At 63.8% G+C, this 57,671-nt stretch carries 37 protein-coding genes (2 of these 37 cut by a window edge); 18 read left to right on the top strand and 19 right to left on the bottom strand.

Features of this window, described 5'->3' with window-relative positions:
* From hutU to NDO48_RS16670, 7 genes are all read left to right on the top strand, one after another.
* A protein-coding gene (gene hutU / locus NDO48_RS16700) for a urocanate hydratase (RefSeq protein WP_267321817.1) crosses the window boundary here: on the top strand, positions 1-1,439 show its 3' portion. 238 nt of this gene lie to the left of the window's left edge; 1,439 of the gene's 1,677 nt are visible here — the last part of the coding sequence; the start codon falls outside the window, past its left edge; its stop codon occupies positions 1,437-1,439.
* 16 nt (positions 1,440-1,455) lie between these two features.
* Complete coding sequence (locus NDO48_RS16695) at positions 1,456-2,031, top strand: HutD family protein (protein ID WP_267321816.1); 576 nt, start codon at positions 1,456-1,458, stop codon at positions 2,029-2,031.
* Between the two features lie 114 nt (positions 2,032-2,145).
* A complete protein-coding gene (locus tag NDO48_RS16690; RefSeq protein ID WP_018427242.1) occupies positions 2,146-2,718 on the top strand; it encodes an NADPH-dependent FMN reductase in 573 nt (190 codons plus the stop codon).
* Positions 2,719-3,036: 318 nt separating this feature from the next.
* On the top strand, positions 3,037-11,595 hold the full coding sequence (locus tag NDO48_RS16685) for a GH36-type glycosyl hydrolase domain-containing protein (protein WP_267321815.1): 8,559 nt from the start codon (positions 3,037-3,039) through the stop codon (positions 11,593-11,595).
* A gap of 242 nt (positions 11,596-11,837) precedes the next feature.
* On the top strand, positions 11,838-13,604 hold the full coding sequence (locus tag NDO48_RS16680) for a glucan ABC transporter ATP-binding protein/ permease (RefSeq protein ID WP_267321814.1): 1,767 nt from the start codon (positions 11,838-11,840) through the stop codon (positions 13,602-13,604).
* Between the two features lie 123 nt (positions 13,605-13,727).
* Complete coding sequence (locus NDO48_RS16675) at positions 13,728-14,492, top strand: heme ABC transporter permease (protein WP_267321813.1); 765 nt, start codon at positions 13,728-13,730, stop codon at positions 14,490-14,492.
* Positions 14,493-14,518: 26 nt separating this feature from the next.
* Positions 14,519-15,595, top strand: coding sequence for an NAD(P)H-dependent flavin oxidoreductase (locus NDO48_RS16670; protein ID WP_267321812.1), 1,077 nt, complete (start codon positions 14,519-14,521; stop codon positions 15,593-15,595).
* 3 nt (positions 15,596-15,598) lie between these two features.
* Here NDO48_RS16670 and glpK read toward each other — a convergent pair whose 3' ends face one another.
* The 4 genes from glpK to NDO48_RS16650 form a co-directional block, all read right to left on the bottom strand.
* Entirely contained in the window at positions 15,599-17,092 is a 1,494-nt protein-coding gene (glpK, locus tag NDO48_RS16665; protein WP_267321811.1) for a glycerol kinase GlpK, read from the bottom strand.
* A 127-nt stretch (positions 17,093-17,219) separates the two neighbouring features.
* Positions 17,220-18,746: a glycerol-3-phosphate dehydrogenase gene (gene glpD, locus NDO48_RS16660; protein WP_267321810.1), complete on the bottom strand. Its 1,527-nt coding sequence runs from the start codon at positions 18,744-18,746 to the stop codon at positions 17,220-17,222.
* A gap of 362 nt (positions 18,747-19,108) precedes the next feature.
* Positions 19,109-20,452 carry an AAA-associated domain-containing protein gene (locus NDO48_RS16655; RefSeq protein WP_018427250.1) on the bottom strand — a complete coding sequence of 448 codons (1,344 nt, stop codon included), beginning with the start codon at positions 20,450-20,452 and terminating at the stop codon, positions 19,109-19,111.
* 15 nt (positions 20,453-20,467) lie between these two features.
* Positions 20,468-22,204 carry an ABC transporter permease gene (locus tag NDO48_RS16650; RefSeq protein ID WP_267321809.1) on the bottom strand — a complete coding sequence of 579 codons (1,737 nt, stop codon included), beginning with the start codon at positions 22,202-22,204 and terminating at the stop codon, positions 20,468-20,470.
* A 546-nt stretch (positions 22,205-22,750) separates the two neighbouring features.
* On the opposite strand from NDO48_RS16650, the gene NDO48_RS16645 reads away from it, so the two are divergent.
* Positions 22,751-23,272, top strand: a complete 522-nt coding sequence (locus NDO48_RS16645; protein WP_018427252.1) for a c-type cytochrome — start codon at positions 22,751-22,753, stop codon at positions 23,270-23,272.
* Positions 23,273-23,341: 69 nt separating this feature from the next.
* Here NDO48_RS16645 and NDO48_RS16640 read toward each other — a convergent pair whose 3' ends face one another.
* The 7 genes from NDO48_RS16640 to NDO48_RS16610 form a co-directional block, all read right to left on the bottom strand.
* Complete coding sequence (locus NDO48_RS16640; RefSeq protein WP_018427253.1) at positions 23,342-24,634, bottom strand: NCS2 family permease; 1,293 nt, start codon at positions 24,632-24,634, stop codon at positions 23,342-23,344.
* 304 nt (positions 24,635-24,938) lie between these two features.
* The gene (locus tag NDO48_RS16635) at positions 24,939-26,024 is read right to left on the bottom strand and encodes an ABC transporter ATP-binding protein (protein WP_267321808.1); all 1,086 of its coding nucleotides are present in this window, start codon (positions 26,022-26,024) and stop codon (positions 24,939-24,941) included.
* A complete protein-coding gene (locus tag NDO48_RS16630) occupies positions 26,024-26,950 on the bottom strand; it encodes a PfkB family carbohydrate kinase (protein ID WP_267321807.1) in 927 nt (308 codons plus the stop codon). Before NDO48_RS16630 ends, NDO48_RS16635 begins: the two co-directional genes overlap by 1 nt.
* The gene (locus NDO48_RS16625) at positions 26,951-27,967 is read right to left on the bottom strand and encodes an SIS domain-containing protein (protein WP_267321806.1); all 1,017 of its coding nucleotides are present in this window, start codon (positions 27,965-27,967) and stop codon (positions 26,951-26,953) included. It abuts the gene before it with no gap.
* A 5-nt stretch (positions 27,968-27,972) separates the two neighbouring features.
* Positions 27,973-28,818 carry a carbohydrate ABC transporter permease gene (locus tag NDO48_RS16620; protein WP_018427256.1) on the bottom strand — a complete coding sequence of 282 codons (846 nt, stop codon included), beginning with the start codon at positions 28,816-28,818 and terminating at the stop codon, positions 27,973-27,975.
* On the bottom strand, positions 28,818-29,702 hold the full coding sequence (locus NDO48_RS16615; RefSeq protein WP_267321805.1) for a carbohydrate ABC transporter permease: 885 nt from the start codon (positions 29,700-29,702) through the stop codon (positions 28,818-28,820). Before NDO48_RS16615 ends, NDO48_RS16620 begins: the two co-directional genes overlap by 1 nt.
* Before the next feature lie 68 nt (positions 29,703-29,770).
* Entirely contained in the window at positions 29,771-31,009 is a 1,239-nt protein-coding gene (locus NDO48_RS16610) for an extracellular solute-binding protein (RefSeq protein WP_267321804.1), read from the bottom strand.
* Positions 31,010-31,241: 232 nt separating this feature from the next.
* Here NDO48_RS16610 and NDO48_RS16605 point away from each other — a divergent pair, with 232 nt between their 5' ends.
* From NDO48_RS16605 to NDO48_RS16595, 3 genes are all read left to right on the top strand, one after another.
* Complete coding sequence (locus tag NDO48_RS16605; protein ID WP_018427259.1) at positions 31,242-32,447, top strand: ROK family transcriptional regulator; 1,206 nt, start codon at positions 31,242-31,244, stop codon at positions 32,445-32,447.
* A gap of 270 nt (positions 32,448-32,717) precedes the next feature.
* Positions 32,718-34,070: an 8-oxoguanine deaminase gene (locus NDO48_RS16600; RefSeq protein WP_267321803.1), complete on the top strand. Its 1,353-nt coding sequence runs from the start codon at positions 32,718-32,720 to the stop codon at positions 34,068-34,070.
* 70 nt (positions 34,071-34,140) lie between these two features.
* On the top strand, positions 34,141-35,475 hold the full coding sequence (locus NDO48_RS16595; protein ID WP_267321802.1) for a uracil-xanthine permease family protein: 1,335 nt from the start codon (positions 34,141-34,143) through the stop codon (positions 35,473-35,475).
* Positions 35,476-35,569: 94 nt separating this feature from the next.
* Here NDO48_RS16595 and NDO48_RS16590 read toward each other — a convergent pair whose 3' ends face one another.
* On the bottom strand, positions 35,570-36,544 hold the full coding sequence (locus tag NDO48_RS16590; RefSeq protein WP_018427262.1) for a methionyl-tRNA formyltransferase: 975 nt from the start codon (positions 36,542-36,544) through the stop codon (positions 35,570-35,572).
* 112 nt (positions 36,545-36,656) lie between these two features.
* Complete coding sequence (locus NDO48_RS16585) at positions 36,657-38,048, bottom strand: aldehyde dehydrogenase family protein (RefSeq protein ID WP_245262303.1); 1,392 nt, start codon at positions 38,046-38,048, stop codon at positions 36,657-36,659.
* Positions 38,049-38,341: 293 nt separating this feature from the next.
* Between NDO48_RS16585 and NDO48_RS16580 the strand changes: the two genes are divergently transcribed.
* The 5 genes from NDO48_RS16580 to NDO48_RS16560 all read left to right on the top strand — a co-directional run bounded on the left by NDO48_RS16580 (position 38,342) and on the right by NDO48_RS16560 (position 44,959).
* Positions 38,342-39,418, top strand: a complete 1,077-nt coding sequence (locus tag NDO48_RS16580) for a substrate-binding domain-containing protein (RefSeq protein ID WP_026227038.1) — start codon at positions 38,342-38,344, stop codon at positions 39,416-39,418.
* 364 nt (positions 39,419-39,782) lie between these two features.
* Positions 39,783-40,577, top strand: coding sequence for a cyclase family protein (locus NDO48_RS16575; protein ID WP_018427266.1), 795 nt, complete (start codon positions 39,783-39,785; stop codon positions 40,575-40,577).
* Between the two features lie 170 nt (positions 40,578-40,747).
* Positions 40,748-41,233 (top strand): MarR family winged helix-turn-helix transcriptional regulator, encoded by a 486-nt coding sequence (locus NDO48_RS16570; protein ID WP_018427267.1) that lies wholly within the window; start codon positions 40,748-40,750, stop codon positions 41,231-41,233.
* 10 nt (positions 41,234-41,243) lie between these two features.
* Positions 41,244-43,397, top strand: a complete 2,154-nt coding sequence (locus tag NDO48_RS16565; protein ID WP_018427268.1) for an indolepyruvate ferredoxin oxidoreductase subunit alpha — start codon at positions 41,244-41,246, stop codon at positions 43,395-43,397.
* On the top strand, positions 43,394-44,959 hold the full coding sequence (locus tag NDO48_RS16560) for an indolepyruvate oxidoreductase subunit beta family protein (RefSeq protein WP_018427269.1): 1,566 nt from the start codon (positions 43,394-43,396) through the stop codon (positions 44,957-44,959). The genes NDO48_RS16565 and NDO48_RS16560 overlap by 4 nt, the downstream gene beginning before the upstream one ends.
* Positions 44,960-45,071: 112 nt before the next feature.
* Here the strand turns inward: NDO48_RS16560 and NDO48_RS16555 are convergent, their stop codons facing one another.
* The 6 genes from NDO48_RS16555 to tagH form a co-directional block, all read right to left on the bottom strand.
* On the bottom strand, positions 45,072-47,393 hold the full coding sequence (locus NDO48_RS16555; RefSeq protein WP_018427270.1) for a peptidoglycan DD-metalloendopeptidase family protein: 2,322 nt from the start codon (positions 47,391-47,393) through the stop codon (positions 45,072-45,074).
* Positions 47,390-47,761: a DUF1036 domain-containing protein gene (locus tag NDO48_RS16550; RefSeq protein ID WP_267321801.1), complete on the bottom strand. Its 372-nt coding sequence runs from the start codon at positions 47,759-47,761 to the stop codon at positions 47,390-47,392. The genes NDO48_RS16555 and NDO48_RS16550 overlap by 4 nt, the downstream gene beginning before the upstream one ends.
* Before the next feature lie 79 nt (positions 47,762-47,840).
* Positions 47,841-48,608, bottom strand: a complete 768-nt coding sequence (locus NDO48_RS16545) for a PP2C family protein-serine/threonine phosphatase (protein ID WP_040456103.1) — start codon at positions 48,606-48,608, stop codon at positions 47,841-47,843.
* A 116-nt stretch (positions 48,609-48,724) separates the two neighbouring features.
* On the bottom strand, positions 48,725-52,273 hold the full coding sequence (gene tssM / locus NDO48_RS16540) for a type VI secretion system membrane subunit TssM (RefSeq protein WP_267321800.1): 3,549 nt from the start codon (positions 52,271-52,273) through the stop codon (positions 48,725-48,727).
* Positions 52,270-53,715, bottom strand: coding sequence for a type IVB secretion system protein IcmH/DotU (gene icmH / locus NDO48_RS16535; RefSeq protein WP_018427274.1), 1,446 nt, complete (start codon positions 53,713-53,715; stop codon positions 52,270-52,272). The genes tssM and icmH overlap by 4 nt, the downstream gene beginning before the upstream one ends.
* 165 nt (positions 53,716-53,880) lie before the next feature.
* Positions 53,881-54,945: a type VI secretion system-associated FHA domain protein TagH gene (gene tagH, locus NDO48_RS16530; protein WP_018427275.1), complete on the bottom strand. Its 1,065-nt coding sequence runs from the start codon at positions 54,943-54,945 to the stop codon at positions 53,881-53,883.
* A gap of 205 nt (positions 54,946-55,150) precedes the next feature.
* Between tagH and NDO48_RS16525 the strand changes: the two genes are divergently transcribed.
* A complete protein-coding gene (locus tag NDO48_RS16525; protein ID WP_018427276.1) occupies positions 55,151-57,478 on the top strand; it encodes a type VI secretion system Vgr family protein in 2,328 nt (775 codons plus the stop codon).
* Between the two features lie 9 nt (positions 57,479-57,487).
* Positions 57,488-57,671, top strand: the beginning of a protein-coding gene (locus NDO48_RS16520) for a DUF6484 domain-containing protein (RefSeq protein WP_018427277.1). Its footprint extends 242 nt past the window's final position; the window shows 184 of its 426 coding nt (coding positions 1-184); its start codon is at positions 57,488-57,490; the stop codon falls past the right edge of the window.

Here is a 57,671-nt window from a genome sequence, read left to right as displayed (position 1 = left end):
AGACGCTGCTGATCCAGTCCGGCAAACCGGTCGGCGTGTTCCGCACCCACAAGGATGCGCCGCGCGTCCTGCTCGCCAACTCCAACCTGGTTCCCCACTGGGCCAACTGGGACCACTTCAATGCCCTCGATAAGAAGGGCCTGATGATGTACGGCCAGATGACCGCCGGCTCTTGGATCTATATCGGCAGCCAGGGCATCGTTCAGGGCACATACGAGACCTTCGTCGAGATGGGCCGCCAGCATTTCGGCGGCGATCTTGCCGGCCGCTGGATCCTGACCGCCGGCCTCGGCGGCATGGGCGGCGCCCAGCCGCTGGCAGCCACCATGGCCGGTGCCTCCTGCCTCGCCGTCGAATGCCAGCCGAGCCGCATCGAGATGCGCCTCAAGACCGGCTATGTCGACGTGCAGGCCAAGGACCTCGACGATGCGCTCGCCATCATCGACAAGGCCTGCAAGGAAAAGAAGGCGATTTCGGTAGCTCTGCTCGGCAATGCCGCCGACGTGTTCCCCGAACTCGTCAAGCGTGGCGTCAAGCCGGATGCCGTGACCGACCAGACGTCGGCGCACGACCCTGTCAACGGCTACCTGCCGCAGGGCTGGACGGTTGCCGAATGGGAAGACAAGCGCCAGCGCGATCCCCAGGCGGTGGCGAAAGCTGCGCGCGCGTCGATGGCGATCCACGTCAAGGCGATGCTCGACTTCTACAACATGGGTATCCCCACCGTCGACTACGGCAACAACATCCGCCAGATGGCGCTGGAAGAGGGCGTGGAGAACGCATTCGATTTCCCCGGCTTCGTGCCGGCCTATATCCGCCCACTGTTCTGCCGCGGCATCGGCCCGTTCCGCTGGGCGGCCCTCTCCGGCGATCCCGAGGATATTTACAAGACCGACGCCAAGGTGAAGGAACTCACTCCCGGCAACACGCACCTGCACAACTGGCTCGACATGGCTGCCAAGCGCATCCATTTCCAGGGCCTCCCGGCGCGTATCTGCTGGGTCGGTCTCGGCGATCGCCACCGCCTCGGCCTCGCCTTCAATGAAATGGTGGCCAAGGGCGAACTCAAGGCGCCCGTCGTCATCGGCCGCGACCATCTCGACTCCGGCTCGGTGGCATCGCCGAACCGCGAGACCGAGGCGATGAAGGACGGCTCGGACGCCGTGTCCGATTGGCCACTGCTCAACGCCCTGCTCAACACCGCATCGGGCGCCACTTGGGTGTCGCTGCACCATGGCGGCGGTGTCGGTATGGGCTTTTCTCAGCATTCGGGCGTGGTCATCTGTGCCGACGGCACCGAAGATGCCGCCCGCCGCCTGGAGCGCGTGTTGTGGAACGATCCGGCGACCGGCGTCATGCGCCATGCGGACGCTGGCTACGACATCGCCGTCGACTGCGCCAAGGATAAGGGCCTCAACCTGCCTGGAATCCTGGGCTAACCTTACTGGGCTGATCATGCGCATCATCCGTCACGCCGACTGCCGCCCCATGCCATGGAAGAACGGTGGCGGCGTGACCACCGAGATCATGGCCTGGCCGCCCGAGGCCGGGCTCGGCGCCTTCGACTGGCGCATTTCGATGGCGCAGGTGGCGAGCGGCGGACCGTTTTCCGTCTTTGCCGGCATCGACCGGACATTGACCGTGCTTGAAGGTACGATGCGGCTCGCGGTCGAAGGCACCGAGAACCGTGTTCTCTCATCCGAGACCGGGCCTTACGCATTCCCCGGCGACGTCGCCACCGCGGCCGAACTGATCGGGGGCGCGGTGCTCGACTTCAACGTGATGACCCGGCGCGGGCGTTTCAGCCACTCCGTCACCTGCAAGACCTTCGCGGTGCCGGGCAAGCTCGAATTGCCGGCTGGTACCGGCCTCGTTTTCTTGGTTTCTGGCTCGGGCCGCGTCGGGCAGGCGGGCGCGAGCACCCTGGTCGAGGCCCACGATGCTGTCCTTGTTGAAACCGGCCCTGCATCCATCGAGATCGAGCCCTTGCAGCCGGTGACGTTGCTCGTCGTCGAACTCGTCGGCGCCTAGCCCGGGCATTCTCAGAATCGTCGTGACATCGGCGCGGAACTGGCCAACTATCTACCGTAGGGGAGGGTAGGTCGGCTCCGCGTCCTTGACGTGTGGCGAAGTGGAGAATGTGCCATGGATACCTACAAGGTCGGCTATTTCATCGGCAGCCTTGCCGCCGGCTCGATCAACCGCAAGCTCGCAAAGGCGCTTGTCAGGCTGGCGCCCGCTGGGCTGGAGATGGACGAGATTTCGTTTCGCGATCTGCCGCTCTACAGCTACGACTATGATGCAGACTTCCCGCCGCCCGCACGTGCTTTCAAGAAGGCGCTTGCCGGTGTCGACGCCATCCTGTTCGTGACGCCGGAATACAACCGCTCCATTCCCGGTGGATTGAAGAACGCCATCGACTGGGCGAGCCGTCCCTATGGCACCAATTCCTTCACCCGGAAGCCCTCCGCAGTGATCGGCACATCGCCCGGCTCCATCGGCACGGCGGTTGCCCAGCAGAGCCTGCGCAGCGTGCTTAGTTTCTGCAATTCACCGCAGATGAATGCGCCCGAGGCTTACATCCAGTTCAAGCCCGGCCTGATCACCGACGACGGCGAGGTCACGAACGACGACACGGCCGAATTCCTCAAGAATTTCATGGCGGAATTCCATGCCTTCGTGGTTCGTGTCTACACCGTTTTGCCACGCACGACGTAATGCATCGGAGGGAGGAATCGGGGCCTTAACAGGCCTGCTTGTGCCCTTTTCCGGGCACTGCCTGAAATACGGTCAGAATTCAGCTTAAGAACACGAAAAAGCCTGAATCCTTCCGTTCCGATTTTCGCTCGGCACTGTTATGAGGCGCGTGGCATCGAGGGTGACGGCGACGCCATATTTTCACTTAATCGCAGTGCAAGAGCGATCCTTCGACCAGTTGTGTTGCTATGCAACCAATTCTTGTTTGAAACGGTTTATGCGGCAGGTCCGCGACGCCGGAAGGCGGCGCGGACTTTCTGTAAAACGGAAATGCTGTAAATGAATATTCAGACCGACCCACGCCGGATTACAGACGCAGCGCCGAGCTTTCCGCCGGTAGCGGAACAGCCTATCCGGGCGACCGTGCTTCACGAGGACCGGATGCGGGCCGCGGGCGAAAGCCTGGCCCGGAAGGAACTCAAATCCTATCTCGGTCTCGACCTATTCGATTTCCACGCCCGCATCCGCGAGAGCGCCAAGAACATTCTCAAGGTGTATCGCGACACCAACGCGGCGCAGGGCAGGGGCGAGCCGATCACACCGGCAGCGCAATGGCTGCTCGACAACAACTATCTGGTCGAAGAGACGATCTATCAGGTCAAGCGTGACCTGCCGAAGCGGTTCTATCGCGAATTGCCGACAATGGAGATCGCACCCGGCCAGTCGGTGCCGCGCGCACTCGCTATCGCGTGGGTGTATGTGGCCCATTCCGACAGCACCGTTTCGGCCCAGATGTTCAAGGCCATCGTCGAGGGCTACCAGTCGGTCGAGCCGCTGCACATCGGCGAACTCTGGGCGTTGCCGTCGCTGCTGCGCTTTGTGCTGATCGAAAATCTCCGCCGCATCGCCGTGCGGGTCAACCGTGCCCGCGACATGCGCGCTATCGCCAACGAGGTCGCCGATCGCCTGCAGGGGCTACAGGACGCGGACGATCTGGCGGTGCTGCGCGCCTATGCGGCGCATGCCCGTGACACGACCTTCGCCACGCAGCTGCTCTACCGCCTGCGCGACGGTTCGCAGAACGCCGGCAAGGCCCTGACCTGGCTCGAGAACGAGCTCGAGAAGTCGGGCAGCGACGCCGAAGAAATCATCATCGGCGAGCACCAGACGCTGTCGAGCGGCAACGTCACCACCGGCAACATCATCCGTGGCCTGCGCCTGATCAACGACCAGGACTGGACCGTCTGGTTCGAGGACGTCAGCCGTGTCGACGCGCTGCTGCGCGAGCGCACCAACTATGCCGAGCTCGATTTCGCCTCGCGCGACCAGTACCGCACGGCAATCGAGGATCTCGCCCGCCATTCCAGGCTTTCCGAGTATCAGGTCGCCGAGCGCGCCACCGAATTCTCCGATGTCGGCGAGCCCGCGCCCGCCGAGGAGCGCGGGCTGCAGAAGGATTGCTCTGATGTCGGCTTCTTCCTGGTTGGCCCGCGCCGGCCGGAACTGGAACAGGCTATCGGCTATCGCCCGACCTTCGGCCGCATCGTCAACCGCGCCTTCCGCAAGACCAACTGGCTCGGTATCGTCGTTCCGGTCTTTGCGCTGACGGTGCTATTGCTGTTCCTGGCCGGCAACGCTTTGGCAGCGCTCGGTTTGCCGAGCGTGACGACGCCTGCGATCATTCTCCTGCTGGTCCTGTTTTCGGTGCCGGCGAGCGAAGGCGCGCTGGCCTTCTTCAACACCATCGTGCTCAAGTTCCTCGAGCCGACCCGCCTGATCGGCTACGAGTTCAAGGATGGCGTGCCGGTCGAGGCCCGCACGCTGGTCGTCGTGCCGTCGCTGATTGGCTCGCGCGACGATGTCGACGAGAACATCCGCAATCTCGAAGTGCATCACCTCGCCAATATGTCGGGCGAGATCTACTTCGCGCTCCTCTCCGACTGGCCGGACAGCCAGGCCGAACTGGCGAGCGGCGACCGTGAGATCTATGAATATGCCCGCCGCGAGATCGGCCGCCTCAACCAGCGCTATCCCAAGGATGGCTCGCCGCGCTTCTACCTGCTGCACCGCCGCCGCCTCTACAATCCGGCCCAGGGCTGCTGGATGGGCTGGGAGCGTAAGCGCGGCAAGTTGCACGAACTCAATCTGCTGCTCCGCGGCGACGGTGACACCACCTTCATGCCGACCGACGTGCCGCTGCCGGAAAACGTCGTTCATGTGATGACGCTGGACGCCGACACCCGCATGACCCGTGGTGTCGTCACCAAGCTCGTCGGCAAGTTGTGCCACCCGCTCAACCGCCCCGAATTCGACGCCGAAAAGCGCCTCGTCACGGCTGGTTACGCCATTTTGCAGCCGCGCGTAACGCCGTCGCTGACGACGGGCGACGAAGCTTCTTTCTTCCAGCGCGTCTTCTCGGCCAATCGTGGCCTCGATCCTTACGTCTTCGCCGTGTCTGACCTCTACCAGGACGTCTTCGGCGAGGGCACCTTCACCGGCAAGGGACTCTACCACGTCGACGCCATGGAGGCCGCCCTCAAGGGCCGCATCGCCGAGAACACCGTGCTTAGCCACGACCTGCTCGAAGGTGCGCTCGCCCGTTCGGCCCTGGTGACCGACGTCGAGGTGGTCGAGGATTATCCGACCCGCTATTCGGTCGATGCGTCGCGTCAGCATCGCTGGGCCCGCGGCGACTGGCAGCTGCTCGGCTTCATCCTTGATCCCAAGTCGGGCGTGCCGGCGCTGTCGCGCTGGAAGATGGTCGACAATCTCCGGCGATCGCTGACCCCGATCTTCTGGGTCATGGCGGCAATTGCCGGCTGGACCGTGCTGCCCTTCACGCAAGCCGCCCAGTGGCAGGCATTGCTCATTCTCAGCCTGTTCATGGCGCCGACTTTCGACATCATCGACGCCATCCTGCCGAAGAACCGCGAGGCCACGGCCCGCGGCCACTTCAGTGCGCTTGGCCGCGACCTTGCCTTCGGCACTGCCATGGTGGCGCTGAAGGTCGTGCTGATGGCCCATCTCGCCTGGATGATGGGCGATGCCATCATCCGCACGCTCTATCGCCTGTTCGTCAGCCGCAAGAATCTGTTGGAATGGCGTACCGCCTCGCAGGCCCACAAATCGGGCGGCAACGATCTCTCCGCCTACTACCGCATGATGTATGGCGCGGTGATCATCGCAGCCGTCGGCTTGGTACTGCCTGTTATGGCAGACTCGACCGGTGCTTTCGTGGCATTCGCCTTTGCCATCTTCTGGGCCGGTTCGCCTGCCTTTGCCTGCCTGATCAGCCGCTCGGCCGAGACCGAGGACCGGCTGCATGTCGCGCCGTGGGACGTGCATACGCTGCGCACGGTCGCCCGTCGCACCTGGCATTATTTTGAAACCTTCGTCACAGCTGAACAGAACCACCTGCCGCCGGACAACTTCCAGGAAAACCCGACCGGTGTGGTTGCCACGCGGACGTCGCCGACCAACATCGGCGTCTATCTGCTGTCGGTGGTGTCTGCCCGCGATTTCGGCTGGATCAGCCTGAACGATGCGGTGTCGCGCATCGATGCGACGATGTCGACCATCGAGAAGATGGAGCGTTATCGCGGCCATCTCTACAACTGGTACGACACGACCAACACGCGGCCGCTCTATCCGCTTTATGTGTCGAGCGTCGACAGCGGCAACCTTGCCGGCCATCTGGTGGCCGTCGCTGCAGCCTGCGCCGAATGGGCGGAAGCGCCTTCGGTCCATCTCCAGGGCGATTTCGAGGGCATTCTCGACATCGTCTCGATCATCGAGGAAAGCGTCGCCGAACTGCCGGACGACCGCAGGCAGCTGAGGCCGTTGCGCCAGCGCCTCGTCGACCGCATCGACGGCATGCGCCGCGCGGTGGAAACCATCAAGGCAGCACCCGAGATGGCGTCGATCCGCACCATCAATCTGGCGGTGCTGTCTGGCGAAATCCGCAAGCTTGCCGGCGCGATTCACACCGAGGCTTCGTCGACCAAGAGCGAGGTGCTTGCCGATTGGTCGAGGACGCTGGAATCGACCTGTGAGGCGCATGTCCACGACGCCCATACCGACGACCAGACGGTTGCGTCGCTGCGCGCCAAGCTGCTCGAGCTGCGCGAGCGCGCCCGCAAATACGCGTTCGAAATGAACTTCTCGTTCCTGATGCGCAACGAGCGCAAGCTCCTGTCCATCGGCTACCGGGTCGAGGAACATCAGCTCGACGAAAGCTGCTACGACCTGCTCGCCTCCGAGGCGCGCCTGACCAGCCTGTTCGCCATCGCCAAGGGCGACGTGCCGACCGAGCATTGGTTCCGGCTTGGCCGCCCGATCGTCGAGATCGGCTTCCAGGGCGCGCTGATGTCGTGGTCGGGCTCGATGTTCGAGTATCTGATGCCGCCCCTGGTCATGAAGGAGCCGCAGGGCGGCATCCTCAACCAGACCAACAAGCTCGTCATCCGCCGCCAGATCCAGTACGGCCGTTCGAAGGGCATTCCGTGGGGTATCTCCGAGGCCGCCTATAACGGCCGCGACCGCGAGCTGACCTATCAGTACACCAACTTCGGCGTGCCCGGCCTCGGCCTCAAGCGTGGCCTTGGTCAGAACACGGTTATCGCACCCTACGCAACCGTGCTTGCCGCTCAGTTCATGCCTGACGAGGCGACCGCGAACCTGCGCCGTCTGCGCAAGCTCGGTGCGCTCGGGCGCTATGGCTATTACGATGCCGTCGACTACACGCCGCAGCGCGTGCCCGAAGGTACCGACCATGCCGTGGTCTACAACTACATGGCCCACCACCAGGGCATGTCGATCGTCTCGATCGCCAACGTCATCTTCGAAGGCCGCATGCGCGACCGCTTCCACAGCGATCAGGTGATCGAGGCGGCGGAGCTGCTGCTGCAGGAGAAGGCGCCGCGCGACATTCCTGTCGCCACCGTGCGTACCGAGGTCGATGAACACACCAAGGACGAGACAGCCGACCATAGCGCCGACACCCGCGTGGTGCTCAACCCGATGCGGGCGCTGCGGGCCACCAACCTGATGTCCAATGGCCGTTATTCGGTGATGGTGACGGCCACCGGCTCCGGCTACAGCCGATGGAATGACATGGCCATCACCCGCTGGCAGCCGGACCCCACCGAGGACCGTCTCGGCAGTTACCTGTTCTTGCGCGACACCGAGACTGGTGACTGGTGGTCGGCAACTGCCGAGCCCAAGCGGGCGACCGGCGAACAGGTGCAGACGGTGTTCTGCGACGACAAGGCCAACTTCATCAAGACCGTGGGCACGCTGCGCAGCGAGGTCGAGTGCATCGTCGTCTCCGAAGGCAATGGCGAGGCACGCCGCCTCGTCATCTGGAATGATGCGGCTGTCGATCGCCACATCGAGGTGACGTCCTTTGCCGAACTGGCGCTGGCGCCGGAGGCCAATGACAACGCCCATCCGGCCTTCTCGAAGATGTTCGTCGAAACGGAGATCACCCACAACGGCAGCGCTATCCTGGCCAATCGCAGGACGCGCACGGCCAACGAGCCGACGGTGGTAGCGGCGCATTTCATCACCGACCAGTCGGGCCTTGCCCGCGACACGGAGGCTGAAACAGACCGTCGTGCCTTCATCGGCCGCGGCCGCACGATAGTTGATCCCGCTGCCTTCGATCCGGGCGCCAAGCTTTCGGGCAGCGCCGGCTTCACTCTCGACCCGATTGCCGCCCTGCGCCGCCGCGTCCGCGTGCCGGCCAACAAGAAGGTATCGCTGACCTTCTGGACCATCGTCGGCTCGACCCGCGAGGAGGTCGAGGAGACGATGGCCAAGCTCGACCACCCCGAGGGCTTCCCACGCCAGGCGATGCTGTCGTGGACGCGTTCGCAGGTGCAGACGCGTCATCTCGGGCTCAATCTTACCGACGCCGCCAATGTCCAGAAGCTCGCGCGCTACCTGATCTATCCCGATCCGTTCCTGCGTGTTTCGGCGGAGGCCATTGCCACCGGCCTCGGCCGCCAGTCGGCGCTCTGGCCGATGGCGATCTCGGGCGATTTCCCGATCCTGGCGATCAGGATTGGCGATATCGCCGACATCGAAATCGTCGCCCAGGCGCTGCGCTTCCAGGAATACATGCGTGCCCGTGGGCTCGTTGCCGATCTCGTCATCGTCAACGAGCAGGCCTCGTCCTATGTCCAGGACCTGCAGCAGGCCATCGAGCATCTGTGCGAGAACAGCCGCCTGCGCGGCAAGGAGCTCGGACCGCGCCAGCACATCTTTGCCGTGCGTCGCGATCTGATGGACGAAAACTCCTACCGCACGCTGCTGGCTGTTTCGCGCGTCTGTCTGCATACCCGGAATGGCACGATCTTCGACCAGATCGAGCGTGCCGAGGCTGCGGGCCTTCAGGCGCGGGATGCGCTCAATGCCGCACAGACATCCGAACGGCAGGCACCGGCCCTGTTGCAGACGTCGCCGTCTCGCAGTGCCCGCAAGAACAGCGGCGAAGGCCTTGCCTTCTGGAACGGTTTCGGCGGCTTCGATGCCGGTGGCCGCGAATATGTCGTGCACCTGAACGGAACGCGTGCAACGCCGCAGCCCTGGATCAACGTCGTCGCCAATTCCGGCTTCGGCTTCCACAGTTCGGCCGAAGGCGCCACCTTCACCTGGAGCCGCAACAGCCGCGACTACCAGCTGACGCCGTGGACCAACGATCCGGTCACCAACCGTCCGGGGGAGGCGATCTACATCTTTGATCGTGCCACGGGCCGGGTCCACTCGCCGATCGCATCCGTCGTCCGTGAGGCCGGCGCCACCTACGAGGCGCGCCACGGCCAGGGCTTCTCGACCTTCAAGTCGAAGCGCGGCACGTTGGCGACCGAGCTGACCCATCTGGTCGATCCGGCCGATCCGGTCAGGATTTCCAGGCTCCGCATCGAGAATTCCGGTGCGGTTCCTGTCAAGCTCAGGGTCTATGGCTATGTCGAGTGGGTGCTCGGCAACAGCAGGGCGAAGACCGCGCCGAACATCGTTTCGTCCATTGATGCTGCAACCGGGGCTCTTCTTGCCCGCAACACATATGGGCTCGACTTCGGCGAGCGCGTCGCCTTCATGGCCACCGACGGCAAGACGAGTTCCGTCACCTCTGACCGCCATGAGTTCATCGGCACTACTGGCTCCATCGAGGCGCCGCGTGCTGTTATGCTCGGCGCGGAGCTTACCGGCCGTGTCGAGGCTGGCCTCGATCCTTGCGCTGCCATGGCCCGCGATATCGAAGTGCCGGCCGGCGGCTCGGTGTCGCTGCTCTGGCTGCTTGGCGATGCCGGGTCGGACGAGGAGGCAAGCAAGCTCGTTGCCCACCACCTGAAGGTCGGCTTCGACCAGCGGCTGGCCGACAATGAGCGCGACTGGCGCGACTTCCTTGGCACCATCGAGGTCGACACGCCCGACAAGGCGCTCGACGCCATGGTCAACAACTGGCTGCCTTACCAGAGCCTGGCCTGCCGCATCCGCGCACGTTCGGCCTTCTATCAGGCGAGCGGTGCCTTCGGTTTCCGCGACCAGTTGCAGGACACGTTGGCGCTGCTGATGCACGATGCCAGCCTTGCCCGCGAGCAGATCCTGAACGCGGCCGGACGCCAGTTCCCCGAGGGTGACGTTCAGCATTGGTGGCTGCCGCGCACCGGTGCCGGCGTCCGCACCATGATTTCCGACGACGTCGTCTGGCTCGCTTATGCTGCAGCCCGCTATGTCGCGGTTACAGGCGATGCCGCGTTGCTCGCAGAGCAATTGCCCTTCATCGAGGGACAGGCGCTCAATCCCGACGAGCACGACGCCTTCTTCACGCCGGAGGCGTCGAAGAAGAAGGCTTCGCTCTACGAGCATTGCGCCCGCGCGCTCGACCTCGCCGTCAAGCGGACCGCCAAGAACGGCCTGCCGCTGATCCTTGGCGGCGACTGGAACGACGGCATGAACCGTGTCGGCGAAGGCGGCAAGGGCGACAGCGTCTGGCTCGGCTGGTTCCTGCTGAGGGCGCTGAACGACTTCGTGCCGCTGGCCAAGGCTGAAGGCGACAGCAAGCGCGCCAACGCCTGGGACAAACATGCCGGTGCCCTGAAGAAGGCGCTGGAGAATGCTGCCTGGGACGGCGAGTGGTATCGCCGCGGCAGCTTCGATGACGGCACGCCACTCGGGTCACGCAGTTCGGAGGAGTGCAAGATCGACTCGATCGCGCAGTCCTGGAGCGTGCTGTCGGGTGACGGCGATCCGGCTCGTTCGCGCACGGCGATGGCTCAGGCGACCGAAATGCTGGTCGACGAAGAGCATGGCCTCATCAAGCTGTTCTCGCCGCCTTTCTCCAGGACCGAGAAGGATCCCGGCTACATCAAGGCCTATCCGCCCGGCGTACGTGAAAATGGCGGCCAGTACACCCATGCCGCGACGTGGTTTGTCATCGCACTTGCCGAGATGGGGCTCGTCGACGAAGCCTATCGCTGCTTCTCGATGCTGAACCCGGTCAACCATGCGCTGGACGAGAAGTCTGCCGAGACCTACCGGGTCGAGCCCTATGTGGTCGCCGCTGACGTCTATGCCGAGGATGGCAAGGCAGGGCGCGGCGGCTGGACCTGGTACACAGGGTCGGCCGGTTGGCTCTATCGGGCGGCGGTTGAAAGTATTCTCGGCATTTCGCGCCGGGGTAACCGGATTGTCGTTTCACCCGCCATCCCGAAACACTGGGAAGGCTATGCCGCGACACTTCGGATGGATGGTGCAGTCTATAGGTTGCGGGTAGTGAGGGACAAAGCCGCAAAGTCTGCGAAAGTTGAGATCGACGGCGTCAAGAGCAAGGATGCTTCCTTTGTCTTGCGCGATAGCGGTGAGGTCGAAGTCGTGGTCCGTATTCCGGCATAGCCGGAGCGGGCTGCGACAAAAACCGCGCAGCTTTGTCATCATTTCGCCGCAACGATGGCTTTTTTCGTTAGTTCTCAATTCTTTATCGCATCACACCAGATTACCGGTCGTTGAAATGTTTTGTTCGAAATTTTTGAACTCAACGGCTATGAGCGCATTGTCTTGCGGACAAGCGGTCGCTATCTATCGGCCAATTGTGCAGTGCACAATAAAGGGACGGACGGGACTCAAGGGGTACCAAAGTGTCGTTGCTTGAGGTTTATTGGAGAGCCCTCCGCTACCTTGCCGCCGATGGCAAGAAGGTAGGCTTGATCTGCGCCGCCAACGTTGTGTTGGCGGTCGTTACTATCGCTGAGCCAATTCTGTTCGGGCGTATCATCGACGCCATTGCTGGAAAGACTGAGGTCATTCCGACGATGGCGCTGTGGGCGAGCTTTGGCGCGTTCAACATCGTCGCCTTCGTGCTCGTGGCCCGCGGCGCCGACCGCCTGGCCCACAAGCGTCGCGGCGAGGTGCTCTGCCAGTCCTTCGAGCGCGTCGTCACCATGCCGCTCGCCTGGCACCAGCAACGCGGCACCTCGCATTCGCTGCACACGCTGCTGCGCGCGGTCGACTCGCTGTTCACGCTCTGGCTCGAATTCATGCGCACGCACCTGGCGACCGCCGTGGCGCTGACGCTGCTCGTGCCGACGGCCTTCTCGCTGGATGTTCGCATGACGCTGGTGCTGATTGCGCTGGGCGTGCTCTACATCGTCATCGGCCGCGTGGTCATGCGCAAGACCAAAGAGGGGCAGGCGACCGTCGAGCGCCACCATCACAAGGTCTTCTCCCACGTCTCGGATTCGGTCAGCAACGTCGCCGTGCTGCAGAGCTACAACCGCGTCGGCCAGGAAACCGAGGCGTTGCGTGGCTACGTGCACAACCTGATCACGGCCCAGAACCCTGTTCTCGACTGGTGGGCGCTGGCATCCGCCATGCACAGGCTCGCCTCGACGATCTCGATGATGGTAGTGCTGCTCATCGGCGCCTATCTGGTGACCCATGGCCAACTGCGCATCGGAGATATCGTTGCCTTCACCGGCTTCGCCTCGCTGCTCATCAGCCGCCTCGACCAGGTGTCGAACTTCGTCAATCAGATCTTCGACGCACGCTCGAAGCTGGAGGAGTTCTATCGCCTCGAAGATTCCGCTGCCGATCATCGCGAACCCGATGGCCTGCGCGAACTGGAAAACGTCACCGGCCATGTCCGCTTCGAGAACGTCAACTTCGAGTTCCCGAATTCGGGGCAGGGCGTACGCGATGTCTCCTTCGAGGTCCGCGCCGGCCAGACGGTCGCCATCGTCGGCCCGACGGGCGCGGGCAAGACCACGCTCATCAACCTGCTGCAGCGTGTCTACACGCCCGAGCAGGGTCGCATCCTGATCGATGGCATCGATACCCGCACCGTGACCCGCAAATCGCTGCGCCATTCGATCGCCACCGTCTTCCAGGACGCCGGTCTGCTTAACCGCTCGATTGAGGACAACATCCGCGTCGGCCGCTCGAGCGCCACCAACGAGGAAGTCCATGCCGCGGCCAACGCCGCAGCGGCCCAGGACTTCATCCTGTCCAAGAGCGAAGGTTACGACACCAAGGTCGGCGAGCGCGGTGGCGCGCTGTCGGGCGGCGAACGCCAGCGTATCGCCATCGCCCGCGCCATCCTCAAGAGCGCGCCGATCCTGGTGCTCGACGAGGCGACCAGCGCGCTCGACGTCGAGACCGAAAACCGGGTCAAGGACGCTATCGACATGCTGCGTGATGGTCGTACAACCTTCATCATTGCCCACCGCCTCAGCACCGTTCGCGACGCCGACCTGGTCGTGTTCATGGACCATGGCGAAGTGGTCGAGATGGGTGGCTTTGCCGAACTCTCGGCTCGCAACGGCCGCTTTGCCTCGCTGCTGCGGGCCGGCGGGTTGCTGAATGACGAGGAAGTCCGTCGCGTGACGCATGTCGAGGCTGCGGCCTGACGGTTCGCTAGGCTCATTGAAATGCAATAGGGCGCCTCGATGATATCGCAGGCGCCCTATTTCTATTGGACCGCGACTTCTGAACAGATTGCGGAGCGCCCTTGTGGCGGTTATTTAGCGTCCATGACCCAGACGACCTCGCAGACTTGGCGTTTCAGCGATCTTGCCAACCCGACGCGCTTCATCGGCCTCGTCGACCGCGTCGTGCCCTGGCTCGCCGCGGCTTCCGCTGTCGTCCTGGCGGTCGGCCTCTATCTCGCCTTCGCTGCGCCTGCCGACTACCAGCAGGGCATCACCGTCCGCATCATGTACATCCACGTGCCCTTCGCCTGGCTCGCGATGATGTGCTATTCGGTCATGGCGATCTCGGCGCTGGGTACGCTGGTCTGGCGCCATCCGCTCGCCGACGTGGCGTTGAAGTCAGCCGCCCCGGTAGGTGCAGTGTTCACGGCTTTGGCTTTGCTCACCGGTTCGATCTGGGGCAAACCCATGTGGGGAACATGGTGGGTGTGGGATGCGCGCCTGACATCGGTCTTCGTGCTGTTTCTCATGTATCTCGGCATCATCGCGCTGACCCGCGCGATCGACGATCCCGCGCGTTCGGCGCGCGCCGCTGCGGTCATCACTTTGGTCGGCTTCATCAACATCCCGATCATCAAGTTTTCGGTCGAATGGTGGAACACGCTGCATCAGCCGGCGTCGGTGTTCCGCATGGGCGGCTCGACCATCGACCCGAGCATGCTCTGGCCCCTGATGACCATGGCGCTTGGCTTTAGCCTTCTGTTCTTCACTCTGCATCTAATGGCGATGCGCACCGAAATTTGGCGCCGCCGCGTCATGGCGATGCGGCAGATCGCTGCCCGGAGGGCGGAGCGCCAGCAGGGCTGATGCCCTGACAACGGAAGGAAGCTGCCATGTGGCCCGATCGTCGAATTCTTGATCTCCTGGGCCTCGACCGTCCAATCCTGCAAGCTCCGATGGCCGGGCCTGTCGATTCCGAAATGGTAATTGCGGTGTCCGAGGCCGGTGGCCTCGGCGGCCTGCCTTGTGCACTGATGACGCCCGAGAAGGCGCGAACCGAACTCGGCATCATAGGGCAGCGAACCTCGCGCCCGATCAACGTCAATTTCTTCTGCCACCAGCAGCCCAAGGACGATCTAGCGCGCGAGGCGGGCTGGAAGAAGCTGCTCGAACCCTATTATGTCGAACTCGGCCTCGATCCGAATGCGCCGGCGCCGCGCTCGGCACGTGCGCCGTTCGACGACGAGTTCTGCGCCATCGTCGAGGAATTCCGACCTGAGGTGGTGAGCTTCCATTTTGGCCTGCCGGACGAAGCTCTGTTGGACAGAGTCAAGGCGACGGGAGCCAAAGTGCTGTCGTCGGCGACCACCACCGATGAGGCCGTCTGGCTGGAGGCGAGGGGCTGCGACGCCATCATCGCCCAGGGCGCGGAGGCAGGCGGCCATCGCGGCATCTTCCTGGCCGACGACGTCGCCAACCAGCCTGGTACCTTCGCGCTGGTGCCGCAGGTGGTCGACGCTGTGCGCGTTCCCGTCATCGCCGCAGGCGGCATTGCAGATGCACGCGGCATTGTCGCAGCCTTTGCCCTTGGGGCGTCTGCGGTGCAGGTCGGCACCGCCTATCTGTTCTGTCCCGAGGCCAAGATGCCCGCGCCGCACAAGGCAGCGCTGAAGTCGGCGAAGGACGACCACACCGCGCTGACCAATGTCTTCACCGGTAGGCCGGCACGCGGCATCGTCAATCGCATCATGCGCGAGGTTGGGCCGCTTTCGAAGGACGCACCGGCATTTCCGCTCGCCGGCGGAGCGCTTGCGCCGCTCAGGGCAGCGTCTGAACCGAAGGGTTCCGGCGATTTCATGTCGCTGTGGTCGGGGCAGGCGGCACGGCTCGGTCGCGAAATGCCGGCAGGTGAGTTGACGCGCCGGCTCGCCGACGAGGCGCTGGCCATGTTGGCCCGCTTCGGCAGGTGATCGTCAGACCGTCGTCAGCGTCCGCCGCACCGCGTCGCGCCAACCCTTCAGCTTCGTTCCGCGAATTTTGGCGTCCATCGCCGGCTTGAATTGGCGGTCCAGCGCCCAGGCCTTGGCGAATTGCGCGGCCTTTGGCCAGACGCCGGCGCGCGAGCCGGCTAGCCAGGCAGCTCCCAATGCTGTGGTTTCGAGCACCGTCGGCCGGTCGACCGGGGCGTCCAGAATGTCGGCGAGGCGCTGCATGGTCCAGTCAGATGCGACCATGCCGCCATCGACGCGCAGCACCGTCTTGCCGTTGCTGGTCTTCCAGTCCTTCTTCATGGCGTCGAGCAGATCGCGCGTCTGGTAGGCGACGGATTCGAGTGCGGCGCGCGCGAACTCGGCTGGTCCGCTGTTGCGGGTCAGCCCGAAGATGGCGCCGCGCGCCTCGGCGTCCCAATGCGGCGCGCCAAGTCCGACGAAGGCCGGCACGAGATAGACCTGCTGGGTATCGTCGGCACTGGCCGCCAGTTCGCCGCTGTGCTCGGCCTTGCCGATCACCTTGATGCCGTCGCGCAGCCATTGCACGGCAGCGCCTGCAATGAAGATCGAGCCTTCCAGCGCATAGGTCGTCTTGCCGTCGAGCCGGTAGGCGATGGTGGTCAAAAGCCGGTTCTTCGAACGCACGATGTCGCCGCCGGTGTTGAGGATGGCAAAGCAGCCCGTGCCATAGGTCGACTTCATCATCCCCGGTTCGAAGCAGGCCTGGCCGATTGTGGCTGCCTGCTGGTCGCCGGCAACGCCGAGGATCGGGATTTCGGCGCCGAACAGCGTCTTCTCGGTCACGCCATAGTCGTCGGCGCAGTCCTTCACCTCGGGCAGCAGAGAGGCGGGGATCCTAAGGATATCGAGCAGCTCGGCATCCCATTGGTTCTTCTCGATGTTGTAGACGAGCGTGCGCGAGGCATTAGTCGCGTCGGTCGCATGCACCTTGCCGCCGGTCAGGCGCCAGATCAGGAAGCAATCGATGGTGCCGGCGAGCAATTCGCCGCGCTCGGCTCGCTTGCGCGCGCCCTTCACATCGTCGAGCAGCCAGGCGATCTTGGTGCCGGAAAAATAGGGATCGAGCAGAAGCCCTGTCTTGCGGGTGAACCTGGGCTCAAAGCCCTGCTTCTTGAGCCTGGCGCAGAGGGGGGCTGTTCGCCGGTCCTGCCAGACGATGGCGTTGTGGATCGGCTTGCCTGTCGCCTTGTCCCAGATAACCACGGTTTCGCGCTGGTTGGTGATGCCGATGGCCGCGATTTCGGCAGCAGTCCTGTCGGCTTTCTTGAGCGCGGTCCTGCAGGTGGCGACGACGCTGCCCCAGATCTCCTCTGGATCGTGCTCGACCCAGCCGGACGCCGGAAAATACTGGGTGAACTCCTTCTGGCCGACACCCACAGGCTTCATGGTCGCGTCGAACACGATTGCCCGGCTCGACGTGGTTCCCTGGTCGATCGCCAAAACGAAACCGCTCATGTCCCCTCCTGCCATCAGACGCCCGGCAACGCCTCCGTCCCGTTACCTGGCCCGGACGCCCTGCGCCCCCGCTTTCAATAGCTGTGGTTGAGCAGTGTCGGCAAGTTGCCGGCTTCGTCAGGCTGCCTCAGGCAGCGACGCTGCCGGCCTTCGAGCCGATTCCCCGCAGGAAGTCCTCGAGTTCGGCCGCTTGCTCCTTACCGAGCTTAAGGCCGCGCTTGGTACGGCGCCAGAGAATGTCTTCGGCGGTGAGGGCCCATTCGTGCTTGACCAGATAGCGGACTTCGGCCTCGTAGAGTTCGGCGCCGAAGTCGCGCCCGAGGTCTGCTTCCGAGGTGGCGCTTCCGAGCAGGACCGTCGCCCGCGTGCCGTAGAGCCGGGTCAAGCGGCGCGCGACACGCAGTTCGAGGAATGGATAGGCGGACCTCAGCTTCGTCACCTGGGCGTCGAAGGCAGTGGCCTCGAAGTCGCCGCCGGGCAGCGGCGCAACCGCAGTCCAGGCTTTGCCCTTCTTGCCGATGCGCTTTTCGATGATCTCGAGCATCGACTCCGCCAGGCGGCGGTAGGTGGTGATCTTGCCGCCGAAGATGTTGACGATCGGAGCCTGTCCGTCGTCGCCTTCGGCCTTGAGCACGTAGTCGCGGGTCGCTTCCTGGGCCTTGCTGGCGCCGTCGTCATAGAGCGGACGCACGCCGGAATAGGTCCAGACGATGTGCTCGGGCTTCACCGGTTCGGCGAAATATTCGCTTGCCGCGTTGCAGAGATAGTCGATCTCGGCCTGGGTGATCCTGGCCGTATGCGGATCGCCCAGATAGTCGCGATCAGTCGTGCCGATCAGCGTGAACTCTTCCTCGTAAGGGATGGCGAAAATGATCCGCCCGTCCTTGTTCTGAAAGAAATAGGCGCGGGGATCGTCGAACTTCTTGCGCACGATGATGTGGCTGCCCTGGACCAGCCGCACATTGTGGACGTTCTGCTTTCCCAGCGTGTCGGCGATCACATGATCGATCCAGGGACCGGCCGCATTGACAAGCAGCCGTGCCTCGATTTCCTCGACGCTGCCCGTGCGCCTGTCCTCGACGCTCACGACCCAGTGGCCGTTCTCGCGGCGCGCGCCCGTCACCTTCGCGCGAGTGCGGATCACGGCACCCTTGTCCACCGCGTCGCGGGCGTTGAGCACCACCAGTCGCGCATCGTTGACCCAACCGTCGGAATATTCGAAGGCGCGCCTGAACATCGGCTTCAGCGGCTTGCCGGCGGCATCCGCGCGCATGTCGAGCGTGCGCGTTGCCGGCAGCAGCTTGCGTCCGCCGATATGGTCGTAGAGGAAAAGCCCGAGACGGATCAGCCAGGCAGGCCGCAGCCCCTTGGCGTAGGGCAACACGAAGCGCATCGGCCAGATAATGTGGGGGGCGTTCTTCCACAGCACTTCGCGTTCCATCAGCGCTTCGCGCACGAGACGGAACTCGTAGTGCTCTAGGTAGCGCAGGCCGCCATGGATCAGCTTGGTCGAGCAGGACGACGTGCCGGAGGCCAGGTCGTCCATTTCGGCGAGGTAGACCGAGTAGCCGCGGCCGACGGCGTCGCGAGCGATGCCACAGCCATTGATACCGCCGCCAATGACAAAAATGTCGTGCATTCCGGGCATGCTCATGTCTTCGCCTTGCTTCGCAGTGCAGCAATTCCGGCCGGTGCGAAACTTTGATTGGATTATTTCGAACCTATAACGAATGTCAAACGAAATATTCCGACGTTCGCGGCGAATTCAGTGCGAAGAGGGGGCATGAGGCGATAGGTATGCCGGTCGGCATGTCGATGGCCTTCGATCTCCCTGGAATGCAGGATTACTCCATGCTTTTTCGCAAAATCAAACGGCTGGGGCCTAATGTAGGTATACGTGTTGTGGCTTTCGTTTTTTTGCGCGGATGGGTGAAAACGAAAATCTTCGGCCGTGCAAAAGACTGGGCCGGCGCGCATTGTGCGTTGCGCCGGCCCGATCTGACTTGCTGCGCCTGCTCAGGCGGGGTTCTCGAGGTTGAACTGACCGATGTGCTCGTCATAGCCGAACAGCTCGGCATAGCGGCCCCAGGAGATGATCGCCCGCAGCGTATCTTCCGCCTGCTCTTCGGACATGTGGTCCTCGAGTTCCTCCGAGAAGCGCGTGAAAGGCGCGCGATGGCTCGGGCGTTCGTCCAGAACCCGTCGGATCATTGCCGCCAGCGGCACATAGGCGACCAGGTGCTCGGCAAACAGGCGCTTGCGGCCATCCACGTCCGAATCGACGAAATGCTGGCCGACCTCGGTCAGCTGCATGTCGCCTTCGGCCATCTCGGCAAAACGCATGAGCTGCAGCGTCTCGGCGATCGGGAACAGCTCATCCACCTCCATCTGCAGCGTGGCTGCCAGGTCTGGAAGGTCGGCCTTGCCCTTGTAGGGCGGGGCATCGAGCGCTTCCATCAGACCGGACAGCAGGTTGGTCGAGATACGTGGCAGCGCCATGCCGATGCCGGTCCCGGCAAAGCCGTCGCCCGCGCGCTTTTCAGCCTTCTCCGCCGGTGTGCGCTGGGTCATCCGCGCATAGATGTCGTCGACCAGCTGCCGGAAGGTGGGGTCTGCACGGTCACGCGGATGCGGCAGGTCGATCTTGATTTCGGCCGCCACGCGCCCGGGATTGGACGAGAAGATCAGGATACGGTCGCACATCAGCACCGCCTCCTCGATGTTGTGCGTCACCATCAGGATCGACTTGATCGGCAGCCGGCCTTCGATCCAGAGATCGATCAGGTCGGTACGCAGCGTCTCTGCCGTCAGCACGTCGAGCGCCGAGAAGGGCTCATCCATCAGCATCAGACGCGGATGTACGACGAGCGCCCGGGCAAAGCCGACACGCTGGCGCATGCCACCCGAAAGCTCCTTCGGATAGGCGCTTTCAAAACCGTCGAGGCCGATCAGGTCGATCGCCTCGATGGCGCGGCGACGCCGCTCGGCCGCCGGCACGCCCAGCGCCTCGAGCCCGATCTCGACGTTTTCGAGCACGGTCAGCCACGGGAACAAGGCAAAGCTCTGGAAGACCATGGAGATGCCTTCGCAGGGGCCCGACACCGGTGTGCCGCGCCAGCGCACGTCGCCGCTGGTCGGCATGACAAGCCCGGAAAGCACGCGCAGCAGCGTCGACTTACCTGAGCCCGAGCGGCCGAGCAGGCCGACTATCTCGCCTTCGTGGATGCTGAGCGAGACGTCGTCGAGCACGACGAGATCGACATTGTCGCCCTTGTGATAGACCTGACGGACGCCGTTGATGTCGACCAGGGGAGCGGTGGAGGTGTTAGCGCGGATGTTGTTGAGTTCGAGGGTGTTCATGGGAAATTCCTTTCCTCAATCGAGACGCAGGCGACGGGCGGCAAAGGTGTAGAGCGGTCGCCACAGAAGCCTGTTGAACATGATGACGAAGATGGACATCACGGCGATGCCGAGCACGATGCGCGGATAGTCGCCTGCCTCCGTGGCGCCGGCGATGTAGGCGCCGAGGCCATGTGCCCTGAGCGTGGTGCTGCCCCAGCTCGCCACCTCGGCAACGATAGAGGCGTTCCAGGAGCCGCCGCTCGCGGTGATCGCGCCGGTCACATAATAGGGGAATATCCCCGGCAGGATGACCTTGCGCCACCAGTACCAGCCGCGGATGCGGAAGGTCGCCGCCGCTTCCTTGAGGTCGTTGGGAAACGCGCTTGCGCCAGCGATGACGTTGAACAGGATGTACCACTGCGTTCCGAGCACCATCAGCGGCGACAGCCACACATCGGGGTTGAGCCCGAGCCGTACGATGGCAACGACCGCGAACGGGAACACGATGTTGGCCGGGAAGGCCGCCAGGAACTGGGCCAGCGGCTGCACCCGCTCGGCGATGCGCGGCCTAAGCCCGATCCACACGCCGATGGGAACCCAGATCACGCTGGCGAGCGCCATCAGCACGATAACGCGCAGCATGGTGATCACACCGAGCCCGAACACCTTGGCAACTTCGGCCCAGGCGAGTTCGGTGGCGATGAAGCCTATGATGAGCCAGAGCATGTAGGCCGAGGCGGCGAGCACAAGCGCTATCCAGATGCGGTCGGCCCAGACGCCCGACAGCCATGTATCGACCTTCTTCGGCATCGCTGCCGGGATGGCGAAGCGCTGGCGCGGCAGGCTGCCGAGCACGGCGCGGAAAGGCTGCATTATGATCTGGAAGACGCGGGTGCGGCGCACGGCGACAAGCAGCCAGGAGCGCGGAGCCGTGCCGCTGGCTGATTGTTCGACCCTGAACTTGTCGCCCCAGGCAACCAGCGGTCTGAACAGCAGCTGGTCGTAGATCAGAATGACGGCGAGCATCGCGCCAACCGCCCAGGCGACCGCCGCCAGGTTCTGCTGCTGGATAGCCAGCGCCACATAGGAGCCGATGCCGGGCAGCGTGATCGTCGTGTTGCCGACCGAAATCGCCTCGGAGGCAACGACGAAGAACCAGCCGCCTGACATCGACATCATGGTGTTCCAGACCAGCCCGGGCATGGAAAACGGCACTTCGAGCCGCCAGAACCGCTGCCAGGAGGTAAGGCGGAAGCTGCGCGAAGCTTCGTCGAGGTCGCCCGGTACCGTCTTCAGCGACTGGTAGAAGCTGAAGGTCATATTCCAGGCCTGGCTCGTGAATATGGCGAAGATCGCTGCGAGCTCGACCCCCAGCACCTGGCCGGGGAACAGCGCCATGAAGCCGACGACGGTGAAGGACAAGAAGCCCAGCACAGGCACCGACTGGAGGATGTCGAGCAGGGGGATCAACACCATTTCGGCGCGCCGGCTTTTGGCCGCGAGCGCGCCGTAGGCCAAGGTGAAGACGAGCGATGCCACGATCGCCGCCAGCATGCGCATGGTCGTGCGCAGCGCATATTCGGGCAGCATCGCCGGATCGAGCGAGATAGGCGCGTGGTCGAGGCTGGTGAGCGGCGCGAGTGTGTCGCGGCCGCCCTGGATGAGGAGGATGAGGCCGCCAAAGACGAGGCCGAAGGCCAGCGCGTCCCAGAGATTGGGAACATAGCGCTGCCGACGGCCGGCCTCCAGAGCCGGATGATGCATGGTCATAGTCGTACAACCTGAAATCGAATGAGGGCTGGGCTGCGGCCATGCGCAGCCGGCGACTGCCGCATAAGCGGCAGCGTCAACGACCTATTCGATCCCCGAGGTCAACAGACCGGAGGGCGGGTTGTATGATGCGGAAGATGAGTGTCCGCATAGTTCACCTCATGTCCTGTGCCTGCCGGCGGACGGGTGAACCGGACGCAGTCGGTCAGATTCGCGACGCCGTAGCGAGCAGGCTGATGCTAGATCGACTGGAACTGTCCATTAACGGAGCTATCCTGAGTTACCGCCGACATCTGTGGCCGGCACGGTGGTATATCGCGCTGCACCAATTCATCGTCAAGTTGAATCTTGAAGAAATTTCCGTGGCTTCGGGGAGACGGCCGACACGGTCGAATGCGCCGGCGTCAGGTCTTTTCAGCAATTGCTAATAATGCGAAGAATTGGCTCTCCCGATGGCCCTGCGCCGGAGGAGAGGGCAAGTTGCGGCGGGTTTGCGAGGTCGACCAGAAATCAAGCCAGAAATCAGGAAAGACAAGGGGTGATGCGATGTATCGGACACCGATTGGACTTGCATTCTTGGCTGCGGCATCCGTGCTGTCGTCGGGCGCTTCGGCAGCCGACGCTGGGGTGGCGCGGGGCGAGTATCTCGTAACCATCAGCGGCTGCAATGATTGCCACACGCCGGGCTACTTCTTCGGAAAACCCGACGACGCCAAGTTTCTCGGTGGATCGGATGTCGGTTTCGAGATCCCGGGCATGGGCGTTTTTGTCGGACGCAACATCACGCCGGACAAGGAAACAGGCATCGGCAGCTGGACGAAAGAGCAGATCGTCGCGGCGATCCAGACGGGCCGTCGTCCGGATGGGCGCGAGCTGGCGCCGATTATGCCCTGGCATGCCTTCGCGCAGCTGACGCCTGAGGATGCCAATGCAATTGCCACCTTCCTGCAGAGCGTGAAGCCGGTCTCAAACAAGGTGCCCGACCCGGTCAAGCCGGGCGAAAAGGCGACAACCTTCATGTTCCGGATATTGCCGCCGGGCGAAACTGCCGCCGAAGCCCCGAAGTAAGGCGAGAGGCCAAAAAAAGATCGCCGGAGGCCGCTGACACAGCCTCCGGCGATCCCGTTTGTCAGTGCCTCAATGCGCGAAGAAGGCGAAGCGGATGACGAACAGTGCCGCCACCAGCCAGGTCGCCAGATGCACGTCCTGCGGCCGGCCGGTCAGCGTCTTCAGGGCGGCATAGCTGATGAAGCCGAAGGCGAGGCCGTTGGCGATCGAGTAGGTGAACGGCATCATCAGCGCTGTCAGCGCTGCCGGCGCCGCTTCGGTGATGTCGGCCCATTCGACCTCGACCAGTTCGCGCATCATCAGGCACGCGACATAGAGCAGGGCAGGCGCCGTCGCATAGACCGGCACCGAGCCGGCAAGCGGCGAGAAGAACAGGGCCGCCAGGAACAGCAGCGAGATCACGATTGCCGTCAGGCCCGTGCGGCCGCCTGCCTGGACGCCCGAGGCGCTTTCGACATATGCGGTGGTGCTCGAGGTGCCGAGCAGCGAGCCGGCGACGATGGCCGTGCTGTCGGCCAAAAGCGCGCGGCCGAGGCGGTTCGGCTTGCCTTGCTCGATCAGGCCGGCGCGCTTGGCGACGCCGATCAGCGTGCCGGTGGCGTCGAACACTTCGACGAGCACGAACACCAGGATGACATGCACAAGGCCCGAATGCAGCGCGCCGACGATGTCGAGCTGCAGGAAGGTCGGCAGGATCGACGGCGGCATGGAGACGATGCCGTTGAACTGGCTGACGCCGAGCGCCATCGAGGCGAGCGTGATGACCAGGATACCGATCAGGATCGCGCCGCGGATCTTGAGCGAGTCGAGCGCAGCGATGATGAAGAAGCCGACGATGGCGAGCAGCGTGCCGGTCTGGCTGAGGTCGCCGAGTGTGACGAAGGTCGCGGGGCTTGCGGCGACGATGCCTGAGTTTTTCAGCGCGATGATGCCGAGGAACATGCCGATGCCGGCGGCAATGGCGCTACGCATCGAATGCGGGATGCCGGCGATCAGCCAGCTGCGCACACCGCTGACTGTCAGCAGCAGGAAGATGACGCCGGAAATGAACACTGCACCCAGTGCCTGCTGCCAGGAAAAGCCCATGGCGCCGACGACGGTGAAGGCGAAGAATGCGTTCAGGCCCATGCCCGGCGCCATGCCGATGGGCCACTTGGCTACGAGGCCCATAATCATGGAGCCGAGGGCCGCCGCCAGACAGGTTGCGACGAAAACGGCATTGCGATCCATGCCTGTCGTCGACAGGATCTCCGGGTTGACGAAGATGATGTAGGACATGGTCAGGAAGGTGGTGATGCCTGCGATCACCTCCGTCCGGACGGATGTTCCCTGTTGCTTCAGGTCGAAATATTTCTCGAGCACGCTTTGCTTCCTCCCACGCGGCGAGGGGCAGCCTGGTCCTGGTGCAGGATGGCTTGAGGAACCGTGCATTCTAGCGCGGACCGCGGGCCTGTACCTGCCGAACTCCTGCTACCCTTCATTACCGACCCGGCACGCCCAACGGCGCCTCCACCCAAGCCGGCTTGCCGCCAACAAATGGCGCAAGGCATGATTGCCCGCGCAAACGTGGCCTAACTTCTGCCCGTTGCTTTCAACGCACAAGTGGCAGTTCCTAGAAGCAGTTTCGCGTTTTTGTTGATGGATCCCGACCGTTTGGACGATGACCTCATGCGAGGCAGGCGCGCCCGGTGGCCGGGTCGAAAAGGTGCAACGCCTCGTCGTCGACCGCAAGTGTCGTTGCGTCACCCTGGCTGACCTTGGCGCGCGGCGCAAGGCAGGCAGTGAGCTTTTGCTGGCCGATGCGGGCCGTGATGACAAGCTCCGGTCCGGTCAGTTCGACGACTTCGATTCGCACCGGAAGGGCGTGGCGGCATGACGGCTCCGCCGAAGCCAGCCTGAGTGCTTCCGGCCTTATGCCCAACGCCAGCCGCGTGCCGTTGCGGGCCACCGCCTTGAACCGGTCGGGCAATGGCAGCCTGAGGTCGGAGCCGGCGATGGCCAGTGAGCCGTTGTCGACCTTGATGTCGAGAATGTTCATCGGCGGGGCGCCGACGAAACCTGCCACATACAGTGTCGCCGGGTGGTCGTAGATCTCCTCTGGCGTGCCGAGCTGTTCGATCCGGCCGTCCTTCATCACAGCGATGCGGGTCGCCAGCGTCATCGCTTCGATCTGGTCGTGGGTGACATAGACCACTGTCGTCTTCAGCATCTGGTGCAGGCGCTTGAGCTCGGTGCGCATTTCCAGCCTGAGCTTGGCGTCGAGGTTCGACAGCGGTTCGTCGAACAGGAACACCTGCGGCTTGCGCACCAAGGCGCGGCCGATGGCGACGCGCTGGCGCTGTCCGCCGGAAAGCTGGCTCGGCTTACGTTCGAGCAGGTTCTCTATCTGCAGCAGGCTGGCGGCGTCGCGTACCGCCTTGTCACGCTCGGCAACCGGCACCTTGCGCATCTCCAGCCCGAAACCGATGTTCCTGGCCACGCTGAGGTTCGGATAGAGCGCGTAGGACTGGAACACCATGGCGATGTCCCGATCCTTCGGATGCACGCCGAGCACCGACCGCCCGCCGATCGTGATGTTGCCGCTCGTCGCCTCCGCCAACCCCGCGATGATGTTGAGCAGCGTCGATTTTCCGCAGCCGGACGAACCCAGAAGCACGAGGAATTCGCCGCTTTCCAGCGCGACATCGATGCCTTTCAGCGTTTCGACCGCGCCATAGTTCTTGCGGATGTTCTGGATTTCAAGGGCGCTCATCAAACGGCTTTCTCGAAAGGCGGCAGCGCGCCATAGCTGCGGGGCAGGGTGGAAATCGCGCGCGAGGCCACCTGCACGCCGGATGCGAGACAGTCGGCCAAAGGCCTGTTCATGGCGAGGGCGGCGAGGAAGGCGGCATTGAATACGTCGCCGGCGCCGATCGTATCGACGACCGTCACCTTTGGTGCGGAGGCCGAGACAAGCAAGCCGTCCGGTCCGATGGCAATGGCACCGCCCGGACCGCACTTGACCACGACGATGGCACCGTTGGGCATGCCGGACAGAAGGGCTCGCGCGGCATCGGCTGGGGCGGTTATGCCGGTCAACGTCGTCGCCTCGACCTCGTTGAGCAGCGCGCAGTCGCAACGGGACAGCCAGGCGCGTGTCACGGCGCAGTTCGCCTCCGTCCACCCGTCGGGCGGCCAGCCCGTGTCGAGAACCAGCTTGATGCCGCGACCATGGGTCCAGTCGAACAGTTTGTCGTGGTCGCGTGCCAGAAGTGGCGTCAGGAACGAGCCGCAAAGCAGGGCGTAGCCGCCGGCCAGTTGCTTGCCTTGGAGAACCGTATGGACGTCGACCAGGCTGAAATCGGGCAGATGGCCGCGCGTGGTGAAGAAGGTGCGCTCGCCATCCGGGTGGGTAATACCGACCGACAGCGTGGTGCGGTCGGCATGCGCCGGCCACAGCGCAGAACGATCCCCGAATGCCTCGCGCAGCCAGTGGCCGAACTGATCGGAGCCGACATTGGCGGCAATCTCGAAATCGACGCCAAGCGCTTGCCAGGCAAGCGCGGTGTTGCCGGCCTGGCCGCCGACCCTGAGTTCGTCATGATCGACGGTGATCTCGGTCCCCGCCTGCGGCCATGGCGCGGTCGGGCCAAGAATGAGGTCTACATTGACGTTGCCGATGACAGCCAGGGGCCGCATTCATTCGCTCCGGGTGATCTTGGTAGAGCGCACCGGCGTGCCGGCATTGTCGACCCGCGCGTCGGCGAAGGCGATCATCAGGCGTTGGGCGGTGGGCAACATTGCAAAGATGGCGGCCATGCCGGTCGCTGCCCCAAAAGTGAGCGTGGTCGCGCCTGCCACTGGAGCTTCGCCGGAGGAATCGAAGATGACGACGGGCGCGCCGGTTTCGACAGCCGAGACTGCCATCGCCGTGACCAGATCTGCGGTCGGATCCTTGCCGCGAAACAGCACCACGCCGATCTTCGGCCCCAGCATTTCCATCGGCCCGTGGCGCAGTTGACCGCCTTCCAGCGAAAAACAGGGGCGACGCGACAGTTCGGTCAGTCCCAGTGCCAGCGCCTCGGCCACGCCCTGCAGGCGCCGTCCCGAGGTGACGACTGTGTCGACCTCTCCCAACGCGTTGAGTGCAGCGCCTATGTCGACGATTTCGGGCGCCTGGAGCGCCACGAGCGCACCGCTCGGGTGTTCGCCGAGAGCTGCGAGAATGGCGAGGTGAAGCGCGAGCGTGACGGTCAGGCTGCGCGTCGCTGCAAAGGCGAGCTCGGTGCCGCCGACACCGACCAGAGAAGGTGCTGTGCGGGCAAGAAAGGAGCCTGCCTCCAGCGTCAGTCCGAAAGTCTCGGCATGGCCGCCGGTCTCGGTGAACCAGCGCACGACCTCAGCACTTTCGCCCGATTGCGAGGTCATGAGCACGGTGCGTCCGCCGATCGTTAGTGGCTCGCCGAGTTGCTCGGAGAGCGGAATGGCGATGGCATCGATGCCGAGCGCCCGATAGAGCGGTTCGACCGCACGGTTGACGGCGTGCGACCCGCCCATGCCGAGCAGCAGCAGCCTGCCTGTTTTGTCGAGTGATGCGGCGACCCTTGCAGCCATCGCCGCGGCTTCGGCGAAGGACGCAAGTGCGTCGCCATGCTGGCGCGCCATTTCCCTGTCTATGGCCACGAGGCCTGCCGGGCGTGGTTTCTGGTTTGCCATGTCGGTCATCCTTTCACGCCACCACTGGTGAGTCCTGATATCAGTGCGCGCTGCATGACGAGGCCGATCAGGACAGGAGGAAGGGCCGCGAGCACGCCGGCGGTTGCGATCAGCCCGTAGTCGGAGACGCGCCCACCGGCGAGGTCGGCGATCGCCACCGTCAGCGTCTTGGCGCGCAAATCCGAGGTGAAGAGCAACGCATAGAAGAATTCATCCCAGGCAAGCAGCAGCGCAAACAGCGCCGACGTGGCGACAACGGGTGCTGCCAGCGGCAGGGTGACGATGCGCAGCGTCTGGAACAGGCTGGCCCCGTCGATCATGGCCGCAGCCTCGATCTCGCGCGGGATGGTGTCGAATCCCGATTTCATCAGCCAGGTGGTGAAGGGAGCGAGGATGGTCAGGTAGACCAGTGCGAGCCCAAAGACGTTGTTGAGCAGGCCAAGCCAGGACAGCCCCATATAGAGCGGCACGGCAAGCGCAACTGGTGGCAGCATGTAGGTTGCGATCACCATCGACAGCGACCAGCCCACCGCCGGCGTGCGCGACACGGCCCAGCCGGCGGGGATGGAGAGCGCAAGTGCTGCGACCGTCGCAATGCCGGCGACGCGGAGGCTGTTGTAGAGCGATGCCACGAAGGCGGCGCCCGCACTGTTCTCTAGCGTCGACAGCAGCATCCGGTAGCGCGAGAAGTCGATCTCCTGCGGCCACCAGCGCAACGGCCTGGCCGAGAGGTCGGCGGCAGGCGAGATGCTCATGACGAACAGCCACAGAACCGGTGCAACGACGATGAGGCCGAGCACAAGCGCTGCAGCGTGGATGAAGAAGGTGAACAGCAGGCTCTTGCGTTCCATCAGGCGGCGCTCCCCGCTGTTTTCCTGACCAGTGCAGCGTAGGCGAGCGCAAGGACCGTGACGAGCAAGGTGACGATGAGCGCCAGCGATGCGCCGGAGCCTGCCCGCTGGAAGGAAAATGCCTCCTGGTAGACGAGGATCGACATGGTGCGCGTCGAGTTCGCTGGGCCGCCGCGCGTCATCACCCAAATGAGGTCGAACACCTTGAAGGCCTCGATGGTACGCAGCACCAGCGCCACCATCAGCGGCCCCGCAAGATAAGGCAGGATCACGAAGCGGAAACGCGAAAACGGACCGGCGCCGTCGACCAGCGAGGCGGCGGTGATGTCGCGCGGCACGGCCTGAAGTGCGGCGAGCGCGATCAAAGCCACCAGCGGGAAGTTTTTCCAGCAGTCGGCGACGATCAGCGCGGCAAGCGCGGTGTTGGGTTCGCCCAGCCAGGAGCGGTATGCGTCGAGCAGGCCGATCTGGGTGAGTGCCGCGTTCAGCGCGCCATATTCGGGATTGTAGATGAGCCGCCACAGCGTCGCGTTGACCACCGTCGGCAGTGCCCAGGGCAGGATCATCAGTGCGCGCAGCACGGTGCGGCCGTAGAATTGCTGGTTGAGCAACAATGCGGCGAGCACGCCGAGCGCCATCTCGGCGGCCACCGAAATCACCGCAAACCATGTCGTGGTGACCAGCGTCCGCTGGAAGTTCGGGCTCGAAAGCATCTTGGCGTAGTTGTCGAGCCCGACGAAACTGCCGCCCGTGCCGACGAGCTTGGCGTCAGTGAAGGAGAGCCTGACTGTGTCGACCAGTGGCCAGCCGATGACCGATATCATGACCACGAGCAGCGGCAGCATCAGCAGCCATGCGCGAGTCGTCATCCAGGAGCCTGTCATGCGGCGACTCTTCTTAGCATCCGGAAGGGCCGGGCGGCCGAAGCCGCCCGGAGTGTTGGGACCAGATCTTACAGGCCGCTGTTTTCAGCAGCGCCCTTGAGCGCGTCTTCAGGCTTTGCCTGGCCGAGCAGCGATTCCTGGATGGCCTGCTGGAGCGCCGTCGACAGCTCCTGATACTTCGGCGTCGTCGGGCGCGGATACATCGCGGCAAGTCCGAGCTTGGCCGCGGCGATCAGCTCTTCCTGGCCCTTGGTGACCGCAGGATCTTCATAGGACGACGCCCAGATCGGCAGGCTCAGCTTGGCATACTGGTTCTGCGTCGCCTGCGACGTCATGAAGGCGATGTACTTCCAGGCTTCGTCGGGGTGCTTGCTGGCTGAGGTGATGCCGAGGCCCATCGAGCCGTTGACGGCCGAGACTTCGCTCTTGCCGGTGACGCCGGGGGCAGGAACCACGCCGACCTTGCCTGCGACCTTGCTGTCCTTGGGGTCGTTGGCCATGTTGTACATGTAGGTCCAGTTCAGCGCGAAGGCGGCTTCGCCGTTCTGGAACACCTTGCGTACGTCCTCTTCAAGGAACTCCTTGGAGTTCGGATTGGTCAGCCCTGACGTGTAGCTCGTCACCATGTAGTTCAGGGCGTCGAGCCCGCCACCGCTCTGGAAGGCCGGCTTGCCGTCCTTAAGGAACTCGCCGCCATAGGCGCTGACGAGCGTGGTGTAGTCGCAGATCGCGGCTTCCGCCTGCGACCAGCTCCACGAGATCGGCGTGGCCAAAAGACCCTTGTCCTTGATGATCTTGGCCTGCTCGGCCAGCTCGTCCCAGGTCTTGGGCGGTGTCTTGATGCCGGCCTTCTCGAGAATTTCCTTGTTGTAGAACAGGTACTTGGTGTCGAGGATCCAGGGCATGCCATAGGACTTGCCGTCATAATTGACGGTGGTCCAGGCACCTGGCAGCACGCCCTTCTTCATCTCGTCGGTGATGCGCGAAGACACATCGATCAGCACCTTGTTCGAAGCATATTCGGCCGGCCAGATGACGTCGAACAACACCACGTCGTAGCCACCGCCCGAGCCCTGAGCGAGAACGGTCTTGTCGTGCAGGCCCTCATAAGGGACGAATTCGAGATTGACCTTGATGTCGGGATTGGCCTTGGTGAAGGCCTCGGTCATGGCGCGCACATCGGCCTCGCTGTAGGCGGCCTGCGCCATGAACAGCGCGTTGATAGAGGTTTCGGCGAAGGCCTTGGGTGCGAAGGCGGCGCCGATGAGGGCCGCACCGAGCAACGCTTTGCTAAACGATTTCAACATTCCTTCCTCCATTTTCTGACATTGAAAGAGCGCGATGCCGAGGGGCACCGTTTATTGATTTCCGAAGGCAGCTCGGCGAGGCCGGCGTCCCTTTCCAGGCATTTCAAGCTCGACAAATCCCGCGGCTCCAGCCGCTTTTCGTTCCCGGGAGCTCTTGTGGCTCCTTAATAAGTCAACTGACTTGACTTATTACTTCTTCAATTATCTATTGGTGTCAAGAGGGGAAGCTGAGGTGAACGATATCAGCCCGATCCGCGCCACCAGCGGTACCAACCAGGAAGGCACGAGCGCCCACAACCGCCGCGTCATGATTGACGCGCTGCGCCTGAACGGAGCGCTGTCACGCGCCGACCTGGCGCGGGCGACGCAACTGACCAAGCAGGCGGTGTCGAACATCATCGAGGAGCTGGAGCGCGACGGTTTCGTCGTCTCGCTCGAAGCCGTGAGAAAGGGCAGGGGCCAGCCGTCCACGCCCTACAGGCTGGTGCCCGAAGGCGCTTTCGCCATCGGCCTGCAGATCGACCGTCACCTGACGCGCGCTGTGGCCGTCGACCTGCTGGGCAGCGTGCTTGCCCGTGCCGAAGCCAACCTGCCGCCCGACGATCCCACCGCTGGCGTCGAAATCATCTTCGGGCTGATCGCGGGCGTGAGGGGCCAGCTTGCGCGCTTATTCGCCCAATCGGAAAAACGGCTTGTCGGACTTGGCGTCGCCATGCCGGGCCCCTTCGGTCTGGCGCAGTTCGACGACAACAAATGGATGATGCCGGCCTGGCAGCAGTTTCCGCTGATCGAGAGGCTGACTGCCGGAACGGGCCTCGAGGTCGGCCTGCAGAACGACGCAGCGGCCTGCGCCACCGCGGAGCGCATGGTCGGGGCCGCCCACGGTCTTGATAACGCCGTCTGCCTCTATGTCGGCTATGGCATCGGCGCCGGCCTGATCCTCAATGGCGAACTCTACCGGGGCGGCAACGGCAATGCCGGCGAGATCGGCATGGCGCTGCTGGCGCCAAGTGGCACGGTGCTTGAACACCGCGCCTCGCTTGCCTCGCTCTACCAGCATCTCGGGCTCGACCCCTCGGATGCCGGCTTGTTCGAACGCGTCGATGCGCTGGCGCAGACCAAGGCACCGATCCTGCTCGACTGGGTCGCGGCTGCGGCAAAGGACCTGCGCTGGAGTGTGCACCTGATCGAGTCGATCTTCGACCCGCAGACCGTGATCCTGACCAGCGGCGCGCCCGAAGCGCTTGCCCGACTGATCGTCGATGCCATGCATCCGCTGCTGTCCTCGATCGCCGAACGGCGCGACCGGACGTTGCCGCGGCTGCAACTGGGCATCACCGATCCGTGGTCGATCGCGCTCGGCGCCGCCGCCGAACCGATCAGCCGCGCCTTCGACCCAAGCTTCTCGGCCATACTCAAGACCCGTTCGGGCGGCTAGCCAATTTGGCGCGCCAGTTCCTCATGTGAAAATAATTTGACAGGAAGGCAAATCTGCGTTTGCATCAGCAATGCCTGATGGTGCGAACGCTCAGGCGGGGAGGGCGGCCGCAGCAAGGCCGATCTCCTGCCAAGCATGATCAGAGCAGCCCGCTCAACCTACCAGTCGATGACGATCCGGAACTCGCAATTCCAGGGACAGGGCTCATAGCGCGACGAAGCTGAACGCCAGCTTCGTCGGAGTGAATGAGAACCGACCTGGAGAAGCTGCATGTCCGTAGACCTGCTCGTCCGTGACGCATATGTGTATGTCGATCGCGACTGGGAAATTGCCGACGGCTGGATTGCCGTCAAAGACAAGAGAATTCATTCCGTGGGCAAGGCTGGCGAAGAGCCGGTCGCCGCAAGGACCATCTCGGCGCTTGGCCGGCTGGTCACGCCCGGACTGATCAATGCCCACCACCACATGTACCAGAACCTGACGCGGTCTTACGCGCCGGTGACGAACGGTTCGCTGTTCGAATGGCTAACTGGCCTCTACCCCATGTGGGCCGGACTAACAGGGGAATCGGTCTACGCGTCCACCTATGTTGCGATGACCGAACTGCTGATGGGCGGCTGCACCACCTCGATGGACCACATGTACGTCCATCCCAAGTCCAATCTCATCGACGCCCAGATCCGAGCCAGCACCGACATCGGCTTCCGTTTCTACGCGACGCGTGGATCGATGACGCGCTCGGTCGAGAATGGCGGTCTGCCGCCTGCCTCGGTGGTGCAGCGCGAGGACGACATCCTCGAAGACAGCGTCCGGCTGGTGGAGAGGTATCACGATGCCAGGCCGGGTGCGATGACGCGCGTGGCGCTCGCGCCTTGCTCTTTGTTTTCCGTCACCGAGCGGATCATGTCGGAATCGGCGCGGCTGGCAGACAAATACGATCTCAGGCTGCACACCCACCTCGCCGAGGACCCCGAGGAAGACAAATACTGCGCCGAGGTCTATGGCTGCACACCGACCGAATATTTCGAGCGCGTCGGCTGGGCCAGCAAGCGCTCCTGGGTCGCGCATTTCATTTATCCAAGCGATGCCGAGATCGGCCGCCTTGCACATGCCGGCGTCTGTGCCACGCAGTGCCCGTGTTCGAACATGCTGATCGGCGGTGGCTCGGCCGACGCCATGGGGCTCCGCACCCGAGGCATGCGCGTCGGTCTAGGCTGCGACGGCTCCGCTTCGACCGACCATGCCTCCATGTGGCTGGAGGCGCGTACGGCGTTGCTGTTGGGTCGCTATCGCAATGGCCCGCATTCGATGTCGGCGCGAGATGCGCTCGACATCGCCACGCGCGGTGGCGCCGCCTGCCTCGGCTGGGAGGATGAGATCGGCCATCTCAGGCCGGGTGCCTGCGCCGACTTTGTCGTCTGGAGTATGTCGGACGTGGCTCTTGCCGGCGCCCACAGCGACCCGGTCGAGGCCTGGCTGCGCTGCGGTCCTGCAACCGCCGGCACGACTGTCGTTGCCGGCAAGGTGCTGGTTGAGAATTGCCGTCCGGTGATGCCCGAACTCGGCGACGTGCTGCGCGAGCATGCTCGCCATGCGCGCCGCATGCAGTGTCTCGAGGCCTGACGGCGCATCGGCTCAATTTCACCTGATGCCGCGGAAGCGGCTCGTACTTCTGGGAGGAGGTAGTATATCAATGACTGATCACGTTCATGCCCGTATGGGCGCGCTTGAAGCGGTCGACAGCGTGGTCGGGGATGTCGAGGAGATCATCCCCGCCAAGCGTCGCTTCGCATTGGGACTTCAGCAGGCGCTTGTGTCGAATGCCTGGCTCGATCCCATCTTCATTGCTTCTGTGGCGGGGTTCTCCGCCACTTTGGCGACCAATCTTGTGACCGCCACCTTCCTTGCGGCGGGCGTGGTCACCGTTGTGCAAAGCACCAGGCTGGTCCGCTTGCCGGTGGTGCAGGGGCCGTCCTCGGCATTTTCGCCATTGGCCATCGGCTACTACAAGGCAGGAACGATCTCTGCGGCAAGCCTTGGCTTGATCATCGGAGCCGCGCTTGTATTCCTTGCCTCGATCTGCGGGCAGTTCGCCAAGCTTCGGCGCCTTCTGTCGCCGGCAGTCTCGGGCACGATCATCACCTTGGTGGGCGTCGCGCTGACAGGTTTCACCTTCATGGAGTTCTTCGGCGGCATCGGCTCGCCCAGCTTCGGCACCGGATCGAGCCTGTTTCTGGCCTGCGTGACGACGGCGGTGGTGCTGGTCAGCGCTGCCTTCGGAGGCACCTTCCGCATGTTCGGCTTCCTCACGGCGCTCATTGTCGGCGATTTGCTCGCCCTCGGCCTCGGGTTGCTCGATTTCTCCAGCGTCGGCCAGGCGCCATGGTTGGCCTTCCCCAAGCTTCTGCCCTATGGCGCGCTGACCTTCGATCCGGCGATCACCATCACCATGTGCATCGTCTTCGTCGTCGCCGTTGTCGAGGCCATGGGAATGTATGAGGCGACGGCGCGGCTGACTGGCGTTGAACTTGACGACCGGCGCGTCAACGCCGGCATTGCCGGCGAAGCAGGTGGTTCGATGTTGGCTGCGCTGATCGGAGGTTTCGGCACAACTGCCTACGCTCAGAATCTCGGCGTTATCAGGCTGACCGGCGTTGCCAGCCGGCATGTGGTCCGCGTCGCTGGCCTTCTCTTCATTGTCCTGGCATTCCTGCCCAAGGTTGCGGCGGTGCTGGTGGCCACACCCGCTGCGGTCGTCGGCGGACTGTTCTTGCCGGCGGCGGCAACCGTGGTCATGACCGGCATCCAGATGGCGAGCCAGGACCGGGGTTCACCTGTGAAGAACATGGTGGCGCCGCTCGGCCTGATGGCGGGCTTGGGCATTCCGACACTGGCCGGGGCTTTGTCGGGTGGATTGCCGCAGATTCTCGGCGAGATGCTTGCACATTCCATCGTCGTCGGTGCTGTAACTGTCATGGTCGCCGAGATCGTCCTTGTGCGCATTCCCGAGTTCATGCGCTCGCGCTGAGACCGGTCCAGCCGGACCCTCGGACAAAAAGGCCGCCGATTGCTCGGCGGCCGCTTGGGAAGATGGCTGGCCTGGGCCAGCGCCGGGAAGACCTTTATTCCGCCGGTTCCGGAGCCTTCTCCTTGGCGGGTGCAGCGTCGGTGCCGAGCTTCGACCCTGAGGTCAGGGAAAACGCCGATGCGAGTTCTGCGCCCGAGAGTTTTTGGCCAGCCTCCGTGCGTGCCTTGAAGATTTCGATGACGCCGCCCTGCACGCAGACCGAGAGGCTGCGCTCGCCGACCGCAACCACTTCACCGGGCTTGCCGACAACGTCGCCGAAGCGGCGTACGGGGTGCTTGCGGGCTTCGAACAGCCTGACCTTGGTGCCGTTCACAAGGGTCCATGCACCAGGAGCCGGGTCGCAGCCGCGGATCAGGTTGTGGATGGCATCGATGTGGCCGTGCCAGTTGATGCGGGCTTCGGCGTCCTTGCACCAGCCTTCATAGGAGGCCTGGCTTTCGTCCTGCACTGTCTCCGTGTGCTTGCCGGCGACCACCAAATCCGCCGCCTCGAGCATCGCGTCCACACCGAGCGGGAACAGCCAGTCGAAATAGACGCTCCCGAGCGTGTCCTCGGGACCAATGTCGACCGTCTTCTGCAGGACGACAGGACCTTCGTCGAGGCCATCGGTCGGGCGGAAGATGGTCAGGCCGGTCTGGGTGTCGCCCTTGATGACAGGCCAGTTGATCGAGCTGGGTCCGCGATATCTGGGCAGCAGCGAGGGGTGGTACTGGATAGTGCCGTGGCGTGGGATGTTGACGAAGTCCTGCGGCGCAAACTGCAACACATAGGCCATGACGGCCAGATCGACGTCGAGCGCCTTGAGCGCGTTCTCCGCCGCTTCGCCCTTGAGGCTCGGCAGCTGGAACACCTTGAGCCCGGCCTTTTCGGCCGCGGCCCTGAGCGGATCGGGCCGCGCGCCCGGCTTTTCCGGCGCACAGAACACGCCGGCGACCTCGTCGCCACGAGCGAGAAACGCTTCGAGCACGCTTTGACCGAATGCCTGCTGTCCGATGATGGCAATACGCATGATTGATGTCCTCCGGATTGGGCAAGGCTTCCCCCGTGCCTCGCGCATGGCTGGCGCGGGGTGCCTTGAGATGTCAGGTTTGGTGAGTGGTCGCGCCGCCAGGCGCGAACCGTCAGCGGCCGGTGTTGATCCAGACCACCTTGGGCTCGGTGAAGTTTTCGATCGCTTCTTCGCCATGCTCGCGGCCGAAGCCGGAGTCCCGCGCTCCGCCCCAGGGCAAGCGGATGTCGGTCGGGCCGTAGGTGTTCACCCACACCGTTCCGGCCTTGAGGCGCCTGGCGAAGCGGTGGGCCCGAGCGATGTCTGATGTCCAGACGCCGGCGGCGAGGCTGTAGACAGTGCCGTTGGCGATGCGCAGCGCGTCCTCGTCGTCCTTGAAGCTGATGACGGTGGCGACGGGGCCGAATATCTCTTCCTGCGAAATGCGCATCTCGTGTTCGACGCCGGCGAACACTGTCGGCTCGACGTAGAAGCCGCGCTCGCCATGGCGGCCGCCGCCTGTGACCAGGTGCGCGCCTTCCTTCGTACCGATGTCGATGTAGTTGAGCACCCGGTTCATCTGCACTTCCGAGACCAGCGGACCCATGGCGGTCGAGGTTTCGCGCGGGTCGCCGATGCGGGTCGATTTCGCCCGGGCTGCGAGCCGCTCGACGACTTCGTCATAGACGGATTCGTGGGCGAGGATGCGCGAGCCGGCCGAGCAGACCTGACCGGTGTTGAAGAAGATGCCCGATGCCGCCGCTTTTACCGCCGCATCGAGGTCGGCATCTGGGAAGATGATGTTGGCCGACTTGCCGCCGAGCTCAAGCGTCACGCGCTTGAGGTTGCCAGCGGCACCCTGCAGGATCTGGCGGCCGACGACGGGCGAGCCGGTGAAGGTGACCTTGTCGATATCGGGATGGTCGACGATCGCCTGGCCGGCAATCTTGCCGAAGCCCGGCACGACATTGAGCGTACCTGCAGGGAAGCCGGCTTCGAGCGCCAGCTCGCCGATCCTGAGCGCGGTCAGCGGGGTGATTTCCGCAGGCTTCAAAACGACGGTACAGCCGCAGGCGAGGGCAGGTGCGATCTTCCACATGCCGATCATCAGCGGGAAGTTCCAGGGAATGATGGCGCCGACCACGCCGAGCGGTTCGCGCACGGTGTAGGTAAGTGCGTCCTGCCGTGCCGGGATCACCTTGCCGTTGATCTTGTCGGCCATGCCCGCATAGTAGACCAGCGTGTCGATCACCGCTGGCAGGTCCTGGCGGCGGATTGCCGAAACCGGCTTGCCGCTGTCTAGGCTCTCAAGGTTGACGAGTTCATCTTCGTTCTGGCGGATAAGTTCCGCCAGCTTGAGCATCAACTGCCCACGTTCACTGGCGCGCAGCCGCCCCCAGTCACCTTCGAACGCCTTGCGGGCCGAGCGCACGGCGGCGTCGACATCATTGGCATCTGCCTCGGCGATCTTGGCGATCACCTCGCCAGTCGACGGATCGAACGTATCGAAAGTGCGGCCGGACATGGCGTCGACGCGCTTGCCGTCGATCAAGAGTTTCTGAGTCCAGTCCGAAAATGCATATACCACCTGACATCCTCCACATATGAAATTGAGTTCATATCTGTCAGCCGGTGATCGCACCCTGGGAACACAGCTGGAGACTGCATCTAGCGTAGGAAAGATATTTTCCCGTGGGAATAAGATATCTGTTGCCTATATCGGCGGGCGAATACATGATCCCGAGTGCAAGTCTGACGGACGCAGAGATATGAATTCATGTTCATATCTCTGGTACGGGACCAGCTGGGAGGGTGATGATGATCCGTATCGAGATCGACCCGGTATGGCGCTTTCGACGCCATCAGGATTCCCAGTCGCTGCAGATCATGCTGGATTTCCTGGCCGAGATCCGCGCCAGCGGCAAGATCACCAAGGCCGCCGATCTTGCCGGCGTCTCATACCGCCACGCCTGGAACCTGATCGAGAAGTGGTCGGCGTTCTTCGATACCCCGCTCGTCGTGCGCAAGCAGGGCAGCGGCACAGTCCTCACGCCCTTCGGCGACAAGCTGGTGTGGGCCGGCCAGAGGCTTGAGGCCCGTCTCGGTCCGCTGCTGCAGAACTTGTCGCAGGAGTTGGAAACGGAAATCAACCAGCTTTTGCCGCACGGCCCGATCATCCTGCGCGTTCATGCCAGCCATGGCTTCGCGGTGCCGAAGCTGAGGGAGTTGCTCGCCCGCGAATCCGATATCGGGATCGATTTTCGTTATGTCAGTAACCAGAACTCGCTCGCATCGCTGGTGCATGACGGTTGCGACCTCGCCGGCATGCATCTGCCGCAGGGCGAGCTACGCAAGCGCAGCATCGCCGCCACCAAGGGCTGGCTCAATCCCGCGGCGCATCGCGTCATCGGTTTCGTCACCCGCGAAATGGGGCTGATGGTGGCGCCGGGCAATCCGCTCGGCATCACCTCGCTGGAGCGGTTGCTCGACCCCTCGGTCCGCTTCGTCAATCGCGATCCGGATTCGGGCACGCGCATGCTCCTTGCCCAGTTGCTGGCCCAGAACCGCATCGATCCCTTGCGTATCAACGGCTATGAGCATGCCGAGTTTACCCACGCGGCCGTCGCGGCCTACGTCGCCTCCGGCATGGCCGACGTCGCCTTCGGCGTCGAGGCGGCCGCGCGCCAGTTCGGCCTCGATTTCGTTCGCTTGTTGACCGAAGACTACTTCTTCGTCTGCCGGAAGGAGATTTTGGAACTCGAGGCGGTCAAGCGCGTGCTGTCCGTGATGCGCAGCCAGGAGTTCCACGCCGCCATCTCGCAACTGCCCGGCTACAGGGTCAACGATGCCGGCTCGATCCGGACTGTCCGGGACGTGTTCCGATCTCTGGACTAGACCGTAGGCATTCTGCTGGCGGCCAACGTCGCGCGATCCCTTCATCGCACGGCTTTCAAAGTCCTGCTTGGCCAATTAGAATGCATTTGCAAATAAAATTGGGCGGTCGAGCAACTGAAATATCGCCGTATTCGCTCTGGCCAATTTCCCGCTGTGAAGCCGGATGCGCCGCCTGGCAGATAATTCTTGATATTTTGAAGAAGGTTGTCGACCGCTGGTCAGGATGCGATCACGGTTTTCAGCTCCGCAAATTTTATTTGCATATGCATGTAAGTGACGCTAGCTTCCTGATCGGGAAGAGCGAGCGCGATGGCCTGGACAACGGATCCGGATAGGCTGGGCGCCATCAAGTGGAGGACTTGAAATGACAGCAGCTGCAGCTACGCTGGGCAATCTTGCGGAATTGCTTTTGAGCGGGCAGGTCGAGGTCGTCGATCTGTCGGGGCCGCTTGGTCCGGACACGCCCCTGCTCAAGCTGCCGCCGGAGTTTGCGGTGGATACGCCCAAGATCGAGATGCACACCATCTCCGAGTATGACGACAAGGGGCCCTTCTGGGCGTGGAATTGGCTGAAGATCGGCGAGCACTCGGGCACGCATTTCGATGCGCCGCACCACTGGATCACCGGCAAGGATTTTTCCGACGGCTACACGGACACCATCCCGGTACGCAACTACATCGCCCCATTGAATGTCATCGACTGCTCGGCGCAGTCGGCTGCCGATAACGATTTCCTGCTCACCGCTGACGGCATTCGCGCCTGGGAGGCCAAGCACGGTGCGATCGGCAAGGGCGAATGGGTGGTGATGCGCACCGACTGGGACAAGCGCAACGGCTCGGAGGCGGAGTTCCTCAATGTCGACGAGAAGGGGCCGCATTCACCCGGCCCGACGGTTGATTGCATCGAATACATCATCGAGCGCGGCGCTATCGGCTGGGGCACGCAGTGCATCGGCACTGATGCGGGTGCAGCGGGCGGGATGCAGCCGCCATTCCCGGCGCACAACCTGATGCACAAGGCCAACAGATATGGGCTGGCGAGCCTGTGCAACCTCGATAAACTGCCGCCCAAGGGAGCGATCCTCATCGCTGCCCCGCTGAAGATCGTGCGCGGTACGGGCAGCCCGGTGCGCGCGCTGGCGCTCGTGCCCCGGAGCTAGGTGAGGCCATCGCGGCTTGATGTCGGCATGCATGTCTCGGCCGCTCGGCGGCCGAGGTCGGTGCTGGATTGATCGAGCCGCCCGTTGGCGATTTCAGGCGGTAGTGCTCTGTATCGGCCTGCGGCGTAGAGGTTCGCCGCAGCAAGCCCGCCGCTGCAAAGGAAGATCCGATGACCGAGCACATCATATCGAGCGAGGATGATGAAGGGGCACGCCTCGGCGAGATCGGCCTCCAGCAGTTTGCGCCCTATCTGATGAACCGCATCATGGGGCGCTACAATGCCTCCTTGCGGGACGACCTGGCAAAGCTCGGGCTGACCACCCCCAAGATGCGGACGCTGGCCGTGCTTTCGGTCGTCGATGGGCTGCTCATCGGCCGTCTCGCGGTCTATGCCATCGTCGAGCAATCGACGCTCAGCCGCGCGCTCGATGCGCTCGAGGCGGACGGCCTGGTGCGACGCATGCCCGATCAGGACGACAGCCGCGCCATTCGCGTGTCGATCACCGAGGCTGGGCGTGCTGCCTTCGAAAGCCTGTGGCCGACCATGCGCGAGAGCTACAACAGGATGTTTGTCGGCATCGACGCGGCCGAGCATGCCGCCTTCGTCGCAACCCTGCAGAAGATACTCAACAACATAAAAAAGAATGATTTCTGAGGAGTGACCCATGGCCGAACGATCGTTTGCGAAGGAGGTCGAGAAGCTCAAGCTGGGTGAGGGCGAGGTCTTTACGGGCGAAGGCATCCTGGCCATCACCAAGGCGCTCTTGCAGTGCGGCGTGGGCTATGTCGGCGGCTACCAAGGTGCCCCGATCAGCCATCTCATGGACGTTCTGGCCGATGCGCAGGACATCCTCGGTGAACTCGGCGTGCACTTCGAAGCAAGCGCATCCGAGGCGACCGCAACCGCGATGCTTGCGGCGTCGGTTCATTATCCGATCCGCGGTGCGGCGACCTTCAAGTCGACCGTCGGCACCAATGTCGCGTCCGACGCGCTGGCAAACCTCGCCTCGGGCGGCGTCACCGGCGGTGCGCTCATCATCGTTGGCGAAGACTATGGCGAAGGCTCTTCCATTATGCAGGAGCGCAGCCACGCATTTGCCATGAAGAGCCAGGTCTGGCTGCTCGATCCGAGGCCGAACCTGCCGTCGATCGTCGCGGCGGTCGAGCATGGCTTCGAGCTGTCGGAGGCCTCGAATACGCCTGTCATGCTGCAGGTGCGCATCCGCTGCTGCCACGTCAACGGTTCCTTCGTGACAAAGAAGAATGTGCGCCCGGCGATGACCGTTGCCGAAGCGCTGGAGAACCCGCGTCGCGACACCCAGCGCATCGTGTTGCCGCCAGCGTCCTTCCTGCACGAGAAGGAGAAGATCACCAAGCGGCTGCCCGCGGCGATCGACTACATCAGGCGTCACCGGCTGAACGAGACCTTCGGTGGCGACGGCAAGGTCGGCCTCATCATGCAGGGCGGCATGTACAACGGCGTCATCCGTGCGCTGCAACGTCTGGGGCTCGCCGATGCCTATGGCGAGACGGATGTTCCGCTGCACGTGCTGAACGTCACCTATCCGCTGATCGACGACGATCTTGTGGCGTTCTGCTCCGACAAGGAGGCCGTGCTCGTCATTGAGGAGGGGCAGCCAGACTACATCGAGCAGGCGCTTGGCGCCATGCTCTACAAGGCCGGTGCCACCGTCAGGCTCGAGGGCAAGGGCATCCTGCCGATGGCCGGCGAATATTCGGGCGACGTGATGCTGACCGGCATTGGCGCCTTCCTGCGCAAGCATGCCGCAGATATGCTCGCTCCCGAGGTGCGGGCGCCCAACATGCCGGCTCCGCCGATATTCGACGACCTGGCCAAGACCGTGCCGATGCGTCCGCCGGGCTTCTGCATCGGCTGTCCGGAGCGTCCGATCTTTGCGGCCACCAAGCTTGCCGAGCAGGAACTCGGCAAGCACCACATCGCCTCCGACATCGGCTGCCATCTTTTCTCGATCATGCCGCCCTTCGATCTCGGCGCCACCACCATGGGCTACGGGCTCGGGCCGGCGTCGGCGTCGGCCTTCAATTCGCCAGATGCCAAGCGCCGCTCGATCTCCTTCGTCGGCGACGGTGGTTTCTGGCACAACGGCCTGACATCGTCGGTTGGCAACGCCGTCTTCAACAAGAACGACGGCGTCATCGTCGTGGTCGACAACTACTATTCGGCCGCGACCGGCGGCCAGGACATCCTGTCGTCACGTGCGAGCAATAGGACGAAGTCGACCAAGCATCCGATCACTGACGCGCTGAAGGGGATGGGCGTCAAATGGGTGCGCCACCTCGAGCGCACCTACGACGTCGGCATGATGCGCGACACCCTGAAAGAGGCGCTGACGACCGAGGAAAAGGGTCCCAAGGTGATTGTCGCCTCGTCCGAATGCATGCTGAATCGCCAGCGGCGCGAGGGACCCGTGCGCAAGCAGGCCATCGCCGATGGCAAGCGCGTGACCAAGACCAAGTTCGGCGTCGATGAGGATGTCTGCACCGGCGATCACGCCTGCATGCGCCTTTCCGGCTGCCCGTCGCTCTCGGTAAAGCAACTCGACGATCCCTTGCGGGACGATCCGGTGGCCACGATCGACGAAAACTGCGTCGGCTGCGGCAATTGCGGCGAGGTCGCGGATGCGGCGGTCCTGTGTCCGTCCTTCTATCAGGCCGACGTCGTATCCAACCCAACTTCCTGGGACCGGTTCTCGTTTGGCCTGCGCCAGCGCCTCATCAGGACGCTGCAGGCATGGCGCGAGCGTGGCCGACTGGTGTTCGAAGGAGTATCGGCATGAGGCTCGGGCTCCCAGAGGGCGTGGATACCACGCGCGCCATCATCAAGCTGGCCGTCCTGGCTGTCGGCGGTCAGGGCGGCGGCGTGCTGACCAACTGGATCACTGATCTGGCCCAGCGTAGCGGCTGGCACGTGCAGTCCACCTCGGTCGCCGGCGTCGCGCAGCGCACCGGCGCCACCATCTATTATGTGGAGATGATGCGGAAGGATCCGGCCCGGCCCGGCGCCAGTCCTGTGCTTGCGCTGAGCCCGGCGCCCGGCGACATCGACATTCTCATCTCCGCCGAACTGGCGGAAGCGGGGCGGGCGGTCCTGCGCGGCTTCGTCACGCAGGACCGGACCACCCTTATCGCCTCAAGCCACCGCATGCTCGCGGTGTCCGAAAAAGTCGTGCCCGGCGACGGCCGCGCCGACAGCGAAACCGTGCTGAAGCGAGCCGATGAAGCGGCGCGCCGCTTTATCCATTTCGACATGGAGACCATGGCGAGGCAGGCCGGCAGCGTGATCTCGGCAAGCCTGTTCGGCGCGCTTGCCGGCTCGGGCGAGTTGCCGTTTCCGCGCGAGGAGTTCGAGGCAACGATCCGCAGCGGCGGGCGCGGCGCCAAGGCAAGTCTTGCCGCCTTCGCGCTCGCATATGATCGGACGCGGGCCGGCCCGCAGCCGGAGGTCGAACTGGTGCCGCAGGCCACGCCGGGGGTGGCGGGACCAGCGGGATTGCGCGACAAATGGTCGGCGCTCGAGCGCCGCATTGAAAGGCTTCCCGAGCCGGTCCGCGACATGGCGGGGCACGGCCTTCGCAAGGTCGTCGATTTCCTCGATACGGCCTATGGAGCGGAGTATCTCGACAGGCTCGATACGGTAGCGGCGCTCGATTCCGCTGAGCATGGCCATGCTCTGACGCACGAGGCGGCGAAATACATAGCCAACGCCATGGTCTATGATGACATCATCCGCGTCGCCGATCTCAAGACGCGATCGTCGCGGGCCGAAAGAGTTCGCCGCGAGGTGCATCTTGGCGACGACCAGACCCTGATGACGACGGAATATTTCCATCCGCGCATGGAGGAGATCTGCGGCATGCTGCCCGCTCGGCTCGGTGCAGCGATTGAAGCCCGTTCTGGTCTCATGAAGAGCCTCAACCGCTTCGTCGACCGCGGCCGCAGGATCAGGACCGACGGCATGCTCGGTTTCGGCACGCTCTGGCTGGTCGGGGGAATGCGGCGCTGGCGGCGCGCTCTGCTCCGCCACAAGGTCGAGACCGCGCATCTGGAAGAGTGGCTGGAATTGGCGATGAAGGAAGCCAGCGCAGACTACGACGTCGGCGTCGAAGTGCTGAAATGCCGGCGCCTGATCAAGGGCTATTCGGACACCCATGTCCGTGGGCTGTCGAAATTCGACCGCGTGCTGGGCTGCCTTTCGATGCTGCGCGGACGCGACGATGCAGCGGTCTGGATCGCAAGGTTGCGCGAGGCAGCATTGAAAGATGCCGAAGGCATTGCGCTCGATGGTGCGATCATGACGGTGCGTTCCTTCGCCGGCACACCGGACGGCAAGGCCGCCTGATGGCCGACGCCGCCAACGGGAAGACACCGCACGAAGGCTGGAGGTGAAGAGCCAGCCGCCAACGGGATATCCGCTAGGCATGGTGCTGCGTGCCTACCCCTGATATTGCCGATTACAAACTCGCCGCTTGCGTCTCGAGCAGCTTCGCTATGGCCGCCTTGTAGCGTTCGAACTCCGGCGACGCCTGGCGAACGGGGATGGCCGGAGCGGTCGGCTGCGCGGAGACGGCGGGGGCCTTGCCGGTCATCTTGCGTTCCGCCCATGACACGACATAGCTGGCGTCCTTGCCCGTGAGGAAAGGGTTGGCCTTGATGACGCTCACCCCCAAAATGTCGACGAGCATCGCGTCACCGGAGGCTGAAAGCACCTGGTTGGCACCTTCCATGCCGAGGAAGTGGCAGAGATATAGCCGTCCTGCCGTAATCTGGTGGCCTCGCACCTTGAGATAGGCTTCGCCTTCGCGTGCAAGGTTGCGCACCATTTCCCTCGAGATGGTGGGGTCATAGCGGAGAGCAAGGATCTCCTCCGTCGACAGCGACCGCGCCAGGTCGGGACGGTAAGTGCTGATCATGCGCAGCCACGTCTTGGAGATGAATTGGCCGAGACCGGTTGCCGATGACAGCGGGTTCTTGGCGGTTGCACTTCCGCCGCTTTCGACATGGACGATGCGGTTGGTCAGGAGCTCGATGGCGGAATCGTCCGACGAGGTTGTGACGACCGTGACGGTACCCAGCGGGTCGACAGCCTGGCCGTCCTGGTAGAGTTCGAAGTGCAGATGCGGGCCGGTCGAGAGGCCGGTTGTGCCGATGTAGCCGATCAGGTCGCCGGCCTTTACAGCGGACCCGACACTGATGTTGGCGGCAAAGCGCTGCATGTGGGCATAACGCGTCTCGCGCCCGTTGGCATGCGTAATGCGGATGAGGTTGCCGTAGCCCTTGCCGTCGCCTTCGAACGCGATCTGGCCGTCGAAAGCGGCGACGATCGGCGTGCCCACAGGGGCCGCCCAGTCGACGCCCTTGTGGATGCGGACCGTCTTGAGGATGGGATGCATGCGCGGACCGAATGTCGATGTCATGACCCCGTTGACCGGTGTCACCATGCCGTTGGCGGTCGCCGGCGAGCGGATTTGGTCGTCGGCGGTGACGCAGGCGAAGTCCCGCTCGCCTTCGCGGAACACGAAGCACTCGAGGTTGGTGCCGCCGCCGAGCACGCCGACATAGAGCACCCGCCCGGCGAGGCCATCCTTGCCGCGCGGCGTTTCCGAATAGAGCAACACCAGCCGCTGGCTCTCGGTGGTGAAGGCATTCAGGTCGTGGCCGCGCGACAGATACATGATCGCTTCGCCGAGTACGCTTGTCGGCACGTCGTTGCGGGCTGCGGTGGAATAGATCGCGTCGAGCAGCCGGTACTGCCGCTTTTGTGTTCCGGTCTCCGGGCGGCCCGAATAGTTGAAGAGATCGTCGCGGACCCAGGGGTCGACGCCCGACACGAAAAGCCCGTTGGAACTGCGCGCGACGGTGCCGACATATCTGCTCATGGCATAGACCGAGACCTGCATGAGGGCGAAGCTCGATGCCTCGCGGCGGGGCCTGAAACCGCGCATGGCGACGACGTATCCGGGTTGGAGGTCGGCCAGGGCGAACTGGGTCTTGAGCGCATCGGCGGCGAGCCTGGCCTCGTCGGCTGCGAAATGCGCCTCAAGTGCCACGCTCTCGAGGCTTCTCGCGGTCAGCACCTTGACGAAGATGTCCTGCGTCGGTTCGAACCTGTCGCCCTGGGGCGTTACGGTTGCGATGCTCGTGTTGTCTTCGATCACCGTTTTCTGGAAGGCGGGCAGGGGAGCCTCGCCTTCGTCGATGGTCTCGCCCCAGCCGGCGCCGACATCGTCGGACAGGGTGGCCTCGCCGCTGTCGGTGTCGCCAACAGATTGGGTAGCCGGGGGCTGGGCATCGGGCCCCGCGGCGGGTGCGGCTGTGCCGCGCTGAGCCTGAAAGAAAGCGAAATCTTCCTGTGACGAAGGGATCGTCGTCATGAAGCGCTCGCTGGTCGACAGCATCGTGTCGGAAAGGAAGGCGAGCCTTGGAGATACCCCGTCGGTACCGAGTTCTGGCGGCCTAGCCACCGACTGGCGCTTCGTCTCGGCGCTGGCCTCGTGCGACAGGTTGATCCACATCGGATCGCCGGCGAGGTCGAGGATGGCGGGAACGTAGACGCCGGCATCGGGGGGAAGGACGTCGGCTTCTTCGGTAGGCTGCAGGTCGCCTTCATAGTCGGGCGCAAACCAGTAGCCGTAGCCGATATAGGCCCCGGCCGAGAGGACCAGAAGGCAAACCAGCCCGGCTGCCGCAACCATCTTGCGGAGCCGCGATCGCCTGCGCTGAGCCTCCCGCTCAAGCTTTCGCCTGCGGAAACTGGTGTCGATGCCGTGCGTCATGGCGCGCGGGCAGTGAGGAAGAACGTCCAGCGCGCCTGCTGGAGCGTGTCGACCTCATGGAACCGCGCCACCACCTGGCCGCGCACCCAGCAGTCGTCGGTGTCGCGGATGACGAAGCGACGGCGCTCGACGCACATGTCGGTGGACCCGTCGAGGACGGCGTTGCCGAAGACGTCGGTGGCGTAGATGTAAATGTAGCGGTTGGCGAGTTCCTCGCGGATGACGTTGACGCACTGGTTGGCGCCGACCGTCCACCAGCCCTCGGTCTGGAAAGAACCCTCGTTCTGCTGCCCGACCGCGAGATTGACCACGTCCAGTGTCTGGTTGCAGACCGTGAACTCCGCGTGCGCCGGGGCTGGTGTCAGCATGGCCAGGATGGCTGCGGCTGCCGCAGAGCAGGCAAGCTGGAGTGCCCGGCGGCAGTGCACCGGAACAGGACTCGAGCGGCTAGCGGCCTTCTGCGAAGGACATCGGAGCAGCACCATCCGTCGCCCCCAGTATGCGCACCACGACAATGGTCACGTTATCAGTGCCGCCGCGATCGAGAACCTTCTCCAGAAGTTCGTTGCAGACAGCCTGCGGAGAAGCGGCCGCAGCCGCGGCCTCGATCTCCTTCTCCAGGACGTGGGCCGTGAGACCGTCCGTCGCCAGCACGAAGACATCTCCCGGCTTGATGTCGCCCTGGTAGAAGTCGAGAGCGATCTCGTCGTTGACGCCAATGGCCCGGGTGACGACGTTGCGGCGCGGCCAGGTGCGGGCCTCCTCGGCTGTTATCGCGCCCCTGTCGACCAGTTCCTGCACTTCGGTGTGGTCGTGCGACAGCTGTGAGATGGCGTTGTCGCGAACGAGGTAGATGCGGCTATCGCCGAGCCAGAGGCAGGCGAACTTGCCATCCATCGCAAGCAGTGCCGCCAGCGTCGAGCCGATGGTGACGCCGCGCTCGGCCGATATCAGGCGGATTTGGTCGTGGGCGCGTTCGAGCCGGTCTTCGAAGCGGGCGCGCAGGTCGGGTGGCGAGGCTGCGACGCCGATGGTGGCAAGGTGTTCGACGATGCTCGCCGAGGCAAACTCGCCGTCATCATGGCCGCCCATGCCGTCAGCTACCACCCAGACCCCGCTCCGGGGTTCGAGCAGCAAGCTGTCTTCATTGGTCTGGCGCACGCAACCCCTGTGGGTTACGCCGTAACTGTCGAAGGCAAGCGCGACATCAGCCAATTGCCCCTGGCGCCAGCCTGGCGCCCCTCTGCGGTAGCTGCCTGTTACTTTTTCAGTCTGCCACAGGGGCGGACGTTAGAACACCGAAATCAAGCTGACCCATGAACGGCCTCCGCTCAAAGGGTCTTGGGGCAGACGAAGGACGAAAGCGCCGGCAATGAGAAAGGATTCCCGGGAGAGTTGGCTTGCAGTGTGTAGGTGACGTCGCGTCCACCGATGACAAAGCGAAGCTCGACCTTGTCGTCTTTGGCTGATGGTGTGGCAGTGTCCAGCAGCCGCTTCAACGCCCATGGCCCAGCAAAGGTCATAGTGGAGTCTCGCCCGGCCAACTCCGGCGTCAGGCTGATGCTCGCCTGGCCGGTGGCCGCTGCGCCGGGCCAGACGATGACGACAGGGCTATTGCCCGTCTGGTAGCTCTGCACCAGCTGACCGTTGACGTTGAGAAGCGCCATGTCGATGTCATTGTGCTGCGAAAACGGTGTGACAGTGATGTTGAGCGCCGGAGCCGTGCCGCCGAGCGGGAAGAAGGCATCGCGGATCGTGGCAGCCAACTGGAACGGCCTAAGGGCGCTTGCGGAGAGTTCCCGATCAAGGCTGTTGCCCTGCTTCCATGTCCAGTCCTGGCCGGAGACGTCGACGTATGGCGAAAGGTTCTGGGCGAAGTAGCGATCCAGCAGACCGCCCGGTCCGAACAGGCGGGTGAAGTCGGCGATTGGCAGGTCGTCGCTGCTGCTTGCTGAGAACGGATAGCGGTTGGCGAGCGCTTCTTCGCAGGGGCCGGCGACCAGCTCCGCGAGCGACTGGCGTATCTGTTCGAGCGAGGCCCGGGCGGCATTGCCTTCGAAATCGTCTGCCGCGGCAAGGATCATACGCTGCAGGGACTTCGGTACGCGCGAGGCGTTGGCGCGCAGGTTGGAGATCTGGAGCTGCAGGTTGGCGCTGGTCTGATCCGTCCGGGTTGGCGCGGCAGCGGCGATGGTGAGGCTCTGGTGGATGGCGCGGAAATTTTGGACTAGCGCGTCGACAGGGCGCTGGCCTCGACGACCGTCGACCAGCAATTGGAAGGCGCGGAACTGTGCCGCCACGCTGGCTCCAGGCACGACAGCCGCTCCGCCTGCCGGCGCCGACCCGGCGCGGGTACTGGACTTGCGGCCCTGCAGTTCGATCCCGATCCGAGCTAGGCCGTCGGATCGCGCCGGATCGCTGGCGGCGGCATCGTTGGCCCGAGCAAGTGCGGTTTCGCGCGCGATCGCCTCGAACAGCTTGGCGATGGGAGAGTTGGGGGCGCCAGCTGCCGAAAGTGCCACGAACTGCTGTTTGTCCGCAGCCATCGGCTGGAACTTCAACCGCTCGAGTGCGCTGTTCCAGGCGGCAGCGAAATCCCGGTCGTAGCGGTCCAGCAGGTCCGGTCCAAGCCGTGGCAGTTGCTGCTCGACCTCCCCCTGCTCGGCACTCGTGCCGATTACCCATCGGTCATCCGCAAGCCTGCTGGCAATTCCGGCCAGTTGGGTAAGGAAGACGTCGTTGAAGCCGCTGTTGGTGTAGATGCCCGGTATGCGGAGGGTTCCGAGGTCGCTGCCGTCGACGGTGTCGAAGACGAGTTTCGTTTCCGGGCCGCCGGCAGCGACGAACGCAAAATCCTGCGGTTGCTCTGATGACATCGCCGAGGCGATGAGTGCCGCGGCTCGGTCGGCGACCGTCATGCGCCCAAGCGAGCGCTGCGCGGCCTCGACAAGTGAACGGTCGATCTCGACCGATGGGTCGTGGGCGTCATCAAGCACCAGCATGGCTCGCAGGTGCTTTTCCAGTGCGAGGCGGCCATCGCGGTTCTGCGGACCCGGGTATCGGTTCTGCTCCCAGTCCCGCTTCATCCATGCGACGATCATCTCGTCGTCGGACTTGGGCGCCTTTCCCCCCAGCATCAGATAGACCTTCAGCGGTTCATAGAGGCTGGCCGGGTCGCTCAGCTTTGCCTGGATCAGCTGTTCGAGATGCAGCATCAGGCGCGGGCGGTACAGACGCTCAAGGGCCTGGCGGTAGGCCTCCTGTGAGGCTGACCCAAGCCTGGCGCGTTGATCCATGCCGAGCATTTCCCTCGGCGAGACCGGTAGGTCGCGGTTGTCGTAGCCTGCCGGCAATCCCCTGATACCTTCGAGGCCGTCGAGCACGGTTTCCAGGTCCGTATCCGTCACCGTGGTTGCCTGGAGTTGTTGCGACGTCGAAGCGCGGATCGTCTCCGTTCCATCGGCCGTTGCCTTCGCAAGGTCTCGGTTGGCCTTGAAGCTTGTGCCCAGGGCGCCGAGCGCCGCCAAGGTTGCAAGGACGACGGCGCCGATACTGGCTTGCCTGACCAGACGGAGCCTGCGGTCGGCACTGCGGTCGAAGGTTACCCACCCGGCCTCGGCGAAAATCACCCGGGCAAGCAGGTCATGCAGGAAGAAGCTCTTGCCGGTGCCCGATAGCTGGTCGCGCGTGTCGCGGCCGAAGCTCTTGCCGATGGCACCGAGAATACGGTCGACGGGCGTGCCTTCCTGGGTGCCGGAGGCGAAGTAGAAGCCGCGGAGCGCGTAGCCGGCAGGTTGATCGCCATCGAAGACGGCGCCCAGGAACGTGGCGCAGTGCGCCTTCAGGCAAGACATCTGCGCGGGGAAACCGAAAGCGGCGATGCGGGCTGCAGGATCCGTTTCTTCTTGCAGCCTGTCGGGCAGGCTTTCCGAAAGGCGCCGGATCAACTGTTCGAGCTCGGCTGTTGCATCGCCTGCCGGATTGCGCGTCCTGTCCGCCGGCTGGAAGGTCGTGCCCCACACCTCCTGGCGTTCGGCTTCGCTGCAGTCGCCGAAGAATTCCATGAAGCCGCTGACGAGATCGGCCTTGGTGAACAGCACATAGACGGGGAAGTCGATCTTCAGCCGCTCATGCAGCTCGCCCAGGCGATTGCGGATTTCCTTTGCCTGAGCGTCAAGTCCGTTTTGACCCAAGGTCAGCAGGTCGGCCACGCTGACGGCGACGATCGCGCCATTGATCGGCTGGATACCACGGTGCTTCTTCAGCAGCGCGAGGAAATCCAGCCAGCCCTTGCGGTCGCGGTCGGCATCGGAGTCCTGCGTGGTGAAGCGGCCGGCGGTGTCGAGCAGGACGGCGCCGTCGGTGAACCACCAGTCGCAGTTGCGCGTTCCGCCAACGCCGGGAACCGATTGAGCCGTGCCGGAAACGGCGAGCGGGAAGGGCAGGCCGGAGTTCGCCAGCGCAGTTGTCTTGCCAGCGCCAGGCGGCCCGATGATCAGGTACCACGGTACCTCGTAGAGGAAGTTGCGCCGGCCACCCGATCGCCTGAGCGCTGCGAGGGCATCCTGCATGCCCTTTTCCAAAAGCGCCGCGTCGGCGCCCCGGGTGCCGGTGGCCAGTGCGGCTTCCATGGTCTTCTCGGCCCGGCGGGCAAGCAGCACCTGATGCAGATAGTAGCTGCCGAGCGCGATGGCGACCGCTGCAATGAGCGCGGCGCGCACGCTGACGGAGGACAGCGGGCGCTGATCTCCAAGCCCGAGCAACGGTCCGGCATACCAGATGGCCGCGGCCAGCCCGACGAAGGCGACCACACTGGCGACGAACGGCAGGATGCCAGTCGACGGCGCGGAGGTGCGCTGTCGGCTGGCGCGCCGGCTCACAGGGTCTCCTCCCTGGGCACCATCACCTCGATCCGTCGGTTCCGCGCCCTGCCTTCCGGTGTCGAATTGTCGGCAATCGGTTCATCTTGTCCCTTGCCGTCGACGCTGATGCGGGAAGGGTCCTGCAGGGTCGGGGCGACCAGTTTCTTGACGGCCTCTGCCCGCGCCAAGGACAGATCGTGGTTCGACTTGAAAGGGCCTGACGGACGCGGCCTGATGTTGTCGGTGTGGCCAACGATGCTGATCGGGCCACGCTCGCTATCAAGGGCTGCACCCATGCGGCTGGCAACAGCGGCGAAATCAGGCTTGGCCTCCACGGCGCCGGGGTCGAACAGCAGGCTGTTGTCGATATCGATGACGACGAAGTCGCCTCTGGTGTCGACGCTGAGCGCGCCGCTGGCGATGTCCTCGGCGAGCGCGGATCGGATGCGTTCGATCTGCGATGTCTGGGGCTGCGGGGCGGGCTGTTCTTCCACGACCGGTGGCGCGAGGCCGGCCCGCTCGATGACGACAGGGGTTGACGGGACGAGCGCCAGCAGCTGCTGTGCCGCTGCCTCGCCTTCGTCGGTGACGCTAGCCCGCATCCAGAAGAAGGCGCCGGCGACCAATGCAACGCCTGCTGCGGCGAACGCCCAGGCGGGCATCCGTCGCGGCGGGCGCGCCGGTCCGATAGACATCGGCTGCCAGCGCGGCGACAAACCTTCCTGTATCGGGCGAAAATAGCGGATCGCGTCATAGACATCGCGGCGGACCGGCTCGAGGTTCTGGCCGCGCGTCGTGCCGCGATATGGCCCTTCAAATCCGAGCGAAAGGCAGGCGTGCATCAGTTCGAGCAGGTCGCAGCGGTCCTGCGGATCGGCCAGCACGGTGTTCAGCGCGTCGAAGAAGCCGTTGCTTGGGGTCTCGACCTGATAGTGCTGCCACAGAAGACTGTGCGGCGCCCACGTGGCCGCGCCAATGCCAGGCAGGTTCCTGGCGATGTCGTCGGCGGTCTCGCACAGCGCGTAGCGGGCGATGCCGATATCGTCTTCGTCGAGACCCAGTTCGGCAGCCTTCCAATCAAACTCATCTAAGGCGGCTGACAATTGCCGTCCGACTTCGCCGGCGTCTGGCTTGGTAGCTTTCAAGCGCAGATGGCCGAGCAGCATCAGCAGCGGCGCGGCAGCTGTCATCACGCCGTTGGACACCGGATAGTCGAGGTCGAGCAGGCTCTCCAGCAGGTCTGGCCTGGTGCTCGAAGCTGTGGAACCGTTGGGACTGTTCGGCGATGGCCGGCCAGCCGGCGGCCTGGTTTGCGAGATGATGGTGCCGGTATTCGCCGGGGCCGAGTAGACCATGGTCGGGTCGGCAGGTGGCACGGGTTCAAGCCTGCCGGAACGGCTCGGCGAGCCGCGGACGATCGTTCTGCCGCCAGAGCCGGAAGGATTGTCCTTCGAAGCCATTGCCGCTCACCCGCCCTCGCGTCGGCAACACAGCCGCGCCGTCGCTGACACGTCCTGCGCGGCAGCTTTTTCCGCGCCCGGCCACTGAAGCCAGCATGGTAGTGCAAGCCCTTGTCCAAGGGAACCGGGCGAGCGTGGGAGGGCTAATGGAAGCCGAATGCCCTGCTATTTCTGGTTCGAAGACTTGGAGTAGGCTTCGCTGAAATAGGCAAGGAAGACGTCGAGCATGCCGTTTTCATGCGCCGCCTCGCGGGCGTCCCACGTGGCCACGAACGTATCCCAGGCTCGCCCCTTCTTGGAGACGAAGGCGCCGCCCTGGGATTTCGCCTCGATGGCGTCGGGTGACAACTCGGCCAGAAGGCGCGACAGGGCGGCCTGCATAGCGGCGTAGGTGGCGATCTCATGCGCCTTGAGGTCGCGGAATGCCCCCTCGACGCTCTGGCGCGCGTCGAGATACCCGGCACGCTTCCTGGTGAACATGATGTCGAGGATCTCTTCGGCATGCGGGACGAACTTCAGCGGGTTGTTGTCCACGCCGCCGATCATCGTCCGCTGGCTGCTCTTGGCCAAAGCCTTGGCAGCGGCCCGCGCCTTCAGCATCTGGGACAGTTCGTCCACCACCAGTCGGAGGATCGAGCCGATCTCGGCCGCCACGTCGCGCGGATCGCGCTGCTGGAAGACATCGGGCGAAACCCCTGCGCCGGCGGCAATGAGGCGCAACAGCTCCGCCGTGTCGACCTGCCTTGCGGCAGGCGGCGGGGTAGGCCGCATGGCTTGGGCCTGGTCCGCGTTTCGGCTCTCTTGCGGTCGCGCCCTAGGCGCGATCTGCTCTGCCGTTGCACCAAAGAATGGGTCGGACCGCTGAGGCGGCGCCTGTTCGAAGCCCCATGCGTCGGGCGCGCGAGGTGCAGGTGCCGCGTCCTCCAGTGACACGGCCACGATGTAACGCCCGATGCAGAGCCTGTCGCCGTCGGCAAGGCGATAGGGCGAGCTCATGCGCTGGTCGGAGCCGTTGAGGAAGGTGCCGTTGCGCGAGACGTCGTGCAGCCAGAAGGCGCCATGGTCGAAGCGCACCTCGCAATGCAGGCCGGAGATGAACAGGTCGGGGTCCGGCAGGTTCCAGTCGCGCCTGTCGCGGCCGATGGCGAAGCTGCGGGCATTCGAACTGAAGGTGATCGGCCCGCCATCCGGCAGCCTGTCGACATTCTCGATGGTCAGGTTGATGAGCATCAGGAATTGCCCGCCAGGTCCCAGCTCGCAAGAAGCCTCGGTCAGATTCACGCATTTATTCTAGCAGCTTGCCGGTATCGGAGCACAGAGCCATTTCTGGTGCACATGTTTACCAGCATTGAGAAGCAGCACTTGGGAGGGCCAAAGGACTTATGCTAAGCTCTCCCCGCGAAAGTCCGGCGATCCCCTGGAGAGGCACGACGCCATGGCTAACGATCGTGCGACAGTCGTTCGGACACCGCTCGGTGGCGATGCGCTGACCTTTACCCATCTCGCGGGGCGCGACGAGATCAGCCGCTGCTTTGCCTATACGGTTGGCTTCGCCAGCAGCGATCCCGACATCGATCCGCTCAAGATGCTAGGTGGTTCCGTGTCGGTTGAGGGCGAGTCCAAGCCGGAACGCTGGTTCAGCGGCTTGGTTTCGGACTTCCGGCTCACCCGCATCGAGGATCGGCTGGCCTATTATGAAGCCACCGTCCGGCCATGGCTCTGGTTCCTCGGCAACACCACCGATTGCCGCATCTTCCAGAACATGACGGCCATCGAGATCGTCGAGAAGATCTTCTCGAAATATGGGGTGGCGAAATTCGAGAAGCGGCTGCAGGGCTCCTATCCGTCGCGCGAATATTGCGTGCAGTATGACGAGAGCGACCTCGATTTCGTTCAGCGCCTGCTCGAGCATGAAGGGGTGATGTACTTTTTCGAGCATGGCGATGGCGAGCACAAGCTGATCCTCGCCGATGCGATGAACAAGCTGAGGCCGGCGCCTGGCTACGAAAAGGTATCTTACCACTTCGAAGGCCGTGGGGCGCGCCGCGACGTCGAGTACATCACCGAATGGGTGCCGGGCAGTTCCGTTCGCCCGGGTGCTTATGCCCACACCGACTACGATTTCCAGAAGCCGGGCGCTGACCTGATGGCCAAGTCCGACCAGGCCTTCGGCCACAAGCAAGCCTCGGGCGAGAATTATCGCCAGCCCGGCGCCCATCTCGACGTCGGCCGCGGTGACGCCGTTGCGCTCGTCCGGCGCGAGGAGCTGCAGGCCGTGCACCAGCGCATCGCTGCGGCGGGAACCGTGCGCGGCCTGTTTTCAGGCTGCACGTTCAAGCTGGAGGGGTTTCCGCGGGACGACCAGAATGAAGAGTATCTGGTGGTGAGCGCCGAGTACCGGGTGTTCGACCCGGGCTATCACACCGGCGTCGAGACCGGCGGCGAGAGTTTTACCGTGGTTCTGGGCGTAGCCCCGACCAGCCTGCCATATCGGCCCCCGCGCATCACGCCGCGGCCGATCATGCGCGGGCCGCAGACGGCGACCGTGGTCGGCCCCTCGGGCGAAGAGATATTCACCGACAAATATGCCCGGGTGAAGGTGCAGTTCCACTGGGACCGCGAGGGCAAGAAGGACCAGAACAGCTCGTGTTTCGTGCGCGTGTCGCAGACCTGGGCCGGCAGCAACTGGGGTTTCATCCAGATCCCGCGCATCGGCCAGGAGGTGATCGTCGACTTCATCGAGGGCGATCCCGACCTGCCGATCATCACCGGCCGCGTCTACAACGCCTCGCAGATGCCGCCCTATGGCCTGCCGGGAAGCGCCACGCAGTCCGGCTGGAAATCGAACTCCTCGAAGGGCGGTGGCGGCTACAACGAGCTGATGTTCGAGGACAAGGCCGGTTCGGAACTGGTCAACTTCCAGGCCCAGAAGGACCACAACCTTTTGATCAAGCACGACCGCACCAAGCTCGTGCAACACGATCAGTCCGACCGCATCGACCATGACGCCAAGCATTCGGTCGGCCACAACCTCGACGAGGACGTCGGCAACAACAAGACGGTTAAAGTTGGCGTCGACCAGACGACGAATATTGGTTCGAACGATACCGAGACGGTGGGTTCCAATCGTTCACTGACTGTAGGCTCGAACGAAACAATCAGCATCGGCTCCAATTCGACAGAGACAATCGGCGCCAATCATGCGCAGACGGTGGCTATCGCCCAGGCGATCACAGTGGGGGCTGCGCGTGTCGATACGGTCGGCGCGACGGAGACACGGTCGGTGGGCGCGGCGCAGACGAACACGATCGGCTCCACGCGCGCGGTCACCGTGGGAGCTGCCCAGACCCATCAGATCGGGGCAAGCGACAGCTGGAACATCGCATCGAACCAGGATGTGACGGTTGGCGGCGGGCAGACGTTCAACGTCGCCAAGGATCACAAGAGCCAGATCGGAGCGGGTCGGCGCACCGAAATCGCCAAGGACGATGGCACCAAGATCGGCGGTGCTTTCGAACTCAGGATCGCCAAGGCCAGCATGGTCCAGATCGGCGAGGACGGAAAGATGAACGTCGGCAAGACGTTCCTGATCGAGGCCGGCGATGCAATCGCGCTGAAGTGCGGCGCCTCGACCCTCACCATGAAGAAGGATGGAACGATCACCATCGAAGGCAAGGACATCAGCATCAAGGGATCGGGCAAGATCAATGTCAAGGCGTCGAGCGACATCACCATGAAAGGCTCGGAAATCAAGCAGAACTGAGGGGGTGAGATGACCAGGACGTTGAAGCGTGTGGAAGGTGTGGTAATCGGCATGCTCCTGGGTTTCGACGGAGAGGCGCCGCTTGTCGTCTTCCCAGGCAATGCCCAGGAGACCGCAATCCGGGCGCGCAGCCTGACCGAATTGAGCTCCGACATGATAGGCGCAGAGGTGGCGTTGCTCTTCGAAAACGGCG

Origin of the sequence: Aminobacter sp. MET-1 (assembly GCF_026521175.1) — a bacterium.
Classification (GTDB): Bacteria; Pseudomonadota; Alphaproteobacteria; order Rhizobiales; family Rhizobiaceae; genus Aminobacter.
The sequence above is the reverse complement of the archived record's forward strand: the minus strand, read 5'-3'. Positions and strand labels throughout refer to the sequence as shown.

Coding starts and splice junctions, on each gene's coding strand:
- NDO48_RS16695 (WP_267321816.1), top strand. CDS start 1,456: ATGCGCATCATCCGTCACGCCGACTGCCGCCCCATGCCATGGAAGAAC.
- NDO48_RS16690 (WP_018427242.1), top strand. CDS start 2,146: ATGGATACCTACAAGGTCGGCTATTTCATCGGCAGCCTTGCCGCCGGC.
- NDO48_RS16685 (WP_267321815.1), top strand. CDS start 3,037: ATGAATATTCAGACCGACCCACGCCGGATTACAGACGCAGCGCCGAGC.
- NDO48_RS16675 (WP_267321813.1), top strand. CDS start 13,728: ATGACCCAGACGACCTCGCAGACTTGGCGTTTCAGCGATCTTGCCAAC.
- NDO48_RS16670 (WP_267321812.1), top strand. CDS start 14,519: ATGTGGCCCGATCGTCGAATTCTTGATCTCCTGGGCCTCGACCGTCCA.
- glpK (WP_267321811.1), bottom strand. CDS start 17,092: ATGAGCGGTTTCGTTTTGGCGATCGACCAGGGAACCACGTCGAGCCGG.
- glpD (WP_267321810.1), bottom strand. CDS start 18,746: ATGAGCATGCCCGGAATGCACGACATTTTTGTCATTGGCGGCGGTATC.
- NDO48_RS16655 (WP_018427250.1), bottom strand. CDS start 20,452: ATGAACACCCTCGAACTCAACAACATCCGCGCTAACACCTCCACCGCT.
- NDO48_RS16650 (WP_267321809.1), bottom strand. CDS start 22,204: ATGACCATGCATCATCCGGCTCTGGAGGCCGGCCGTCGGCAGCGCTAT.
- NDO48_RS16645 (WP_018427252.1), top strand. CDS start 22,751: ATGTATCGGACACCGATTGGACTTGCATTCTTGGCTGCGGCATCCGTG.
- NDO48_RS16635 (WP_267321808.1), bottom strand. CDS start 26,024: ATGAGCGCCCTTGAAATCCAGAACATCCGCAAGAACTATGGCGCGGTC.
- NDO48_RS16630 (WP_267321807.1), bottom strand. CDS start 26,950: ATGCGGCCCCTGGCTGTCATCGGCAACGTCAATGTAGACCTCATTCTT.
- NDO48_RS16625 (WP_267321806.1), bottom strand. CDS start 27,967: ATGGCAAACCAGAAACCACGCCCGGCAGGCCTCGTGGCCATAGACAGG.
- NDO48_RS16620 (WP_018427256.1), bottom strand. CDS start 28,818: ATGGAACGCAAGAGCCTGCTGTTCACCTTCTTCATCCACGCTGCAGCG.
- NDO48_RS16615 (WP_267321805.1), bottom strand. CDS start 29,702: ATGACAGGCTCCTGGATGACGACTCGCGCATGGCTGCTGATGCTGCCG.
- NDO48_RS16610 (WP_267321804.1), bottom strand. CDS start 31,009: ATGTTGAAATCGTTTAGCAAAGCGTTGCTCGGTGCGGCCCTCATCGGC.
- NDO48_RS16600 (WP_267321803.1), top strand. CDS start 32,718: ATGTCCGTAGACCTGCTCGTCCGTGACGCATATGTGTATGTCGATCGC.
- NDO48_RS16595 (WP_267321802.1), top strand. CDS start 34,141: ATGACTGATCACGTTCATGCCCGTATGGGCGCGCTTGAAGCGGTCGAC.
- NDO48_RS16590 (WP_018427262.1), bottom strand. CDS start 36,544: ATGCGTATTGCCATCATCGGACAGCAGGCATTCGGTCAAAGCGTGCTC.
- NDO48_RS16585 (WP_245262303.1), bottom strand. CDS start 38,048: ATGTCCGGCCGCACTTTCGATACGTTCGATCCGTCGACTGGCGAGGTG.
- NDO48_RS16580 (WP_026227038.1), top strand. CDS start 38,342: ATGATCCGTATCGAGATCGACCCGGTATGGCGCTTTCGACGCCATCAG.
- NDO48_RS16575 (WP_018427266.1), top strand. CDS start 39,783: ATGACAGCAGCTGCAGCTACGCTGGGCAATCTTGCGGAATTGCTTTTG.
- NDO48_RS16570 (WP_018427267.1), top strand. CDS start 40,748: ATGACCGAGCACATCATATCGAGCGAGGATGATGAAGGGGCACGCCTC.
- NDO48_RS16565 (WP_018427268.1), top strand. CDS start 41,244: ATGGCCGAACGATCGTTTGCGAAGGAGGTCGAGAAGCTCAAGCTGGGT.
- NDO48_RS16560 (WP_018427269.1), top strand. CDS start 43,394: ATGAGGCTCGGGCTCCCAGAGGGCGTGGATACCACGCGCGCCATCATC.
- NDO48_RS16555 (WP_018427270.1), bottom strand. CDS start 47,393: ATGACGCACGGCATCGACACCAGTTTCCGCAGGCGAAAGCTTGAGCGG.
- NDO48_RS16550 (WP_267321801.1), bottom strand. CDS start 47,761: ATGCTGACACCAGCCCCGGCGCACGCGGAGTTCACGGTCTGCAACCAG.
- icmH (WP_018427274.1), bottom strand. CDS start 53,715: ATGGCTTCGAAGGACAATCCTTCCGGCTCTGGCGGCAGAACGATCGTC.
- tagH (WP_018427275.1), bottom strand. CDS start 54,945: ATGCTCATCAACCTGACCATCGAGAATGTCGACAGGCTGCCGGATGGC.
- NDO48_RS16525 (WP_018427276.1), top strand. CDS start 55,151: ATGGCTAACGATCGTGCGACAGTCGTTCGGACACCGCTCGGTGGCGAT.